Below are 57,671 nucleotides of genomic sequence, written 5' to 3' on the forward strand. Positions count from 1 at the left end.
TCTGGCTCGTACTAAATTAAAATATTCCTGTTGACCCAAAAAGATGATAACTGCAAAGATGATGGTAAAGTACCAACCCCCCAAAAGGGTTGCAGAAAGAGCAAGAGCGATCGCAATAATTCCACTAATAATCCGAGACCAAGGCATAGAAGTATTAAATATTGGGAATGGGGCATTGGGCACTTGTACTGAGCGACGCCGTAAAGCCTACGGCATAGCTACGCTTAGGACGAAGCCTCTCGTAGAGAAGTACTGGGCATTGGGCATGGGGCATTGGGCATGGGGCATTGGGTATGGGGCATTGGGCATGAGGAATTAATTAGTTACTCTTTTTTCCCTTGCTTTCTCTGCTCTCCCTACTTCCTCATCTCTGTTTTCTCCCTTCCCTTGCCGTCTCTTCCAATGCTCTATGCCCCATGCCCCATTCCCTAATCCAGTTTCTCACCACTGAGGATAAAAATAGGATCAACGGCGGTAAAGCTTTGAGAAAAGCCGCGCGTCTCTAAGCGGTTAACCGCAGACTGGACAACTTCGATATTTCTAGCCCTTAACAGAGAAAAGCTCTGGGAAATAGCATACAGACTTTCTAGATTAGCAGCTGTGGCTACAACCCGACCGGATGGGGGCAAATAATGCCATGCGGCTTGCAGAATATCTTGAATGGGGCGTCCTCCCTCGATACAAATCCGGTGAGGGGCAACCTTGAGGTCATGTAAACACTCTGGGGCGCTGCCTTCAACAACTTCAACATTTTTCACATCAAAGCGATCGCAGTTACGCTTGATCAAATTAGCTACTTCTTCATCTCTTTCTATGGCGATAATCTGTCCACCTGGACACAATAACCCCACCTCTACCGGAATTGTACCCGTCCCTGCGCCAATATCCCACAACACAGAATCTGATTTTAGCCGCAGTTGGGCAATCAATAGCAGTCGAACTTCTCGCTGACTCATGGGAATTCCTGGCAAATGTTCAAATAATTCATCAGGAATACCAGGGGTAATATAAGGCCAAAGTTGGGAGGGCATAGAACTACGCAATTATACTAAAGATATCGATTTGCCAAATTGAAAAGCTATAAGCTATAAAAACTTTTCAACCTTAGCATTATAAGAAAACATAATGATTGGCGAAATATTAGGCGAACGCTACGAAGTTCAGCAACTACTAGGAAAAAAAGCAGGGCGGCGGACGCTATTAGCTCGTGATTTGCAAACTCAGGAATTAGTCGTTATCAAATTACTTTCTTTTAGTAGTGACTTTGAGTGGGATTCACTCAAGTTGTTTGAGCGAGAAGCCGAAACTTTAAAAAACTTAGCACATCCCTCAATTCCTGGCTATTTAAACTACTTTGAAGTAAATTTACCAACCATCAAAGGATTTGCTTTAGTACAAACTTATATCCCTGCACAAACTTTAGAGCAATACTTACAAACTGGGCGAAGTTTCACAGAAATTGAAGTCAAACAGATAGCCAAAGCACTTTTAGAGATTCTCGTTTACCTACATGGGCTGTATCCGCCTGTAATTCACCGTGATATTAAGCCTAGCAATATTTTATTAGGGGAGCGTTCTGGCAATAGTATCGGTCAAGTTTATTTGGTAGATTTTGGCTCAGTGCAAACAGTCCTGGCTAGCGAAACTGGCACAAGAACTGTGGTAGGAACCTACGGCTATATGCCACCAGAGCAATTTGGCGGACGCACTGTTGCAGCATCAGACCTTTATAGTTTAGGCGCAACCTTAATTTATTTAGTGACGGGTACTCACCCAGCCGATTTACCCCAAAAGGATTTTCGGATTCAATTTGAACAAGTGGCTAATCTGAGCCCCAGCTTTAGCAATTGGTTAAAGTGGATGATTGAACCTAGTTTAGAACGGCGTTTGAGTTCTGCTGACCAAGCGATTGCAGCTTTAGATAAACCACAACCAACAAACTTACCTGCTTTAGTTGGCAGCAAACCAGACGGAAGTAAAATTCAACTAACGAAAAATTGGGATTCTCTAGAAATTATCATTCCACCAACTGGTTTCCATCCATCAGTAGTGTTCACAAGTTTATTTGCGATCGCCTGGAATTCATTTGTCCTTTTTTGGACAATTAGCGCACTCTCAACACCTTTTCCTGCCAACATCCCTTTTGCCTTGTTTTCACTTCCTTTTTGGGGTGCTGGCTTTATGATGGTGTATAAATTTCTCTTTCATTTATTTGGACGCATCTGCTTACGCGTGAATCCCAAAGAAATTGCCATAACCTGGGAGTTGTTTGCTTGGAAATTTTATCGCCCCCGTGCAGCACCAAGAAAAAGTATTACTAAGTTGGTTTACATTCCAAAACATTTTACAAAGGACTCTGAAGGCACTAGAATTGCCGTTCCAGCACAATTGGATATTTGGGTAGGAGTAAAAAAATATCAACTTGGTGATATTAGTGGTGCTATTAAATCTGAAGCAGAACTGGAATGGCTAGCTCATGAATTAAGCGATTGGTTAGGTTTACCAATTACTAATCCAATTAGAAGTTAGTTGCGCTGATTATCCCTTTGTTCAAGGTGTCCAGTTCTGTTTCGACCATACTTATATAAAACACCAATACTAGTATGAGTGTAGATATTTACACATTGCCCTATTCATCCAGCAAATTGATCAAGAAAAATAGCTAAGAGTTGGAAAAATTATGCTTTTATGAATAATACTGTATTCATAAGTCGTACAAATGTACTAACAAGGTTTAGATGAGACTTAATTGTAACCCTTACTACGAAACAAAATTTGGTGCTGCTTATTTGGGAAACAGCCTAGAATTAATGGCAGGTATTCTCGACGAAAGTATTGACCTAATTTGTACCTCTCCACCATTTGCATTAGTTCGTAAAAAAGAATACGGAAACGTTGATGCTGACGAATATGTTGAATGGTTTAAAGATTATGCAGCACACTTTTACCGTATTCTTAAACCAACAGGCTCACTGGTTATTGATATTGGTGGCAGTTGGATTAAGGGGATGCCAGTCCGTTCTCTTTATCATTTTGAACTGGTTGTTGCCTTGTGTAAACCAAAAGAAAAAGGTGGACTTGGATTTTATTTAGCACAAGAATTGTATTGGTATAATCCAGCAAAACTACCCACCCCTGCCGAATGGGTAACAATTCGCAGGGAAAGAGTTAAAGATTCGGTAAATACAATTTGGTGGTTATCAAAAGAACCGCATCCTAAAGCTAATAATCGAAGGGTTTTAAAGCCTTATAGTGATGCTATGAAAAACCTTTTGAAGAATGGGTATACACCCAACCTTAGACCATCAGGCCATGACATTTCCAATAAATTTGGGAAGGACAGGGGAGGAGCTATTCCACCGAATATTATTGATGGGCGTTGTAATACAAACAAAGAAGAAATAGGACAACAGACTTTTATACAAGAAACTCTATTTGAAGATTTAGTCCAGCCTGTAAATGTGATTTCTGCCTCGAATACCGCTTCCAACGATTATTACCAAAGGCGTTGCAAACAAGAAGGTTTTAAGCCACACCCAGCAAGATTTCCTCAAGCTTTACCAAAGTTTGTCATCAATCTTTGTACAGAACCAGGTGATATTGTTTTAGAACCTTTTGCTGGTTCTAATATGACAGGTCGAGTTGCAGAAACTTTACAAAGACGCTGGTTAGCTTTTGAGATTGATGAAAATTACATCAAAAGCTCAAAACTGAGATTTGAAGAAAATGCTCCTTTAGTTGTTGAACCTCCAGCAGATTTACCACCAATAAGAATAGAAAATGCTGATCATAACCAATTATTAGAGTTAGGACTGTTTTAGTGCATGGTTTAAGTTCCCACTGCTGTTCAGTGGCCCCCTTCAACCATCTACTTATTAGTGGCGGACTCATCTGCTTTGAGCCATTAATGTCTATATTTAATTACAGATGCCTTAGAGGATATTTATATGTTTGGACTAGGATGGCCAGAAATAGCTGTAATTAGCATAGTCGCTGTTCTCATTTTTGGGCCAAAAAAAATTCCCGAACTGGGAACTGCACTGGGCAAAACCTTACGAGGTTTTAAGGAGGAGATGAAAACTCCCAGCGAAGAAACCGATTCGGAACAAGAAAAACAATAAGAAAAAAAGTGAATACAGGAAGAGCCAGTGCGGTCTATGGTTCTCCCCAAATGGAATAACTGGCGTTTAGGAGAAATGCACTCACGAGAAAATGCATTTTCATGAGAAATTTCTGAATATAGTTTTTCTCATCAAGAGGGTTGGAGCAACGAGTCATAGTCCCGTTGCACAGAAATCCTTTTGATTCCTGATTCCTGATTACAGCAATGTATTAACAACAGAAGAAGATGTTATGCCATTTTGGGAATCTACAACAGTTGTGCCAGTATTTTGCTGGTGTGTCTCTTCCTTCGCTAAACCTCGCAGCTTAATCAACTTAATAGCCCGAGTAACGCTTTCTGGCAAAATTACCACCAGACTGTTATCAGGAGCCATATCTAAGCCTTTATTTATGGCTTGGGTTTCATCCAGAATTGATTCATAGCGGCTATCAGGCTTGACTTGGGTGATGCCTTGAATAATCAACTGGGCGGCTGAACCCCGTAGGCGTCCCCGTGTGTCATCGTCTTCTTTGACGATGATGTAATCAAAAATTTGTGCTGCTAGTTTGCCCAATGTAACAAAGTCTTCGTCGCGGCGATCGCCTGGCCCACCAATTACGCCAATCCGTTGCCCTGTAGTCCAATTGCGTACAAAGGAACCTACAGCTTCGTAACTGGCTGCGTTGTGGGCATAGTCTACCAAAGCGTGGTAGTTTCCTAAATTAAATAAATTCATCCGTCCTGGTGTTTGACTAACTGAAGCCCGGAAGGTCTTCAAACCAGCACGAATCTGTTCAATTGTGACGTTTTGCACGAATGCTGCCAAACTTGCAGCTAAAGCGTTGGCAATCATAAACGGCGCACGTCCGCCCATTGTTAAAGGTATATTTTCTGCTCTTTCTATCCGGTGTGTCCAATCACCTTTAACAATTGACAAATAGCCATTTTCATACACTGCCGCTACTCCGCTCTTTTGGATGTGCTTCCGCACCAATTCCGAGTTGGGGTTCATGGTGAAGTAAGCAATATTAGCCTTAGTTTTTTCTGACATGGCAGCGACGCGATGATCGTCGGCGTTAAGTACCGCATAGCCATCAGGGAATACGGCTTCGGCTACTACGCTCTTGAGGTTAGCTAACTGCTCAATGGTTTCTATATCGCCTATTCCTAAGTGGTCAGCGGCTACATTTAATACTACCCCTACATTTGCAGCTTCAAAGCCTAATCCAGAGCGGAGGATGCCACCGCGAGCCGTTTCTAGTACCGCTACTTCTACTGTGGGATCTTGGAGGATGACATGGGCGCTTTGAGGGCCTGTGTTATCGCCAGATTCAACTAAGTAATCACCGATATACGTTCCATCAGTAGTCGTATAACCTACTACTTTTCCAGTTTGCTTATAAATATGTGCTAATAGTCGAGTAGTGGTGGTTTTGCCATTAGTACCCGTGATGCTGAGAATGGGAATTTGGCTAGATTGCTCGTTAGGAAACAGCATATCCATCACTGCGCCGGCGACGTTACGGGGGATGCCCACGCTGGGGGCAACGTGCATTCGAAAGCCGGGAGCGGCGTTAACTTCGACAATCACGCCATCAACTTCCCGCAGCGGACGGCTAATATCCGTGGTGACGATATCGAGTCCAGCAATATCCAAACCGATAATCTTGACTACCCGTTGTGCCAACCACAGATTTTCTGGGTGAATTTCATCGGTACGGTCTACAGCACTACCACCTGTACTTAAGTTTGCCGTTGCTCTGAGATAACAAATAGTACCCTTGGGTGGCACGCTATTTAGGGTGTAGCCTTGCCTTTCTAGCAACTGGTAACTGGTGCGGTCTAGCTCAATCTTGGTTAGGACGTTATCATGCCCTTCACCGCGATTTGGGTCAAGGTTTGTTTCCTCAATTAGTTCGGCGATGGTGGATCTGCCGTTGCCAATGACATGAGCGGGGACGCGTTCGGCTACTGCTACTACTTTGCCATTTACCACTAGTACCCTGTGGTCACGCCCAACGTAATATCGTTCGACAATAATTGAGCGGGAAACCTGTCTGGCAGCTTCGTATCCGGCTTCAGCTTCTTCCCAAGTTCTAATATCAATGGTAATCCCCCGTCCGTGATTGCCATCCAGTGGCTTGATGACGATGGGATAGCCGCCAACGAATTCAATGGCTTGTTCCAAATCGTCTAAGAAGTTGATCACTGTACCTCTGGGCACTGGCGCACCAGCGGCAGCGAGGATGCGTTTAGTGGCTTCTTTATCGCAAGCTAGTTCTACACCCAGAATGCTGGTGTTGTCTGTCATTGTCGCCTGCATCCGCTTCTGGTTCACGCCGTAGCCTAGCTGAATCAAAAAGCGGGCTTCTAGCGACATCCAAGGAATACCTCTTTTTTCTGCTTCTTTGATAATCGCTTCTGTGGAAGGGCCTAAAGAAGCATCACGGGTGAAGTCTTTCAGGTCTTGGATATCTTGCTCTAGTTCTGCCTTGGGATAACGGCCTCGATCAACGATACTCTGGCACAGCCGTACTGCTGCCCGTCCAGCGTAGCGTCCCGCTTCCTCGTTCTGATACTCGATCACTACTTGGTAAATTCCGGGTGTGGCAGTTTCGCGGGTGCGACCAAAGCCAACATGCATACCAGCTAATTCCTGGAGTTCTAGGGCTACGTGTTCTACGATATGACCAATCATAGTGCCTTCTTTGACTCGCATCAGAAAACCACCACGACAGCCAGGAGAACAATAATGACCCTCCAGACTCGGCAGCGCCTCAACTAGTCCTTCATAAAAGCCAGGGATTTCATTCGAGGGCGTCTCGGCGAGGTTTTCTAAATCGAGGCGCATGACGATCAGCTTGTGGCGTCGAATGCTCCAATAGTTTGGGCCGCGTAAGGTCTGGATCTTGAGGATTCTCATGGGAATAGGTAGATGGAGATTCGGAACCAAAATTCTAGTTTCTTACTGGAATTGACCGCCAAACTGTTCGTTGCAAACAGTTTTTTCTTTTTACATACTATTCTCATCATTTTTCTACAACAAGAAATAAATGTGCGGTCAACCGATTTTGGATTTTAAATTTATGATTTTGGATTAAAAGAGACAATTAGGGTACTTAGCTCTTTTAATTTTAGATTTACGATCGCAAAGGCTTAACGAGTCCTTGAGGGTTTTTAGATTTTGTTTAGCCCACTTTCTGGCGGCATCTGCCAAAAAGCTCTTTTAATCTAGAATCCGTCTTGAAAAGATTTTTAGGTGGGGAAACCCTCCTTAAAACTTTTGTCTGTGACACGCTACGCGAACGCAAAATCCAAAATCTAAAATTTGTGGCCAACTCAGTGTAACCTCAGATACTCTATCCCGTCAGCTGGAGATACGGTGTACAGCAGGCAATACAGTGCGCTGGTACAAGTGGAAGCGATCGCCATAGCTGAGGATATGGAGACGTAAGTTATGCACGGTCAACGGTTCATTAGCACCGACATGGGGTTCGTTAGTGTGGGTCAGCTCAGTGGGATCAACAATGGTGACACTGCCTTTGCCCATAACTTGTAACCAACCATCACGTTCAAACACTGCACAAGTATCTTCGTCAATGCCAATACCTAAGCGATCGGGATGAGCTGAGATTGCACTAATCAGTCGCCCCATACGATTACGGTTGTGAAAGTGTTGGTCAACGATTACTTCAGGAATAAATCCTAAACCTGTTGCCATATCAACTAGGGAACGATTTGGCGACTCTCCACTACCGCCGCCAGCAATCATGTGATGCCCCATCACTGCCGCTCCTGCACTGGTGCCTGCTAAGGTAAGTTGCCCCGCCCTCACCCGCTGACGAATAATTTCCATTGCTGGCGTATCTGCCAATACACCACAAAGACGCAGCTGGTCGCCTCCTGTCAAAAATACTCCACTACAGGCTTCTAAGGATGCTTTGATCTGGGAGGCTTCACACTGTTCTCGTTCGCGGATATCTAAAATTTCTACCTTCTGAGCACCCATTTCTTCAAAAATGCGAATATACCGACCACCAATGATGGCAGGTTCGCGAGAGGCAGATGGAATAATTGTAATATAAGCCTTACTAGCACCGGCGCGTCCAAAAAAAGTTCGTAGGATTTCGCGCCCATGAACTTTATCTTCTGCACCTCCGATAACCAGAACGGCGGTTTTAGTTGCTTGGGGTGTCCTCATTTCTAGCGATTTAGCTTGTAATTGCGGCATTGTGTTTCTCCTGTCAACAACTTCAGGTGAATTTAACAAGGTTCATAAGCAGCCATGATTTTTGCGCTTTGCTTTTTTGAGAGGACACTTTTCGGAAGTTTGGAACTGGGTCAGCCACTCTCCAAATTTTCGCCTAACGCTCGCGTTGCCTCAGTTTAAACGTGTTCCTTCCCATTCCTCAAAGCCAGTGCCTTGTTTTTCACCTGTCCACTTGCAGCAGGGCAAAATAGTCTTGATAGGGCTAAACTCCCCCTTTGAGGTTGAGGACAAGCAGTTAAGACTACGCTTTTTTCTGAGGCTGGCTCGATGCATCCTGGAAGTTGTTAACTTGATAAGATTATTAATTTAAATGTAGTTGTGACAACATTTAAACATAAATTAAGTAATTAGAAAAACTTTTAATCCCATCTAAAATCCAAGAGGTCTGGTAGTTTTAGATACTATTGATAAAGTTTAACTGGAGTTTGACCCGACCTTGACTTGCTGATGTTTGCTAGACATTCAAATTTAAGATTAGTGTCCTCGAATACGAATAACTGTGCGCTTTGATATAGTTACGCTTTTTCCTGACTGTTTTAACTCTGTTCTCAATTCTGGTTTGCTGGGTAAAGCCTTAGCTAAACAGATTGCCGAAGTGCATCTGGTTAACCCACGAGACTTTGCCACTGACAAGCACCGAAAAGTAGATGATGAACCCTACGGCGGCGGTGTGGGGATGCTAATGAAGCCAGAACCTATTTTTACCGCCGTGGAGTCGCTGCCGATTCTACCCCGAAGAGAAGTAATTTTGATGAGTCCACAGGGTCAAACGATTAATCAACCTCTTTTGAAAGAATTGGTGACAAATTATGACCAGTTAGTAGTTATTTGCGGGCATTACGAAGGAGTGGATGAGAGGGTGTTACATTTGGTAACTCGTGAAGTATCTTTAGGCGATTTTATTCTCACTGGCGGCGAAATTCCAGCAATGGCTTTAATTAATGGCGTAGTGCGGTTAATACCAGGAACAGTGGCTAAAACTGAGTCGCTAACAGCAGAAAGTTTTGAGGAAGGGTTGTTGGACTATCCCCAATACACTCGTCCTGCCAATTTTCGCGGCTTGAAAGTGCCTGATGTCTTGCTCAGTGGGAATCATGCAGCGATCGCCCGGTGGCGTTATGAACAACAAATTCAAAAAACTCGCGATCGCCGCCCTGATCTCTTGGAGAAATGGAAGCAGGGGGCAGGGGGAGCAGGGGAAGCAGGGGGAGCGGGGAGAAAATAATAATTCCTGACCAATGACCAATGACCAATGACAAATGACAAATGACAAAAATTCGTATTGGTAACGGCTACGATATTCACCAATTAGTGAGCGATCGCGCTTTGATTTTAGGTGGAATTAAAATTCCCCATGAACTGGGTTTATTAGGACACAGTGACGCTGATGTGTTAACGCACGCAATTATGGATGCCATGCTTGGGGCATTATCCTTGGGTGATATTGGCCATTATTTTCCGCCTAGCGATCCCCAATGGGCAGGAGCAAATAGTTTAGTACTATTAAATCAAGTACATCAACTGATTCGGGATCGAGGCTGGCAGGTGGGAAATATCGACTCGGTGGTAGTAGCAGAACGCCCAAAATTAAAGCCGCATATTAACAATATGCGCGACAAAATAGCGGCGGTTTTAGAATTAGAACCAAATCAAATTGGCATCAAAGCTACCACCAACGAAAAATTAGGCCCCGTTGGACGCGAAGAAGGTATATGTGCTTATGCTGTCGTCTTACTAGTTGCTTCAGAGTAACTTTTCTTTTAGCCTTTGATAAAGATATTCAAGACTGATTAGGATGGAAATAAATTTGAGATTATGAAATTTTTTAGCAAAATATTTCTGGTAATTAAACGTTTTTGGTTGCCAATAATTTTGACTTCAGCAACAGCACTTACACTTTCCGCCTGCAACCCATCTAACTTCAAAAGTGCAGCTGCTCAAGTGCCGCAAATCGTCACCGCAGTTCTGGGCGAACCTTCAACTTTTAATTATGCTCTAAATGAGTCAGCATATAGTGTTTTTGGTTTTCTCTATGACTCATTGATTAATCAGAATCCCCTAACCACAAAACTAGAACCGGGTTTAGCAGAAGCCTGGGAAGTTTCTGAAGATGGTCAGCGGATTGTAATTACCCTAAGAGAAGGAATTAAGTGGTCAGATGGTCAAGCAATGACTGCTGATGATATTGTCTTTACTTATAACGAAATTTACCTTAATCCTAAAATACCGACCTCACTTAAAGATGCCTTAAAGGTTGGCGATAAAGGCACTTTGCCAAAGGTGAAAAAAATTGATGAGCGTCGGGTTGAATTTAGCATACAAGAACCGTTTGCTCCTTTTTTAAGATATATAGGCGGTATTCCAATTATGCCAGTTCATGCTTTACAAGAAGCAATCCGCACAACTGGAACTGATGGAAATCCTAAGTTTCTCTCAATGTGGGGAACAGGCACTGATCCGAAACAAATTGTTGGTAATGGCCCGTATGTCATGGAAAGTTACGTTTCCAGTCAGCGAGTTATATTTCGGCGTAATCCATACTACTGGCGCAAAGATGCTCAGGGTAATCCTCAGCCTTACATTGAGCGCATTGTTTGGCAAATTATTGAATCTACTGAAAACCAGTTGATTAGTTTTCGTTCTGGTCAGTTAGATGATTTAGAAGTTCCTCCTGAAGGTTTTAGTTTGCTGAAGCGAGAAGAAAAACGGGCAAATTTTGAAATTTATAACGGTGGCCCAGATACAAGTACGACTTTTATTGCTTTCAATCTGAGTAAAGCTAAGAATTCTCAGGGTAAACCTTTCGTAGACCCAATTAAATCTAAGTGGTTTAACAAAAAGGAATTCAGACAGGCTATAGCCTATGCACTCGACCGCGAAACCATGAAAATAAATGCTTTTCGGGGACTGGGTGAACTGCAAAATTCATTTGTTTATGTTAAAACTCCCTACTTTCTTCCTCCAGAAAAAGGATTAAAGGTATATAATTACGAGCCAGATAAATCTAAGAAATTACTGTTACAAGCTGGGTTTAAATATAATGCTCAAAATCAGCTTGTAGATGCTGATGGTAACAGAGTCAGATTTACACTTTTAACGAATTCGGAAAGAAAAGTTAGAGGAGATATGGCATCTCAAATCAGGCGCGATCTCGCTAATATTGGGATTCAAGTAGATTTGCAAATTCTCAGCTTCAATTCTTATCTAGAAAAACTCAAAGTGACGCAGAATTGGGATTGTTACCTGGGAGGATTTGCTGGAGGCGGTATTGAACCTCACAGCGCTAGCAATATCTGGAGAGTTGCCGGTGCATCCCACGCATTTAATTTAGGGCCACAACCGGGAGCTCCACCCATGATTGGCTGGGAAGTTTCCGACTGGGAAAAAGAAATTGACAGCCTTTACATTAAAGGCGCACAGGTATTGGATGAAAACAAACGCAAGGAAATTTATTATGAATATCAGCGCATAGCCTCAGAACAGTTGCCGTTTATTCATTTAGTAGAAAGGTTGAATCTGCAAGCAGTGCGCGATCGCTTCCAAGGAATTAAATATACTGCTCTTGGCGGCCCATTCTGGAATCTTTACGAATTAAAAGTAACCGATTAGTCATTGGGTATTGGGCATTGGTTATTCATAAAGGACAAATGACAAATGATAAAGGACAAAGGACAAAGGACAAATAACCCATGACCGATGAAAAAACCTTGCGATCGCTACTCGTTGCGGTTGCCAATGGTAAAGTTACGCCAGACACGGCATTAGACTCACTCAAAGACTTAACTTATGAATCTGTGGGTGAGTTTGCCAAAATCGACCATCATCGTCAGCTAAGAACAGGTTTCCCAGAGGTGATTTGGGGCCCTGGTAAAACTCCCGATCAAATTGCTCAAATTATCGAGGTGATGCGCCTCCGCAATCCGGTGGTGATGGCAACTCGCATTGAACCAGCAGTTTATGCCGCGCTGGAATCAAAAGTTAGCGGTTTACGATATTACCAATCGGCGCGAATTTGTGCGATCGCTCCCCCTAGTATCGAACCACAATTTGCGGGTGAAATTGGCATTCTTTCTGCTGGTACTGCCGATTTAGCCGTTGCTGAAGAAGCTGCTGTCACTGCGGAACTTTCTGGTTTTCGGGTACAGCGCCTTTGGGATGTTGGCGTTGCGGGAATTCACCGTTTATTAAGTAACCGCCACCTGATTGAGTCAGCATCGGTGTTGATTGTCGTGGCCGGGATGGAAGGCGCTTTACCTAGCGTTGTCGCTGGTTTAGCGAGTTGTCCTGTGATTGCCGTACCCACCAGCATCGGTTATGGTGCAAGTTTTGGCGGTTTAGCACCTTTATTGACAATGCTTAACTCTTGTGCTGCGGGAGTAGGCGTAGTAAATATCGATAATGGTTTTGGTGCAGCAGTGTTGGCGGGGCAAATTTTGCGGACTGCCGAGAAATTGCGGTTGGCATCGGCTGCATCTTGAGTTAAGACATTGAAGTTACACCCAAGATTTCAGTGCATTATCAGCAATTTATGTAGAAAAAACTGATACTGAAACTTGCCACCCCCAACCTCTTAATCACTCAGTATGAGCCATTACAGCGATTTGATATCTCAGTTATATTGGCATTTGCCTGCAAATTTTACAGATCTAGCCCAAACAATTACTGATCCAGACTTGATGGGTCAGGTTCAAAAGTCTTGGAGCCACTTTATACAAACAGGTCAAGTGTGGGCATTGTTGATTGGTTTAGTCATTGGCTATATGATTCGGAATCTAACTAGCTACGGTTAAAGCAATTTTAGATTTTAGATTTTAGATTTTGGATTTTAGATTGATGATTAATCTAAAATCCAAAATTGATGCCCAATCCCTCATATTTATGACCAAAAAAGAAACTTGGAGCCAGAGGTTTGAATCAGCGTTGCATCCAGCGATCGCTCGTTTTAATGCCAGTATAGGTTTCGATATTGAATTAATAGAATATGACCTAACTGGTTCTCAAGCCCATGCCAAAATGCTCGCTCATACGGGCATTATCTCCCCAGAAGAAGGAGAGCAACTGGTTGCAGGTTTAGAACAAATTCGCCAAGAGTATCGCCAGGGTGAATTTCAGCCTGGTGTCGATGCTGAAGATGTACATTTTGCAGTTGAACGCCGACTGACAGAAATTGTCGGTGATGTGGGTAAAAAGGTGCATACCGCGCGATCGCGTAATGACCAAGTTGGTACTGATACCAGACTTTACCTCCGCGACCAAATCCAACAAATCAGAAGCGAATTGCGGGAATTTCAACGTGTTTTACTAGATATAGCCGAACAGCACGTTGAAACCTTGATTCCTGGCTATACGCACCTACAACGCGCCCAACCCGTTAGTTTAGCTCACCACCTCTTGGCATACTTTCAAATGGCGCAGCGCGACTGGGAACGCTTAGGAGATGTTTATCGCCGCGTGAATATCTCACCTTTAGGGTGTGGTGCTTTAGCGGGGACTACTTTCCCTATTGATCGCCACTACACAGCTAAACTCTTGGATTTTGACGATATTTATGCTAACAGCCTTGATGGAGTGAGCGATCGCGATTTTGCGATCGAATTCCTGTGTGCTGCTAGCTTGATTATGGTTCACCTCAGCCGCCTTGCCGAAGAAGTCATTCTTTGGTCATCTGAAGAATTCCGTTTTGTCACCCTCAAAGATAGCTGTGCCACAGGTTCCAGCATCATGCCCCAAAAGAAAAACCCCGATGTACCAGAATTAGTGCGGGGGAAAACGGGGCGTGTATTCGGTCATCTGCAAGCGATGTTAGTCATTATGAAAGGGCTACCCCTGGCGTATAACAAAGACCTGCAAGAAGATAAAGAAGGTCTATTTGATAGCGTGAACACAATCAAAGCCTCTCTTGAAGCGATGACGATTTTACTCAGGGAAGGCTTACAATTTCGTACCCAGCGTTTAGCAGAAGCTGTGGCGGAAGATTTTTCTAACGCTACCGATGTAGCAGATTATCTGGCAGCACGGGGCGTTCCTTTCCGGGAAGCTTACAACCTTGTGGGTAAGGTGGTAAAAACTAGTATTGCCGCAGGTAAACTCCTAAAAGATTTGAAATTGGAAGAGTGGCAAGAACTACATCCGGCATTTGCAGCAGATATTTATGAGGCAATATCCCCCCGTCAAGTCGTAGCAGCCCGCAACAGTTACGGTGGTACTGGCTTTGTACAGGTAAGCAAAGCACTCATAGCCGCCCGCACTCAAATGGCTCAATAGAAGAAGTGGGGAGTGGGGAGCAAGGAAGAGGAATTTTCCCCTCTGCCCCCACACCCTGCCCCTCTGCCTCTTCTCCATGCCCAAAAATAAATAAGGGCGTACAAATAAATGTGCGCCCTACAAACTAAATAATCCAAATAACAAAGATTTAGGCAGACAGCTTATTCAGTGTCAGCTGCTGCTGCGCCTTCTTCTTCTTCACTCTTTGGTGGTCTTTGTTGGAACCTTCTCTGCATTCTTCCTGTCGTAGTTCGTTTACGAAACTTTCTGGCATACGCCTGGTTACGTAGCGCCTTTTCTTTTTTCGGGTTACGGCGCTTGGCCATGTTCACCTCATTAAATAAACAACAAAAAAAGTAGCAACTAGGCATCACGTAGGCAATATCAGGTACCAATGTTATTGATATACTTGTAGCCTAGTGCAGCAATAAATACGCTTTAAACAGTGTACTAGTCTATCGCATTATACCCTACTCTGTCAATAAAAATTCTAGATTATCCCCGTTAGCTAGACGAAAAATACTTTTTCTTAGACTCCAATCGATTTGACAGATTGTAAATTAGCGAATTAGTTGTTGTTTCTAAAACAAACTAATCTTTTCAAGAAATAATTCACTGGATTCTGACTTCTTATTATTAATATTTTTTTGAATATGGGCTGTAAAACCATCAGTTTATAGCTAGCATTAGACTTGTTAAAACTAGCTATAAACTGATATTTTTCCCAATTTTAAAAAATTTATGTATATCTAAATACAGTGCTTCTATTGAAACTTGATGTTAGTATTAATAATATTCTGCGTAAATCGTGAGAATAAAATCTCAAGCCACAAACATTTTTGTATAAAAAAACTCAACAAAATTTTTATTAGTTGAGCATACATGAGTGGCAAGAGGAGTATATAATAAAACACAAAATTTTTGAAGATTGAAAGTTATCGCTTTTTTTCCGGCAGCTGTGCAGTCCACACGTAGCTTATGGCGTATCGGACAAACAGTATTGGGTATAATATTTCGTCATCCCATTACTGGCACTAGTATCATCCCTATTTTACCTGATGGCCGGATAGTACTAATCCGGCGGCGTGATAATGGTCTTTGGGCATTGCCTGGAGGGATGGTGGACTGGGGGGAAGATATTCCCAATACAGTCCGCCGGGAATTGATGGAGGAAACCGGGCTAGAACTGGTAAAAATTAACCGTTTGGTAGGAGTTTACTCTGCACCAGACCGAGATCCCCGAATCCATTCAATTTGCGTTGTGGTTGAAGCCGATGTGCATGGGACAATGGAGATTAAAGATACCTTGGAAGTCATGGAAATCCAAGCTTTCTCTCCTAGTTTCCTACCTTCAGGACAGATGTCTCACGACCATACTCGGCAGTTGCAAGACTACTTTAATGGCTTGACAACACTGGCATAATAATATTTTTTCATTAGTCATTAGTTATTTCTCAGATTCTAATGACTAATGGCTAATGACTATTTATTATAGTGCTACAAGTTAACTACTAAATTAAAATGGATACACTATTCCGTAACTCCCGGAGAAAGCTCTCTCAAGGGCTACTATTCTGGCGTGAAGCCGGTGAAAAAACTCCTATAATTTTTTTACATGGTGCTTGGAATGAGAGCAGTCAATGGTTATCTGTGATGGAGTCCCTTGCACAAGATTTTCATTGTTTTGCACCTGATTTATTAGGGTTTGGTGAATCAGAAAATCCTAATATCCATCATTCGATAGATTTACAAGTTGAGTGTTTGGCTGAGTTTTTGCAAGCTGTCAAGCTAGAAAAAGTATATTTAGTGGGGCATTCTCTTGGGGGTTGGGTTGCTGCTAGCTATGCTTTAAAGTATCCAGAGAAAGTTGATGCTGTGGTATTGCTAGCACCAGAGGGTGTAGAGATAGCAGGACAAGAACAGCATTGCCGGAAGATGCGGCGATTATTGAATTATCCACCACTAATAGTTAAATTGTTGCGATCGCTAACTCCCTTGACTAAAATCTTGGGTTGGTATGAAAAAATTGCCCAGGATTTGCAATTACGTCAGGAATTGTTGCGTTACCCCATAGCTTGCCAGTTACTCTTCAAACGGCGACAAGCAGAAATTGAGGCGGAATTAGTGCAAAAGCGGCTTTACATGATAGATGTGCCGATTTTTATTTTACAAGGTGGCCAAGATACACCAGATGCTTTAGCTAAAAGTCGGGTTTATGCTCAACTGATGCCGAAAGCCGAGTTAAAAATGATTGCTCATGCCGGAAATGACTTACCAGAATCTTGTGCTGGTGTTGTGGCGATGGAGATTCGGGAGTTTATTCAAGGTATTTTAAAAAGCCATAATTTAAACGAATTAAACTAGCTAATTCAGGGTTTGTTGCCAATCCACTACACATATTCCTTCGTTCTCAAACCGTGATATATGTTTCAAGTTTGTTGGCATAACTTCACTATGGGTAAACTTCTTTCTTTATTTTATTTCATCTGTGCTATCACCCATTACTATTTCGCGCATTCCCAAAAAAATTAAATTTGGTTCTACAATTAAAGGTGCTGCAATTTTAGGATATAAAGTTCGCAGATAATTTAATAATAAAGTGCGATCGCCTCCTTTCATCGCAATTTTCCCATTAGGAAATAATTGCAACCACGCTTCAATAAAATCTTTAATTCCAGCTAATATTGTATAAACTACCCCGCTTTGAATAGCCCCCGTAGTATTGAGAGGAAAACGTGGTGGTAGAGACACAAAATCTTGCATTTCTACTAAGGGTAATTGTCCTGTTTGTTGACCGAGAGTTGCAAATTGCAAACCTAATCCCAGCAAAATTGCACCTCCAACTAAACACTCATTAGCATCCGCAGCAGTAAAAGTTAGCGCTGTCCCAGCATCAATTACCAACATTGGAAAACCCCACGTTTTCCCCGCACCCCACAAAGCTAAAGCACGGTCAATTCCTAATGTAGGATAAACACCTTTGAGGGATACTTGATCTAAGGTAATAACGCGAGTATTTGGGTAAGTTTGCCAAATAGCAGTTTGGCTGGGAACTACGGAGGCGACGAGGAGAGGGCACAGAGGTAGAATGTCTGTTAGAGATTCACCTTGTGGAAAAATTTTCTCTAGTAAATCATTCAGGGTTTGACATTCAGCCAGGTGTTGTATAACAGACTCAGGTAGATGACCGGTATCCCAAGCTGAGTAAAGCGTCTCACCAACAAACAACGCCCAATGTAGCCGAGAGTTCCCAATTTCCAAAGCTAGCCAAATATTATCTGTGTGTTCTGGGTGCTTATGCGGTTTCACACTTTTAATTTTTTTAAGTCAGTTATATGTTTTTTAATAAAAATTAACATTCATCCCGTGTCACAATAAACCTAGAGGAACAAATACTCATTGTGTTAAGGAGGGGAGTTATGGTAGCACTCACCGAAAAAACTGAAAAACGGCTCACCATACAGACTGTGGAAATCGCTCAAGAGACGACGGCTATTCGCTCTCTGGATTGGGATCGCGATCGCTTCGATATTGAGTTTGGTCTGCAAAATGGTACCACCTATAACTCGTTTCTCATCCGTGGGGAGCAGACTGCCTTAGTTGATACCTCCCACGAAAAGTTTCGTCAACTATACTTCGATACGCTCACCGGATTAATCAAGCCAACAGATATTGATTATTTGATTATCAGCCACACTGAGCCAGACCATAGCGGTTTAGTTAAAGATTTGCTGCTTATGGCTCCAGAAATAACCGTTGTCGGTTCTAAGGTGGCGATTCAGTTTCTCGAAGATTTCGTACATCAGCCATTTAAACGGCGGATTGTGAAAAATGGTGATCGCTTAGATTTGGGTAATGGTCATGAATTTGAATTCGTGATTGCTCCAAATTTACACTGGCCAGATACCATTTTTAGCTTCGATCATAAAACCAAAACTCTCTATACCTGCGATGCTTTTGGGTTGCACTATTGCTCAGATAGCACCTTTGATGAAGACTTGGCAGCGATCGAAGAAGACTTTCATTACTACTACGATTGCTTGATGGGGCCGAATGCTCGGTCAGTTTTATCTGCCCTGAAACGAATGGGTGAACTGAAAACCATCGATATGATTGCCACAGGACACGGGCCATTGTTATCTCACAATGTTGAGGAACTAGTTGGACGTTACCGTACTTGGAGCCAAAGCCAAAGCAAGCCAGAAACGGCAGTTGGAATATTTTACGTTTCCGAATACGGGTATAGCGATCGCCTCGTGCAAGCAATTGCCAACGGTATCGGTAAAACTGGTGTCGCCGTGGAAATTGTCGATTTGGGATCTGAAGTCGATTTACAAGAACTGCGGGAACTAGTTAGCCGTTGTGCTGGGCTAATCGTTGGTCTACCTCCGGCTTCTGGCGCTGCTAGCATCCAATCTGCACTCAGCACAGTTTTAGGATCTGCCAAAGAAAAGCAAGCTATCGGCGTATTTGAAACCGGCGGTGGTGATGATGAGCCGATAGATCCTTTGGTAAGTAAATTCCGCAATTTGGGTTTGGCAACAGTTTTTCCACCAATTCGGATTAAAGAAACACCCACAGAAAATACCTACAAGCTGTGTGAAGAAGCGGGTACTGACTTAGGGCAATGGGTAACACGCGATCGCAGCATCAAAGCCATGAAATCCCTTGGTGCTGACTTAGATAAAGCATTAGGTAGAATCAGCGGCGGACTGTATATTATTACTGCCAAAAAAGGCGATGTATCCAGTGCGATGTTAGCCTCCTGGGTTGCTCAAGCTAGCTTCAAACCCTTGGGATTTTCTATTGCAGTAGCCAAAGATCGGGCAATTGAATCACTCATGCAAGTAGGCGATCGCTTTGTTCTCAACGTCTTAGAAGAAGGCAATTTTCAACCACTCATGAAACACTTTTTAAAGCGGTTCGCCCCTGGTGCAGATCGCTTTGAAGGTGTGAGAACCCAGCCAGCCGAAAATGGTGCGCCTATCCTTAACGATGCCCTCGCTTACATGGAGTGCGAAGTCGTCAGTAGAATGGATTGTGGCGATCACTGGGCAGTATACAGCAATGTCTACGCCGGACGGGTTTCTAAGCCAGATGCTTTAACAGCTGTGCATCACCGCAAAGTTGGTAATCATTATTAAAGAAGGTACTAGGGGCTAGGGATTGGGGATTAGGTATCAGGAATTAGATATTGGAGATTGAATATTAAGTGTCGAGAATAACTTTCCCAGTCCCCAGCCTCCAGTCCCCAATCCTCTATTCTCCAATAAAGCCATGTCAACAAATAAACCCCGCGATGTTCAAGTTTATCCAATAGCTACAGATACAAGAATACTGCGATCGCGCAGTTGGTCAAGGCTGAGATTTGAAATTGAGTATGCTCTTGCTAAGGGTACAACTGCTAATTCTTATTTAATCGAAAGCGAGAAAACCGCTATTATCGATCCTCCAGGGGAAACGTTTACGCAAATTTATTTAGAAGCTTTACAGCAACGTTTCCATCTCGAAGATTTAGATTATGTAATTTTAGGACACGTAAATCCTAACCGCGCTGCAACTTTAAAAGCTTTGTTAGAAATTGCCCCGCAAATCACCTTTGTATGTTCTAATCCAGGGGCGATAAATTTACGCGGGGCGCTGGAAAATCGAGATTTACAAATTCTTGTGATGCGGGGCGAAGAAACCCTAGATTTAGGCAAAGGGCATAATTTACAATTTATTCCCACCCCCAACCCCCGCTACGCAGATCAACTTTGCACATACGATCCGCAAACAGAAGTTTTGTACTCAGATAAATTATTTGGGGCCCATGTCTGTGGAGATCAGGTATTTGATGAAGGTTGGGAAATATATAACGACGATCGGCGCTATTATTTTGATTGCCTCATGGCTCCCCACGCTCGTCAAGTTGAAACAGCACTGGAGAAACTAGCTGATTTCCCCGTGAGAATGTATGCCACTGGACACGGGCCTTTGGTACGCTATGGCTTAATTGACCTGACCAAAGCTTATCGAGAATGGAGTCAACAACAAACTTCTGCTGACTTGACAGTAGCCTTGATTTATGCGTCAGCTTATGGAAATACAGCCACATTAGCCCAAGCGATCGCTCGTGGCATCACCAAAGCTGGTGTTGCTGTAGAATCGATTAACTGTGAATTTACTGAACCAGAAGAAATCCGGGCGGCTGTAGAGAAAGCCGGTGGTTTCATCATCGGTTCTCCTACCCTCGGCGGTCATGCACCTACACCCGTGCAAACAGCTTTAGGAATTGTGTTATCTACGGCTACAAACAATAAACTCGCTGGTGTTTTTGGTTCCTTTGGCTGGAGTGGGGAAGCAGTTGATTTAATTGAGGGTAAATTAAAAGATGCTGGCTATCGGTTTGGTTTTGATACCATCCGCGTCAAATTCAAGCCCGACGATACCACCTTACAATTATGTGAAGAAGCTGGAACCGACTTTGCCCAAGCACTAAAGAAAGCTAGAAAAGTGCGATCGCCAAGTCAACCTGCTACTAATGTAGAACAAGCAGTTGGTCGGATTGTCGGTTCTCTTTGTGTTCTCACAGCTAAAGAAGGCGATCGCTCCAGTGCTATGTTAGCTTCTTGGGTATCTCAAGCTAGCTTTAGTCCACCTGGTTTAACCATCGCCGTTGCTAAAGAGCGTGCAGTAGAAACACTGATGCATACGGGAAACAAATTTGTCCTTAATATTCTTAAAGAAGGGAATCACTTGGGATTGATGAAGCACTTCCTCAAACCCTTTGGCCCAGGACAAGACCGATTTGCTGATGTCGCCGCCGAAGAAGCTGAAAACGGTTCTCCTATACTTACAAATGCTCTAGCATATCTTGAATGTTCCGTACAAAACCGGATGGAATCTGGCGACCACTGGCTAGTTTATGCCACTGTCGAGAATGGCAAATTGTTAGATACTGATGGCGTTACAGCCGTGCATCATCGTAAGTCGGCAACTCATTATTGATCTTATACAGAAAAATTCCGCGTAATCACCCATAAAGGGTAGTTACGCAGAAAAAATGTATAATTTGGAACCATGAGATTGATATGCTTTGAAAAGCAAATGGTGTATTTAAATTCCCAAATGATTTAGGTATGTCTACTGGGAATTTAACCATTAAATAGGAACCTTAGGTTCCGCCACAAAAGCTTCTAGAACTGATGATTCCTCTTCTAAAACCTCTTGACCAAATATCTCTATATGGTAGTTGATGGCAGATTTAATATCAGCTAGTGCTTCTTCATAGCTGTCACCTTCGCCAACTACAACCCCCTTGATACCCAAAGGGTAGGCTACGTAACCGTCATTATCTTTTTCAACAATAATTTTGATTGCTCTCGTTGGTTTTTGCTGTAGTCTGGTCACAAGCGGGGTATATTGCGATATAATTTCTTACGAAAAAAAATGACACGAACACCTAACGCTCCGCTACATATAGTGTGTGGCTATTTGCTAAAGCTGTAAATTTGCTGCGTTTCCAAGCGATCGCTAATCGATGAAGGCAGTGTACCATCCGCGAATGTCTGCCGATCTAGTTGGACTTGTAAATTACTCAAAGGATCGCAACCAGAAGAAATCAGAAATTCTAGTTTCTGGATGTATGGTAAAGTTGCCAGTTCATCCAGAATTTTGAAGATAGCCTGTATATAAGGATGACTACTTTGCTGATACCAATCACAGCTAGCAACTTTTGCTTGATCAAAACCCAAGTGTACTGTTAAAGATGGCTCGTCAAATATAGCGATCGCTAAGGGACGCGCTTCTTCTTGCAACAATAAATCATTACTTCTCCCTAAGTGCCGCAATTTTTCTAACCGTTCATAACGTTCCGTCACAACTTCCGGGTCATCTTGCCAGTGGATTGCTACTGTCACCAGATAAGTCTGTAACAGCATGTGACCCAGCTTTTTCGCCTTTGTTGCCAAATAATAAGAATTGTAGTCAGTTGCCTCAATTAACAATGGCAAGCGATCAACTACTTCCAACCCATAGCCCTTGACTCCAGCAATTTTGCGGGGATTATTGGTAATCAGGCGAATCTTTTTGATGCCCAAATCCATCAGCATTTGTGCTCCCATCCCGTAGTCTCGCAAGTCGGCGGGAAATCCTAAACGCTCATTAGCTTCTACTGTATCCAGTCCCATATCCTGTAACGAGTAGGCTTTCAACTTGTTAATCAAGCCGATTCCCCGTCCTTCTTGACGCAGGTATACAACTACACCTTGACCAGCAGACTCAATCATTTTCAGTGCTGCTTGTAACTGCATTCGACAGTCGCAGCGTAAAGAACCCAAAGCATCACCAGTTAAGCATTCTGAGTGCATCCGCACCATTACTGGCTCATCTTTGAAGTTTGCCGGATCGCCCTTGACAATTGCAACGTGTTCTGTATTATCCAGAGTATGGCGGTAGGCGTAAATTTCAAACTGACCGAATTCACTAGGCAGTTTGGTAACAACCTCTCGATACACTAGGCGATCGTGCTGTAAGCGATAGCTGATTAAATCCGCAATACTAATAATTTTTAAATTGTGACGTCTAGAATATTCAATTAACTGCTGCAACCGCGCCATTGAACCATCGGAGTTTTGAATTTCACAAATTACCCCTGCTGGATATAGCCCTGCGAGTCGAGCTAAATCCACAGCCGCTTCTGTATGTCCTGCGCGTTTGAGTACACCTCCAGCCTTAGCCCGAATGGGAAAAATATGACCAGGACGACGTAAATCGGTAGGTTTTGTGGCTGGGTTGAGAGTAACTTGAATAGTACGGGCGCGGTCTTCTGCTGAGATGCCTGTGGAGACACCCAATTCTGGCCCAGCATCAATACTGACAGTAAAGGCAGTTTGGTTAGTATCTGTAATGTTACTTACCATCAAGGGTAAGTCTAGTTCGTCTAGGCGATCGCCTGTCATTGCCAAACAAATCAGTCCTCTAGCTTCCACCGCCATGAAATTAATCGTGTCGGGCGTAGCAAATTGGGCAGCACAAATTAAGTCGCCTTCATTTTCTCTATTTTCATCATCTACCACTACAATGACGCGACCAGATTTTAGGTCTGCTAAAGCGGCATCAATCGAATCAAATTTAAAAGCTTGGGTAGTATTAGGCTGTGACACAGAAAGATTTCCAGCTACCAACGTAAATTTTTTTAACAATTTCTTCTTTTTGATTGTAGCTCCTTTATAAGGCAGAGAAGTAGACTAGCAATGATTTGATAAAGTGGCAAAAATTTTTGCCATCATAAAGTGCAGCGACAGTATAAAGATGAGGGGTATGAGGGAGATGAAAAAGAATTTACTTCCCCGACTCCCCCATCTCCCTGTTTGGGGCGTTTTGTACGCTGTGCGTCTAGTGGCTGATATTGTTGATAGCTGAGAACGAATTAACTATTCATGGGATAAGGATTTCAGATCATGGGCAAATTTAGACGCGTACCCGTTGGGATTGTTGGCGCGTCGGGCTATGGCGGAGTACAGTTAGTACGACTACTGATGGATCATCCAGAAGTTGAACTGGTTTATTTAGGAGATGAAAGCAGTATTGGGAAATCCTTCGGTGATCTTTACCCGCATCTGGCTCATGCAACTAACCTGTTAATAGAAGCGGTAGAACCAGAAATAATTGCTCACCGTTGTGAAGTAATTTTCCTGTCTTTACCAAATGGTCTGGCTTGCCAAATTGCGCCCAAACTATTAGAAAAAGGATGTAAAGTAATAGATTTGAGTGCAGACTATCGATTCAGTAATTTGACAACTTATACAAATTGGTATGGCACTGAGAGAAGCGATCGCGCCATTGCAGCTACAGCAGTTTATGGATTACCAGAACTTTATCGCGATCGCATTGCCGAAGCTCAACTCATTGGCTGTCCTGGTTCCTATCCCACTGCTAGTCTCCTTGCACTTTCGCCACTTTTAAAGCAAGGTTTAATCGTGCCAGAAACAGCTATTATCGATGCCAAGTCTGGTACATCTAGCAGTGGCCGGCAACCTCAAACCAACTTATTATTAGCTGAAGCAGACAACTCCATAGCAGCTTTCAATGTTGGTCGTCACCGTCATACCCCAGAAATTGAGCAGATTTGCAGTGACTTAGCTGGTCACGAACTCATGATCCAATTTACGCCACACCTGATCCCAATGGTACGCGGTATTTTGGCAACGGTATATGCCACAATGCGCGATCCTGGTTTAGTGCGAGATGATTTAATCACTATTTTCTCAGCCTTCTACCGCAATTCTCCTTGGGTTAAAGTCTGCGATAGCGGCATTTACCCCCAAACCAAATGGGCTAACGGCAGCAATCTTTGTTATATCGGTGTAGAAGTCGACCCGCGTACAGGTCGCGTGATTGTTATGTCAGCAATTGACAATCTCATTAAAGGACAGGCGGGGCAAGCAATTCAGTGTCTAAACCTGATGATGGGCTGGGATGAAACCTTGGGGTTGCCCAAATTGGGATTTTATCCTTAATTAGGGGAAAGGGGATAGGGTACAGGGGACAGAATATCTCTGTAACCTATCACCTGTAACCTATGTCCTATTTTCTACTTAGGCCCTAACGCCACAGCACCAGCATAAACGGCGCGATCGCCTAGTTCATCTTCAATTCGCAGCAAGCGATTATATTTTGCTACTCGTTCGCTGCGACACAGAGAACCTGTCTTGATTTGACCGGCACGGGTTGCTACGGCTAAATCAGCGATCGTTGTGTCTTCTGTTTCACCAGAACGATGGCTAATTACTGAACGGATACCGTTGCGAGTTGCCAAATCAATCGTTTCCAAGGTTTCGGTGAGAGAACCAATTTGATTGAGTTTTATCAAAATGGCATTAGCGGCTTTTTCCTGGATGCCTCTTTGCAAGCGAGTGGCGTTAGTTACAAATAAGTCATCCCCTACCAACTGCACCCGCGAACCTAACTTTTGGGTGAGTAATTGCCAACTTTGCCAATCTTCCTCGTGCAAGCCATCTTCAATTGACACAATTGGATATTGGTCAACTAGTTGCCCTAAATAATCAATAAACTCAGCCGGGGCGTGAGGTTTACCATCGTAAACATACTGACCATTCTTGTAAAATTCGCTAGCTGCCACATCCAAAGCCAAAGCTACTTCTTCCCCTGGCTTGTAACCAGCTTTTTTAATGGCAGCAACCAGCAATTCTAAAGCCACCTGATTAGATTCTAGGTTAGGGGCAAAACCGCCTTCATCGCCCACACCAGTCAGCAAACCCTTTTCATCTAACACCTGGCTGAGGGTAGCAAACACCTCTGCACCCCAGCGCAATGCTTCCCGGAAGGAAGTTGCCCCAATTGGGACAATCATAAACTCTTGAAAATCTACGTTATTTGAGGCGTGTGCGCCACCGTTAATCACGTTCATTAACGGCACTGGTAGTAAATTCGCTAAAGGGCCACCCAAATAGCGATATAGCGGAATATCTAGAGATTCAGCACCAGCTTTAGCTGCCGCTAGAGAAACACCCAAAATCGCATTCGCCCCCAAACTGGATTTGTTAGGAGAACCATCTATGGCGATCATTGTCCGGTCTAGGAGTTCTTGGTTGAGGGCATCCAAGCCTAACAATTTTGGCGCAAGCGCTTCTTTGACGTTTTTTACTGCCTTGAGTACACCTTTGCCCCCATAACGGCTTTTATCGCCATCACGCAGTTCATGAGCCTCAAAAGAGCCAGTAGATGCACCACTGGGAACCTGTGCCAATCCAACAACACCGTTGGCTAAATGCACTTCGGCTTCAATTGTCGGTCTACCGCGTGAATCAAGAATTTCACGGGCTGCGATCGCTTCAATTGCAGTATCTAGAAATTTACTCATCTGTACTTTATCCTTTGTTCGAGTGTGTTACGCATACAGTCCATCTGCCTAACCCAATCGCTAGCTTATGCTGTTAAGAGACTTTATTGGCTGAGGTTAAAGAAGATTTCCATTAGATGGATAGGGATCAACGCCAAAAATGGGTAAGAAAATGTTTATCTTGTCTTTTTCCTTGATCGCATTTCTACCTTCAGACTTTGGGCTAGGTAAAATATTGGCAGAGAATAACACTAAATCAATTACAAAGAAAAGGTCAATATGCGATTACTGCATACAATGCTACGGGTGGGCAACCTTGAAGAGTCCTTAAAGTTCTACTGTGAACTTTTAGGAATGAAATTACTACGCCGAAAAGATTATCCAGGAGGAGAATTTACCCTAGCTTTTGTTGGCTACGGCGACGAAAGCGACAACTCGGTGATCGAACTAACCTACAACTGGGGGGTAGAAAAGTACGAATTGGGTAATGCTTATGGTCACATTGCCCTTGGCGTTGATGATATTTACGCTACGTGTGAGGAAATCCGCAATCAGGGCGGTAAAGTTGTCCGTGAACCAGGGCCGATGAAACATGGTTCAACAGTAATTGCTTTTGTGGAAGATCCAGATGGATATAAAATTGAACTGATTCAACTAGGATCTCAAGGATCGGCAGCCAAACAGGAATCACAAGAGCAACTTGTGAGTCAGTAATTCTTATAAGTGAACTACCCTGCCGTAAGACGGACGGAGTTTCCCAATTCATCGGGAACAGCCTCCAGAACTTTGTAGTTCTATTGGTCTAACATTCCCTCCAAGGGCAGGAGTCCTGGTTCCCAAGACCCAAATCTTTCTCTTGCGACACATACCTATCCAGCTTGGTTTTTGCTCACGGCATTGGTGGTCAAGATAATCCAAAGCTTATCAGAAAATTTTGGTGCTTCGTCATACATCCGGTATTGTTTTTGTTGACGCAAAAAAACAATACCGGATGGCAATCCTTAGTCCCCGCTCACAATACCTACCATTAGAGTACATTGTTCGCGTTAGCGTCTGTCTACGACACGCTGCGCGAACGCAGAGAAGGTGGGGACTTCCGCGACACGTTAAATTAGAAAATAGGTAATGGATTAAACTATCGCCAATTACCAATCCAAAATTGCCACTGGAGATACACGCGGATATACGCTGAGAATGTTTGGATAATTAGGGACTGGGGACTAGGCACTAGGAATTAGTAACTAGGTAAAAGTTTTTCCAATCCCCAATATCCAGTCCCCAATGCCCAATCCCTAAACTAAAAATCAAAATTCTAAAATTCTAAAGATGCAACCTACAGATCCGAATAAATTTACTGATAAAGCCTGGGAAGCGATTGTTAAATCTCAGGATATAGTTCGTGCTTATCAACAACAGCAACTAGATGTTGAACATTTAATTATTGCCCTGTTAGAAGAACCCACTAGTCTAGCAATACGTATCCTCGCTAAATCTGAGGTTGATCCAATCCGATTCCAACAGCAGCTAGAAGCCTTTACCCAACGTCAGCCCAAAGTTGGTAAAAGCGATCAGCTTTACCTTAGCCGCAGTTTAGATGTTTTACTAGACCGAGCCGAGGAAGCTAGAGTCAGGATGAAAGACTCCTACATTTCTGTGGAACACATACTCTTAGCCTTTGCTGAAGACGATCGCGTTGGACGAAAGATCCTCAAAGGCTTTAGTGCGGATGCAGCTAAACTAGAAACTGCGATCAAAGCCATTCGCGGTAGCCAAAAGGTGACAGATCAAACGCCAGAATCTCGTTATGAAGCCTTACAAAAATTTGGTAGAGATTTGACAGAACAGGCAAAATCTGGAAAACTTGACCCGGTAATTGGACGAGATGAGGAAATTCGGCGGGTAATTCAAGTATTGTCTCGGCGTAGCAAAAATAACCCTGTATTGATTGGTGAACCTGGGGTAGGTAAAACTGCGATCGCAGAAGCTTTGGCACAGCGAATGGTAAATGGTGACGTTCCCGAATCTCTGAAAAATCGCAAACTCATTTCTTTAGATATCGGTAGTTTGATTGCTGGAGCAAAATTACGAGGAGAATTTGAAGAACGCCTGAAAGCAGTCCTCAAGGAAGTTACAGAATCTAACGGTGACATCGTACTGTTTATTGACGAATTGCATACCGTAGTTGGCGCAGGTTCCACCCAACAAGGGGCAATGGATGCCGGAAATTTACTCAAACCAATGCTGGCGCGGGGAGAACTGCGTTGTATTGGTGCGACTACCCTCGACGAATTCCGCAAACACATTGAGAAAGACGCTGCCCTAGAACGCCGCTTTCAGCAAGTATTTGTCGATCAGCCAACTGTAGAAAATACTATTTCCATTCTGCGGGGATTGAAAGAACGCTACGAAGTGCATCACAACGTCAAAATTTCTGATTCGGCGTTGGTAGCAGCAGCAACTCTGTCAGCACGTTATATTAGCGATCGCTTCTTACCAGATAAAGCCATCGATTTGGTGGATGAGGCAGCAGCACAGTTGAAAATGGAGATTACCTCCAAACCAGCCGAATTGGAAACCATTGATCGCCGCCTCATGCAGTTAGAAATGGAAAAGCTATCATTAGCTGGCGAAGAGAAAGGCATTCCCCAAACGAGAGAACGTTTAGAGCGAATTGAGCAAGAAATTGCCGATTTAACAGAAAAACAGCAAGTATTTAATGAGCAATGGCAAGGTGAAAAGCAGATATTGGAGGCTATAAGCGCCTTAAAGAAAGAAGAAGATGCCCTGCGAGTGCAAATTGAACAGGCGGAACGCGCTTATGACTTAAATAAAGCTGCCCAATTGAAGTATGGCAAATTGGAAGGAGTACAGCACGAGCGCGAAGCCAAAGAAGCGAGCCTTTTAGAAATTCAAAACCAAGGTTCTACGTTGTTGCGAGAACAAGTCACCGAAGCTGATATTGCCGAAATCGTCGCCAAATGGACAGGAATTCCCGTCAATCGCTTGTTGGAATCGGAACGGCAAAAGTTACTACAACTAGAAAGTCATTTGCATCAACGAGTCATTGGGCAAGAAGAAGCTGTAGAAGCCGTAGCAGCCGCAATACGTCGCGCCCGTGCGGGGATGAAAGATCCCTCGCGTCCCATTGGTTCATTTTTGTTCATGGGCCCCACAGGTGTGGGCAAAACCGAACTTGCGCGTGCTTTAGCTCAGTTTCTCTTTGATTCTGATGATGCCTTAGTGCGCTTGGATATGTCTGAGTATATGGAAAAACACTCAGTTTCTCGCCTTGTGGGAGCGCCTCCAGGATACGTAGGCTATGAAGAAGGCGGTCAGCTTTCCGAGACGGTTCGCCGTCGTCCTTACTCAGTGGTGCTGCTGGATGAAGTGGAAAAGGCGCACCCCGATGTGTTCAATATTTTATTGCAGGTGTTAGATGATGGGAGAATTACTGACTCTCAGGGGAGAACAGTAGATTTTCGTAACACTGTTATTGTGATGACCAGCAACATTGGTAGCGAACATATCTTGGATGTATCTGGTGATGATTCCAAGTATGAAACGATGCGGAAGCGGGTAATGGATGCTTTGCGATCGCATTTCCGCCCCGAATTCCTCAACCGCGTCGATGACATTATTCTCTTCCATACCCTAAATCGCACTGAAATGCGGCATATCATCCGTATTCAACTCAAGCGGGTAGAAAATCTCCTCCGCGAGCAAAAAATCTTCTTTGAGATATCCCAAGCAGCTTGCGATCACCTTGTCGAATCAGGCTATGACCCAGTTTACGGTGCGCGTCCACTCAAACGGGCAATTCAGCGAGAAGTAGAAAACCCCCTTGCCACCAAGTTATTGGAAAATACTTTTATCTCTGGAGACACGATTATCATTGACAAAAATGAGAACGGTCTGTCTTTTAGCAAAAAAGCGCTAGTGAAGGTGTCAGTACCACAGATTGCTACATAGCACCTGCTGAATTCCATGAGAGAAAACAGCATCTATAGACGCATTCGCGTAGTATGTCGTAGAGAAGGACACTAAGAAAGAAGTTAAAAGAGTTTAACGCCAATACAGTTCAGTTAAACATTTCTTCCTTCTTTTCCTTTGCGTCCTTTTCCCTTGGCGCTAGCCTCTCCCTTTGGGAGAAGGGGAGACGCTAACGCGAATGCGATTCGTTAAAAAATGAAATTTGATAACGAGTTAAGCCTTAGAGGTTGTTTGAAAAGTGTTTCGCTGTGACTTTAGGCACTTTTAGCTCCCCCCTAACCCCCCTTAAAAAAAGGGGAACCAGAGTCAAAGTCCCCCTTAAAAAGGGGGATTTAGGGGGATCTAAAAATTTTTCCTACCAACAACAGGATTTTTCAAACATCCTCTTAACTAAACCGTATTGGAGTATAAGGGAAGTAGCTAAGGGTTTAGGTTTCTAATTACTGAATCAATTCTCTACTGAATAATTAGTAATTAACAAAACCAATATGAACAACAAGATTCCCGGCTTCACTAAGAAGCCGGGAATTTTATCTGAGAATCTGATTATTTTACATCAAGATGATATCTTTCTTTAACAAATGGGTATCATAAGCTTACTCTCCTAACAACGTCTTCATATATTTCCCCCTCAACTAAAATACATTTACGCAATTCTACTGTTAACTTAGGCTTTGATTGTTTCTCAGACTTGAATTAAATAATTCTCAAAAAATCAGTATTTCCCGGATAAAATGAACGATTCATAAATGATATAACTTTAAAATAAATTGTATTTTGTTGCGGCTACTCTATTTGGAATTTATTAAAACCAAACGCAGTAGTTAGATAAATATAACCTTATATTTTGCCTGTTAAAACACTTAATAGGCATAGATTAAGATGTCAAAAAAATAAAAATTCGCTAAAAACCACTTGACAGGGAAGCTACCATGTCTCGAAAACGCCAGCTAATCAAAACATTTCAAAAAAACTTCAAACAAATTCGCAAGCAGTTTTTATCTGCAATTAACAAGCAACTCATTTGGCTATTGCGGACTATTTCTGGTACTCAAAGAAGACGCGGATCAGTTAATTCTGGATTTATTTTACCAACAGTGGCGATGGTGACTTTGGTCGTCGTGCTTCGCAAGCAGTTTTTATCTGCAATTAACAAGCAACTCATTTGGCTATTGCGGACTATTTCTGGTACTCAAAGAAGACGCGGATCAGTTAATTCTGGATTTATTTTACCAACAGTGGCGATGGTGACTTTGGTCGTCGTGCTGTTAACAACCGCACTTTTATTTCGGTCTTTTGAACGTTCTAAAAACGCTAGCAATGTCCGGGTGAATGAGGCTGTGCTTAACGCCGCTACCCCAGCAATTGATCGTGCTAGAGCAAAAATAGATGCACTACTAAAAGACCCAACACTACCACGAGGAACTCCCTCTGATACTGCCTTATATGATGCTATTAAAAAAGACAAATATAGGCTTGGTGATGAGACTCGCCTAAAGTTGGCTTTTGACATTAACGGTGACAACACCATTGACACTAGTAGCGCTTTAGAGAACGATGAAACATTAAAAGCAGCTTGGAAATATGCCGTTGACACAGACAATAACGGCAAAAAAGACACTTTTACTCTTTATGGAATCTACTTTCGTACACCACCTAGAAACAGCAATGGAACATTTAGTCGTGAAAGAAAAGCTCTAGAAGCTAGAACCCCACCGATGGATGGTAGCTCAAACCAGAATTGCGGTAGTGCAAGCGGTTCCTCTAGCTTAGTGGGCAACTCCAGTTGGTATAAGTTAAACAGTGGCAATCTGGGTAAAAGCTTCTTTGTTTATAGCGTTAACGTGCCAATTACTAACTTAGGCAGCCTAAGTGAAACAGAATACGAACCATACAAAGGTAACAAAAGCGTTGTCGCACTAGAATTTCAGCAAGACCGCACTCGCATTCCCCTTTCAAATAATGCTGTTTGGTTTGAAAACGATCTGGAAGTCATAGTAGGTAGTACAACGTTGTTGCTGAATGGAAGAATTCACACAAATGCCAACTTACTAGTAGGTGTCATTGACAGTGGTGGTAATATAACTTTCCGACAAGTTAGCAGCAAAACATCTTGTTTCTACAATCAAGAAAACGGGCTGATTGATGTTGGCGGAAATGTCGGAAATGGTAGTCTTGCTCAAAATAATACTGGTACAAGTGTAAACGTTGACCTTTATCAAGGTTTTGGCAACGGCATTACCACAGATTATATTAACGACACCAATAAATCTACAAACAGAACTGGTGGTGCGGAAATTGGATTCAACGATGCAGCATTCAATAAGCGTATTGCTGCAATGAAGACTACCGCGAGCGGTTTATGCACAACGTGTTATGCCGCAGCTACAACTACCGGTAGTGCCCTCAAAACTGCTGTTAATGCTAGTGGTTATCCAAGCGATGTGAAAACTAACGTCACAGCTAAAGTACTGGATACTGATGATGGAAACACAGCTAAAAATATCCTCTCAGATGAAATAGAAATTTATCTGCGAAATCGTACCCGTAGAGTACCCTTTACAGAAGTATCAGATGCCACAGGAGGAGATCAAACAGCTTCATATACCGCTATTACTGCCAGTTTAGAACCTCAACAAACCTGGAGAGAGCCAGTAAACGCTAGTAATCAGTTTACTGGTGCAACAGCTACTACTTTGACTACTTCTCAGCTAGAGGCGACATATCCAGATTTACAAAAGAAAGAAGGCGTTCAGACCAAATTAGGCGATCGCATTTTAGTAGGTAACAACTTACCTGCTTTATGGCTAAAAGGCACTGAATATGTTGGCTCAGAAGCTAACCAGTTAATTAGCAGTGGTGGTAGTGCTGTTAATTGGACTAGACCAACTGGTTCAGATGCTCAACAAAGATGGCGTAATACTCAAATACAAGCTGTTACAGACCTGGGTCTATCAGACCGAAATGGTTTTTGGGAAGAAAATGCCACAGTAAATCCTGTAAACGATTTAGATAGTGTAGGTGGTGTACGGATTGTTACTGGTGCAGGTATTTATGTAGATGGAGCTGGTAGTGTTCCAAACCTAATAACTGGCCCGTTTTACCCACGAGATAATATTACACTTGGTTCATTTTTAAAAGCTCCTTATCTAAGTAATACTCCTCCTACAGTTGATACTACAATTGTTTGGCCTGACACAATGCCAATGTCAACACCTGCAAATGGTCGCTCAGGTGATCTCAAAATGCGAGCCACGGCTGTTTATCACTACAAAGTAGACTATGGCGTTGACCAAGAACCAATCGCTTGCGTAAGCAGCTACTACGATCCCTCGACCGCAGATACAGCTAAAAACAAAGTTAATCAAAATGTTGGATATGGTGTAGATCCTCTCAACGGTCGTTCAAACAATGGCGTTGTTTACAATTACCCGGCAAATGGAAGAACCACATATTTCACAATTAACAAAACTCGTCTACAACGACAAGCCAACTTGAAATTCCCTAACGGGCGTTGGGTTAATAAACCTTTACAAGATGCTTTAACAAAAATTGGAACTGCTACTACAGTACCTAGTACTGGTTTGCAGCTAGCTGATTATTCAGCAATAGATACAGCACTTTGTGCTATTTCCATTTTCAGTAGTCCAACTAGTTTCGTTACTACTCCTACTAACCAGCCTCAACACGGTGCAATCAAAGAAGCATCTTTCTTGGATGCCAGGGAAGCAAAGCAGATTAGTGCCTCAAGCACATCAAGCACATACGACTTAGATTTAGAACAGCGCCAACCCCTAGAAGTTCGGGTAACTGACATTGATTTAGGTTCACTAGCTAGCACAGCAATAACGGCAAACGAGTATTTATTACCTTATAGCGGCATTATTTACGCCTCTAGAGATGATGCATTGCGCGATGCGAGTGAGTCATACATTGAAGGTAATGTAAGTAGCACATCTAACTCAGAGTTACTCAGCCCGACTGATTTTAAACTTGACCCTACTCGCCGGCCAAATGGCATCCGCCTGATTAATGGGGGAACTTTAGCGAGAACTAGTACCAATGCTTACAATGCCAAAGAAAAAGGTTTGATTTTGGTAACAAATTTACCCGTATATATCAAGGGTAACTTCAATTTGCATCGCACAAGTACAAGTAGCACCACCGAAATTGAGGAATTTACAGTTTTAGCAAGTACCGACTTCTATGGTCGCAGTACTCGCGAAGATAGGTTTGCGTGTCGTCCAGGAAGAACAGGTTGTCCTACTAATGGAGGTGACTTTTGGAGACCAGCAACAATTATTGCCGATTCCATGACCTTAGTATCTGGGTCATTTCAAGATGGTGTGCGTAGCCGAGGCGATTATGATCTGAACAATAATACTGGGATTAAAGTTGAGGATACCGCCGATACCCGAAGAATAAATCGCCTGAAAAATGGCTTTTGGGAAAATAACTTTCTTACCAGTACCTATTGGCAATCCACCGTCAGCGGTGAGATAAATTATCCCGACACGAGTTTAGGCTCTTACGCACTAAATGGGGTAACACCAATTCAAAGGAGGATTAATAACTCTACCCTTACAAGTAACCCTGGAGAGTACTTAATGGAAGTATGCACCAGGCTCCCGGTTTCTGATTGTGGCCCAGGTGACTGGTATGTTGATCCATTAACTAGCCTTAAAGCATCTGCGGTTATAGGTCAAGCCTTCAGTATCAGTACACATAAGGCTGGTACAACTGCTGTACCTGCTGCTTCAGAATATTCACGCTATGCTCGTCGGGTCGCCTTTAAACGTAATACTACTTCTAACGAATTGGAGGATCAAGGAAGTAATAAATATATACCTTTGGGTATAGATCCAGTTGGGGATATGATCAAAGAGTTTCCTTATACTTCAGGAAATTTACCAAGACCAAGGCGAAATGCTCTCTGGTTTAGAACATCAAATGACGCATCTGTAGCAAACTTAGGACAAGTAAGTTACGACTTTGACAAAAGACTGTACTATTACCTTCCTATTGATGGTGACGGCGATGGTAATCCCGATTTAACTGGTCAGCCGCTATTAGTCCCAGTTTTGCAGATTCATGACGCAAACAGTACCTCTGGCATCAGGGGTGATACAACAACCCAAACTGAGTTTAGAGGTAAATGGATACAACAACCCAGTGATAACACTACTATATATAATGCAACGTTTGTATTGGGTAATAGCCCCAGTAGATCAGCTGAAACCTCAGCAGGTTTCCAAAACTTTGTACGATTTTCAGAAAACTGGGATGGTAGAACAGCCAAAATTAGTGGCAGCTTTATTCAATTGAAGCGGAGTACTTTCGCTACAGGGCCAATTTCACCTATTTTCGCTGCAAGAGCAGCAAGCTCAGGAAACAATGCAACTCTTACCAATAATCTCAGCCTTTTTGACTATGCACTAGACACTTATCCAACCCCGAACGGCTCAGGTCTGTTACCTTTCTACAACGCACCAACAAATAGAAGTTGGGGGTTTGATGTTGGTCTGTTGTCAGAGCAACCAGACTTGTTTGCCCAAAGGTTTACCTTACCTCCAGCAGGTCGGCCGAATGAGTACTTTAGAGAAGTTGGTCAAGATGATACCTGGGTGAAAACATTGCTCTGTGCTGGTGAAGCTAGTAACCAGACAGGTATTGCTACAACAGGAGTGACAGTAACTTATGCAAATGCAGTTTCTAACGAATATCGCCAGGGCTGTCCATCTGCATCAATACCATCTGACTTGCCACCGTCATAAATGCTGTAAATATTGGTAAATTGCGATGTTGATAAGGAAACAAGTTAAGAAACAAACATTACAGACAGCAGAAGTGGGCAAGATACATCTGTCTTACCTACGAAACAGGCAAGGGGGTTTCACTATTATTGAATCTTTGGTAGCGATACTTGTAGTTAGCATTTTCCTGTTAGCGATCGCCCCAGTTCTTTCCCTGTCAGTAGCAACCCGTGTACAATCCAAACGAATAGAATTAGCTACTCAAGCTGCCAGATCATACATTGATGGGGTGAAGACTAAGAAAATTTTGGCCCCATCTGGGCCAACCACCGCTACCACCCTAACAGCAACTAGCGCCCCTACAGCGACGGGAACACTCACCTGTGCTACAACTTCAACCCCTACAACTACAACCCCTGTAGAGTCTAAATTCTGCTCAACTCCAACACCCCCAACAGGCACATCTTTATACTGCATAGATTTTGATGGCAGTGGTACCTGTGAAAAGACCAGTGTTACAGATATGGTTGTACAGGGTTTTCGTCCAAATAACAACCTTTCCACCGCAGGATACGCTTTAGGAGTGCGGGTTTACAGGGCTGATGCTTTTAACGACAGTATAGCTTTACTCACAAGTAATTCTTTACCCAATAATAAACAAGCTACTTTCACTGGAGGTGTCGGTCAGCGCAAAATACCTTTAGTAGAGATGACAACAGATATCAACGACACTGAGCCTAAATACAGCGACCTTTGTGCCCGCTACACAGGTGGTTGTAATTGAATTTTAATTAGACTTCTTGCAAAACTTCTAATTTTACACTCTTTCTCTGCACCTCTGTGTGAGGCAAACAACTATTTATGCAAGAAGTTTATTCTTAAATTTTTGTCAATAAAAGGGAAACGACAGCATGATAGGCTCACTGAAATTTATCCTAAATACTCAATTAAAACGCTCTGGAATAAATAAGACAATTAGCGGCTTTACCCTGATTGATCTGCTAGTAGCTATGGTAATGGCAGTATTAATCATAACGCCTTTAATGGCTTTTATGATTAATATTCTAGAAGGCGATCGCAAAGAACAAGCCAAGGCAACTTCTGAGCAAGAAATCCAAGCAGCATTAGATTATATCGCTCGTGACTTACAGCAAGCTGTTTACATCTATGATGCTGATGGTACTACTAGAAACACAAATACTACTACTATTACTAGTTCAGGCATTGCAAACCAAATACCACCACTCAAATCTGCACCTAACTGTAACCCTACTACTGGCAGTAGTCCGAGTGTTTGCACACCAATCCTTGTTTTTTGGAAACGTGAACTTATAGCTGATAGCGTTGGGATTAGTGGCACCAGTCAGACTGGTACAAATGCAGATGATGGCTTTGCTTATTCATTGGTAGCATACTACTTAATCACAAATCCAAATCAGACCACCAACTCTACCTGGTCTAAAGAAGCACGAATTGGCAGGTTTCAACTTCGAGGCGCGGTGAATGCAGCTAATGTTAATACAACAGTAAGTACAGATGATAGTGGATTTAGTACACTACCACTAAATAAGACTGGTGCTTCGCTCAAAGAAAAGATGAATCAATGGCAGGCTGCATCAGGCACTTATGCTCAACGTGTAGAAACTTTGATTGATTACGTTAGCACCACTGCACCACCTAGCGCTAGCGCTGCACCTTGCTCTAGTCCAAAACTTGTAGGCAGCCAAACAAGTGGATTTTTTGCTTGTGTCGATGCCACTGAAGTCTTAGCACAGGTGTACATCAGAGGCAATGCACTTGCTCGTCTGCAAAATAATAACTTAGCTTCCACTGATAACTTAAAAAGTTATTTTCCAAGTTCGAGCATTCGAGTGCAAGGACGCGGATTTTTATTTACTAAATAACCTCTTGCTAATAAATCAAAGGTATTGTATGCATGGCGCAGCTTTATTGAGTATAAATAAAATTCCTAAACAATTTTTAGTAGAAACACCGAAGCAAGCATCTTTGGCAAACAAACTTCGCAACACATCTGCATACTTCAATAAGGATGCTGGTTTTAGCCTGATAGAATTAATAGTAGTAATGCTCATGGTAGGAATTTTATCAGCGATCGCAGCTCCTAGTTGGGTTGCCTTTGTAAATCGACAGCAGATAAATAAGGCTAACGACGCTGTGTTAGGCGCACTGCAAGAAGCACAGCGCCAAGCTAAAAACAAAAAACTTAGCTACACTGCCAGTTTTCAGAAAAATACCACAACCCAAAATGTAGAGGTTGCTATTTATCGTACCGATGCTGGAACCCCTATATGGAAAACTTTAGGGGCGGATGTAGGGCTTAACTCTAATAAATTGCTGCTAGGTACAAATCTTAGTGGTGAAAACACTGCCAATTCTACAACTAATTCTCCTGTATCTTATCTTACCCCAAGTACACCAGTAAAAATTACCTTTGACTATATTGGGGCTTTACCAACTGCAAATTTTGGAACAGCTATACCCCCTTCGACAGAGACACCTGGATTAAAAATAGTGGTAGCATTACCTAGTTCGGCAAATTCAACATTGCCTAATAGCGTAAAACGATGTGTCATTGTAAAAACTCTCTTAGGCTCAATGCTCACAGCAAAAGATGATAAATGTAGTTAGATACTTTATGCAGCAATTTTCATTCAAAAATACGCAATAATACTGTACATAAAACTGCACGTTGATAGCAAAATTGAAATATCGGGTGCAGTTTTAATCTTTGATATATCTAAGAGCCAGTAATAAATTAGACCATTGGCTGAACATATAAATAAAAAACGTCGTAATCAAAATATCAAAATGCAGCTTTTGTTAAATGAATGAAAACCTTGATATTACTGTAGCTATCCCAACTTATAACGGTGAAAGTCGTTTACCTGAACTACTAGAACGACTGCAAAACCAACTTCACACGGAAAATTTATCTTGGGAAATTATAGTTATAGACAACAACAGCACTGATAATACAGCTAAAGTTGTTCAAAATTATCAAAATAATTGGCAGTGTCCTTATCCCTTAAAGTATTGCTTTGAAGCAGAACAAGGCGCAGCTTATGCCCGAAAAAAGGCAATTGCAGAAGCTAAAGGTAAATTCATAGGTTTTTTAGATGATGACAACTACCCAGCATCAAATTGGGTATCAGCAGCTTATGCTTTTGGTGAAAAATATCCTCAGGCGGGAGCTTATGGCAGCCAAATTCATCCTGACTGGGAAGTAGAACCACCAGAAAACTTTCAGCGAATTGCTCCATTCTTGGCAATTACAGAGCGGGGTAATTTGCCGTTATTATATGAAACAGCGAAAAAATTACTCCCTCCTTCTGCCGGACTTGTTGTCCGTAGGCAAGTCTGGTTAGAAAATGTACCAGATAATCCTATTTTAACTGGTAGAGCTAAAGGCAATATGCTTACTAGTGAAGACTTAGAAATGTTGTCTTATATTCAAAAATCAGGATGGGAAATTTGGTATAACCCAGAAATGGAAGTTTTTCACAAAATTCCAGAGTTCCGTTTACAAAAAGATTATTTGATTCCCTTTTTTAAAGGTATTGGACTTAGCCGCTATGTAACTAGAATGATTAATGTTAAACATATATATAGACCAATTGCTCTTTTAGTCTATATGGTAAATGACCTGCGTAAAATTATTTTGCACTTCTTCAAATATGGAACTAGATTGAAAACTGATTTAGTAGCTGCTTGCGAAATGCAACTGTTTTTAAGCAGTTTAATTAGTCCTTTTTATCTTTGGAATAATGGGTATTTAACTAAAAAACACAATTAAAAAATAATATATATGGAAAAATATGGACTTGAAAAAATAGATTTTACTATAGCTATTCCTACATATAATGGAGCAAAACGTTTGCCCAAAGTTTTAGATTTGCTCCTGAATCAGGCAAAGGTAGAAAATCTAAATTGGGAAATTATTATTATTGACAATAATAGTAAAGATGAGACGAAGAAAGTAACTGATGATTACCAAAGAAACTGGAATCAAAACTTCTCATTGAGGTACTTTCAGGAAAAACGACAGGGAATAGCTTTTGCCAGAATACGAGCTATCAATGAAGCTAGAGGTGAGTTTATTGCATTCATAGATGATGATAATCTAGCATCATCTGATTGGGTTTTCCAAGCTTATACTTTTGGCAAAGAACATCCTCAAGCTGGTGCCTGGAGTGGTCAAATCCACGGTGATTTTGAAGTAAAACCCCCAGAAGAGTTTACAAAAATTCAAGCCTTTTTAGCCATTAGGGAACACGGACTACAACCATATTTATTTGATGCAGATAATTTAAGACTTCCTCCAGGTGCTGCATTGGTAGTTCGTAAGCAAGCTTGGTGTGAAAGTGTTCCTGAAGAATTAGTTTTTAAGGGTAGACTGAGTAAATTGATGGTTGGTGGCGATGATACAGAAGCTCTCTTATATTTGCACAAAGCAGGTTGGGAAATCTGGTATAATCCTGCGATGCATATCAATCATCAAATTCCATATTGGCGGTTAGAAAAAGATTATTTACTAGTGCTAGCGCGTGGATGTGGTCTGTGTATTTTCCAATTACGTTTGATTAATGCTAAAAACTGGCAAAAACCAATAGTTTTAGTCAAAACTATCTTGGGAAATTTACACCGAGTATTACAACATCTTATTAAGTATAGAGGTCAATTAAATACTAATTTAATTGTACTTTTTGAAATTAATTTTTATTTGGCTAGTATGATAAGTCCTTTTTATTCTCTTAAATGGAAGTTAAACAGAATTTTAGGAAATACAACAAGGGAGCATCCACTTTTGGAAGAAACACCGGGCGATTGGAAATCACGGCTACACAGACTAAGCCTGCCTGCGCGGGTTTTATAGAGTCTACGCAGGTGGACTTCGTATAGCCCCAGACTTTTAGTCTGAGGGCGATCTACTAAAAGTGGATGCTCCCTACAACAAGATGATTAAATCAATTTTGGATGTAACAATGATTTCTGTAATTATCCCAGCTTACAATAGCGAAAAAACCATTAAAGAAACAATCCAATCTGTTTTGAATCAAACTTTTGCTAACTTTGAATTAATTATAATAAATGATGGTTCGCAAGATTCAACGTTAGATATTATCACACAAATTGAAGACCCTCGAATAAAAGTATTCTCTTATGGTAACGCTGGCGGCAATGTTAGTCGTAACCGAGGGCTAAACCATGCAGTCGGAGAATTTGTTAGTTTCTTAGATGCAGATGATGTTTGGACACCGAATAAACTTGAATTTCAATTAAAAGCTCTGCAAGAAAATCCGACTGCAAAAGTTGCTTACAGTTGGACTGATTATATTGATGTGAATGGTAAATTTGTATTTTCAGGTAAGCGCATTAATCTAAATGCAAATATTTATGAAACTTTATTGCTAAGTAACTTTCTAGAGAATGGCTCTAATCCCTTAATTTGTAGAGAAGCTTTAATTACATTAGGTGGGTTTGATGAATCTCTAACTGCTGCTCAGGATTGGGATATGTGGCTACGATTAGCTTCTAAGTTTGATTTTATATGTGTACCATCTGTACAAATCTTATATCGCATAAGTGCTAATTCACTTTCTTGCAATCTTGTCAGACAAGAAAAAGCCTGCTTGCGTGTGCTTGAGACAGCTTACAAGGAAAGACCTTCAACAGTTAAGGATAGTTGGAATATAAGCCTAGCAAATTTATACAAATACTTGACCTGTAAAGCTCTACAAACGCCGTTTAATCGACCAAAAGGTTTGGCATCGGCTAGATTTCTGTGGAAGTATTTTCTTAACGACCCTTCAAGACTTGAGAACATAAATTTCACTTTAAAATTGTTATTGAAAAGTGTCATAATTTTTACCTTGCCCACCTTACTCTACAGTATTATTAATCGTCGCGAAGTAATAAGCCAAGAAACGGAAGGATTGCTCAATATCTGGGGAACTGAAAATAGCACAGAAAGCAAAAATGGGTATCCAGGTGCATTTACGATCTCTAATTAATGCAAACAATCTCTGCAATAAGCACTCTAACAGTGGTTTTACTTTACCAGAGATGTTAGTAATTGTTGTATTAGTTGGTATATTAGCTACATTGGCAATACCCAATTGGGTGGCTTTTGTGGACACTCGTCGTCTAAACACTGCCCAAAACGAGATTTATTATGCGATACGCCAAGCCCAAAGGCAAGCTACCAAAGAAAAATTGACTTGGCAAGCCAGCTTTCGTGAACAAAACGGTATTCTTCAATGGGCAGTTCATCCTGTTACAGTAAACCCATCTAGCGCTAACTGGAATAACTTAGATGCCAATGTACGCTTAGATTCAGAAACGACCTTACAAATTTCCAATGGTGTTAGGCAAATTAAATTTAATTACAAAGGTAATATTGTTTCGTTACCACGAAGCATAACTATTTCTAGTAAGTATGGTGGTAAAGTTAAGCGTTGTGTCTACATCTCTACAATTTTAGGAGCAATGCGAACGGCAAAAGAGCGACCTAGAACTAATAATGAGGGTGATTATTGCTATTAAGATATTATTAGTTTATTCAAACAAGGTATTGCGTGCTGAACTTACCAGCAAACTCAAAACTACACCTGATTATTTTTACTCGCTATCCAGAACCAGGTAAGACAAAAACCCGATTGATACCTGCTTTAGGAACTGTTGGTGCTGCCAATCTTCAACGGGAAATGACTGAATATACAATATTTCAGGTTCAAGAATTGCAAAAAGCAGCAGCTATATCTGTAGAAGTGCGGTTTGCAGGTGGCAATTCGCAACTCATGAAAGACTGGCTGGGGTTAGATTTGGTTTACCAATCTCAAGGTGAAGGGGATCTGGGTTCGCGGATGGCGCGATCGCTTTTTGAGGCTTTTCAATCTGGTGCAGAACAAGTTATTATCATCGGCACAGATTGTCCTAGAGTGAATGCCCAAATTTTAGCAACAGCCTTTGAGAATTTATACACTTTTGACCTTGTACTTGGCCCTGCGATCGATGGTGGATATTACTTAATTGGTTTGCGCCAACCCATCCCGGAGTTATTCGTTAACGTCGAGTGGGGAACTGCTCAAGTATTCCAGAAAACCTTGGACATTGCCCAAAAACTTAATTTATCATACGTGAGCTTGTCGCCTTTAGCTGATGTTGACCGACCGGAGGATCTACCGATTTGGGAACAAGCCCTCGCAGGGAAGATGGAAAAATAAGGGAGATGAGAAAGGTATAGCAATTTTTGTATTTATGCAAGACGCATTAGGGGCGCACAGATATGCGCCCCTACAAAATACCTATATTACAACCGATTGAGAACTGTAATAAGGAAAATCGAGTAACTAATGTAATGAGTCTTTTCCTCCAGCCCCGCATCATGTTCGTATATTAAACCACTACGAATTTCCTGAAGACACTGGGCATAACAAATGTTACTGTGGTCTAGTTGAAAACCAAGAGGCAGATAGCCTTTACCAGTAATGAATCTGCTTTGTGTTTCTACACAATAGTCACGGTCATAGGCACAATATTTAAGTACCTTGAAATATGAAAATCACTCGTATTCACCGCCAGTTTGAAAAACTATGGTTAACCGTTTTACTTCCGTGACTACTGCTCTCACACTGAAGGTAGTTGGAATCATCTGCATTTTGTCCTTTTTCGTTGACTTTTTGATTCTATTGTTACCCTTTCAACCTACTGATCGGGTATGGCAAATCAACTTAGCAACGGCGCTAGTTGATCGGGGAATTGTTCCTTTAGTAGGTTTAGGGCTTCTATTTGCTGCCTATTGGATCGAGAATGCTGATGCAGAAAGCGATCGCCCCCAAGGTATAAATTTAAGATTTCCCGCCTTGATCATCTCAAGTATTTTAGGGTTGATGTTTTTGCTGATTTTTCCCTTGCACCTAAATAACGTCAATCAAGCTAAGACTCAAACACTCAACCGAATCACCCAAGAAGCAGATCAGGCAGAAAATCAACTGAACACTCGATTATCGCAATTGCAAGCACAACTGAACACCGAGCAAGGAAAAGCGCAGCTAGAGCAGCTGCGAAACCAAACCAAAACTCAGTTTAGTGAAATCCTCAAAGATGATCAAAGATATAAGCAAGCACTTGAAAGCGCTCAAATTCCCGCAAACATTAAAGAGTTGCTGAAGAAGGCGAAAACAAATCCTCAAGTACTTGACAAAGCTATTGAACAACAAACAGATATTCAGACGCTGCAAACTCAACAACTGAGCCAAGTTCGTCAGCGCAGAGACGAGGCGCTGCAACAAGCTAAAGATACTGCTTGGAAGTCTGGACTGCGAATTGGAATTAGCAGTTTGCTGTTGTCTATTGGTTACATTATCATCGGCTGGACAGGCTTAAGAGGTAGGGGTGCTGTACAAGGTGGTAAACCTAGAGCCGCTGCCCGCTAATCCACTATTGGCATGGCAGTAGGACGTATCCTGTACTGCCATGTACGCAACAGCTAATAACAATAAAAAGGCAATTATCACTCAGTAAAATCTCTATAAAACTTGGGTAATGTTCTCAATTTACATACTGACATATAACGAAGAGCTAGATATTGCTGCTTGTATAGAATCGGCGATGCTATCAGATGACATCATTGTTGTAGATTCATGCAGTAGCGATCGCACTGTGGAAATCGCTAATCGCTATCCCATCCGCGTCGTCCAGCACGCTTTTGAAAGCCACGGTCGTCAACGCACCTGGATGTTAGAGTCTATTCCTCCGAAGCACGAATGGGTTTACATTCTCGAAGCTGACGAGCGCATGACTCCAGAACTATTCGCAGAATGCCAAAAGGCAAGTCAGAATTCAGACTACATTGGTTACTACGTAGCGGAACGTGTCATGTTCATGAATCGTTGGATTCGCTACAGCACACAGTATCCTCGTTACCAAATGCGCCTCTTTTGCCACGGTAAAGTCTGGTTTACAGACTATGGTCATACTGAGCGGGAAGTTTGTGACGGTGCAACTAGCTTTTTAAAAGAAACATACCCCCACTACACTTGTAGCAAGGGTTTGAGCCGCTGGATTGAAAAGCATAACCGTTATTCCACGGATGAAGCCCAAGAAACTTTGCATCAGTTAGAACAAGGAAAGGTGAACTGGCGAGATTTATTCTTTGGCAAATCGGAAGTCGAAAGACGGCGTGCCTTAAAAGATTTGTCCTTGCGTTTACCCGGCAGACCGTTGCTACGATTTGTATATATGTATTTTATCTTAGGCGGGTGTTTAGATGGACGCGCCGGAGTTGCTTGGTGTACATTGCAGGCATTCTACGAATACCTGATTTTGCTCAAAGTCTGGGAAATGAAGTATCAACCAAAACCTAATTTGGAAGCAACGGCAATTTTGGCACAAGAGAGTACACAACAGTTGCAGTGCGCCAATTCTGAAACTACACAGGTTGATGTGGCATAAAGGGGAGTGGGGATTTCTGCGATCGCCGAATCATTAAAGTAGCACCCCTGTGCTACTTCACCGTGTTTTACATCTAAACAAAAACCACTATGATAAATTAATATTTTTAACAGAACATTTTCATAAAAGCCGCTTCTGCTCAAATGGGAGTGACTGACCAGATAAAATAATTTCTTAGTTTACCTGGTGGTACTTTCACAATTATGAGCAGCTTTTGATTGAGCGCGGTAGATTAGTAATACTTAAAGACTTGCAATAATCATTTACAAGTCTTACGAAGAAAAGTAACATCCTCTAAGAATAACCAGCCGCTAGCGGATTGGTTAATGTCTATGTGTATGCTTGTAGGAAAATAGCTGATTTCCAGCAACAAGTACGTCTTTTTGCGGCAGCAGCCAAGCTGCTAGCGTTTTGGACAGTTACTTGCTGGCAGAAAATGCCTAAAGTTAAAGTCTTCGGAATTTGACGAATCTGCTGGTATGGATACCAATAACAAAAGTTCCTCTAGCTTAAAACAGGAGAATCGGGGCTTGGTAATCGATCGCCTAAAACAGGACTTAAAAAACGACCTGATTGCTGGTTTGTTGGTAATAATTCCCTTAGCAACCACTATCTGGCTGACAATTACCATTGCTACTTGGGTAATCAACTTCCTCACCCAAATTCCTAAACAACTAAATCCCTTTGATGGGTTAAACCCAATTTTAGTAAATTTGCTGAATTTATTAGTGGGACTGGCTGTACCACTATTAAGTATTTTACTAATGGGCTTGATGGCTCGAAATATTGCCGGACGTTGGTTGTTAGATTTTGGTGAGCGCCTATTACAGGCAATTCCTTTAGCGGGGCAGGTATACAAAACTCTTAAACAGCTTTTAGAAACAATATTAAAAGATTCTAATGGCAAGTTTCGCCGTGTAATTTTGGTAGAGTATCCTCGCCGAGGAATTTGGGCGATCGCCTTTGTCACTGGTGTAATCAGCAGTGATATCCAAGCTCAGATGTCTCGCCCTGTGCTAAGTGTTTTTATCCCTACCACCCCGAATCCAACTACAGGATGGTACGCAGTCGTTCCTGAAGACGAGGTAGTAAACCTCTCTATATCCATTGAAGACGCTTTTAAAATAGTTGTATCAGGTGGCATTGTCGCCCCTAATACGCCCTTGGTTTTCCCCGAATCCACACTGGAAGTGAAACACGACGAAATCAAGCAGCAGGTTATTCCTGTTGAAGAAACGTGAAGAAACCAGGAGGCAGAAGGCATCTGGAATCAATCTGGCAAAGTCACAAGCCTATACGTAATAATATTGTTTTACTTTGCCAAAATTGATATAATTATAGGTTTGTCATGCCAAATTAATCAGTTCTCCCCCAATCACCCCCCATTTTTATGCAACCCCGTAAACCCCAGCAAATTGCTCGTGAATTGGCGCTTTTAAGCCTGAGCCAATTGCCAGTCAACCCAAAAAAATTAGATAAATTGGAAGACGATCAACTAGTATCCAAGTTGGTGCTAGGAGCTGTACGCACTCTGACCTCAGAAGTGCAAGATACCCTCGATAATGCCGCAGGTGAACTGCAACGCAGTAACGATCGCCTCTTAAGTAGCCAAACTCGTGCTTCTGATATCAATACTGCCAGAACAATGCTTCAAGAAGCGATCGCCTGCACGCAGACAGCAATCAATCAGTTGGGTACGGCAGTTGATTTCCCTGTATTAATCCAGTTAGCTAACCAGGACAAGGGAGTTCGGAATTACGCTAAAGAGCTTGTGATTACCGTCAACGAAAATCGACACATTATAGATGAACTCATTTCTACTGCTTTAGTACATTGGCAAGTAACTCGCCTCGCCCAAATTGACCGCGATATCCTGCAAATCGCTGTGGCAGAAATGAAGTTCTTAGGAGTTCCAGACAGTATCGCCATCAACGAAGCTGTGGAACTAGCTAAACGCTACAGTGGAGACGATGGTCATAGATTTATTAACGGTGTTTTACGCCGAGTGACTGAGCAGAAAAAAACTGCATAGTACTGCTGTGTAATTTGTAATTACTATACTGCTGTGGAGACAAGTCTGTAGCCGCTTCTGGGGTTTCCTCTGAGGGCAGAATTTTCGGAGGGAAGCCTCTGTTTTACAGATTCTACTCAAACTGGCGTTAAAAGGTGAGGATAACCCGGAAGTTTTCACCCCAAGAAAAAGTGCAAAGTTAAATTAAACTCATAACTTATAACTAATAACTCATATAAACAATACTGCTGCAATGGTTTTTAATTGGTTCCGTCGTCAATATAACGATTCCTCTGACACCCCCCCCGCTCAGAAACAGGAAGAAACTCTTCCTGTACAAGAACCCCAACCAGAGCCAGCCGAAACGTCAACACCAACTGCTGAAACTGCGCCAGACACAACGGCAGACTTGTTGGCATTTGCTAAAGCTGCCTACAAAAATATTCAGCAAAAACAACAAGTCGAGGTAGTAGAAACCCCACCTGATTCAGCAGATAACTCAGCACAACTTGAAACCGTAGAAACACCAATTGCGGAAATTACTGAACCAGAAACAACTGAAGAACCTGTTACTACGACCCTAGAAACAGCACTGCCAGACGTTATCCAAGCTGCTACCGAGGAAGAAATTACAGAAGATTCCTCAGTGGCAGCAATTGCTGAAGAGCCAGATGTTTCCAGCCCAGAACTCACAGCAAATGAAGCTGAACCAACTCCCACCGAACTAATAACGCCAGAGGCAGCACAACCAACAGCACTATCTTTCTTAGAACGAGCGGCGGCAGAACGGCAAGCCAAGCTAGAACAACTAGTAGCCACCGCCATTGAAGTTCCAGAACCGGAGGTAGTACAGCCAGTAGCTACAACCTCAGATACAGAAGAGGGAATTCCCGGATTGGTATTTGATGATGGGTTTGTCTGGTCGGCGAAGGTTTTGGCAGCTCAAGGTAGAAATCCAGAAGACGTTTCTATTGAAGAAATTACCTGGCTGAAAAAGCTCCGGCAAGGGTTAGATAAAACTCGTCGTAGTATTCTCAACCAACTAAAGGCGATCGTTGGTCAAGGGCCGCTAAACCAAGCTGCTGTGACGGAAATTGAGGCATTGCTTTTGCAAGCTGATGTGGGTGTAGAGGCGACAGACTTTATTATCAATGCCTTACAGACAAAACTTCGAGAAGAAGTTACCGCACCTGAAGAAGCGATTGCTTACCTGAAAAAAATCCTCCGGGATATCTTGGATGCGCCAAGCAAAGCATCCCACAAAACTAGCTTTACTCCAGAAAAAGAAACCTTAAATATTTGGTTAATCACCGGGGTGAATGGTGCCGGTAAAACCACCACCATCGGCAAAATTGCGCACTTGGGACAAAAATCTGGCTATAAATGCTTGATTGGGGCAGCAGATACCTTCCGCGCCGCTGCTGTGGAACAGGTAAAGGTTTGGGGTAGTAGAAGTGGTGTGGAAGTAATTGCCAATCCGGGAAAGAATACAGATCCGGCAGCAGTTGTATTTGATGCGATCGCCGCCGCCCAAGCACGTCAAACCGAATTACTTCTTGTAGATACAGCTGGACGACTGCAAAACAAGAAAAATTTAATGGACGAACTCGGTAAAATACGGCGAATTATCGACAAAAAAGCCCCAAATGCCAAAGTAGAATCTCTTTTGGTTCTAGATGCCACTTTAGGACAAAATGGACTGCGGCAAGCTGAAGTCTTCTCTCAAGCTGCCCAACTGAGTGGCGTTGTCTTAACCAAGCTAGATGGTACCGCCAAAGGCGGTGTTGCCCTTGCCGTTGTGCAGCAGCTAGGTTTACCCATTCGCTTTATTGGTGCTGGTGAAGGAATTGAAGACCTACGCCCCTTTTCTAGCTATGAGTTTGTCGAAGCTCTCTTGAGTGGCTAATTGAAAAACTTGGAGTTAAAAATTTTTCTTGACAAACTCATAAATTTAGGGATAACTGATCTGGTATTATCACTTGAACTAGCTAGAAACGACATGCTGGAAACAGATCAAGTTCTAAAATTATTGAGTTTGTCACCATAAATGTGTGACTTTTGCTCAATTTTCAAGCTTGTCAAGTTTAAATTGACGGGTAAGCAAGTTCATAGTAAGTCTTTTGTCGCTGACTCAAAAGATTAAATTATCTCATTTTTATCCCGTTTCAATGGGTTAAATTTTTGCATCTTTAGCAACTCAAAATTTGCAAAATGAGAAATTTAAAATGGAATAATTCAATCTTGGCGATTATTCTAGCAATTATGGTGTATAAATTAAGTATTTGAAAACTTATTTACATATTCTCTGATTAGGGAATGAATGTAAGTCTGTTTTTTAGCAAACAAAGCTAGATTTGACAGCTTCTAGAGGTTTTAACTCAAAATATTTCTAGCCTCCTAATTGCCTCTAACCAAACAGTGAATCGAAAGCACCATAAATTATTCTTTGAATAAAGTATTTTTATGACTTTAGAGATATGCTTTGGGAATAAAGTTATGAAAAAATGAAGAGCTTTCTGAACTATCAGCAAAACTAGTAATTTTTACGGTATAGGCTGGGACTAAAAATACATGATTTGAAATCACTAAAATTCCATCAAAAATATAAGAAGCAAATAAAATACTGCTAAAATTTGCGCGTTACGTCTTTATACTCTTGCTAAAATGACAAGTCTTGCCTAAATATGGTTTAGCAATGCCATAGGCAAAAGATTTATAAGTAATCTAAAATCTGCCAATATAAAGTGCAATAGTACCTGTGCCTGTGTCTCAACTGCCCTCTCAACCCACTGACAGCAATAGTAGTGCCGCGACAGATGTCACACCAGTCGTGGCACTTAAAGAACTCGTGGCAAGGTTGCACCGGGAACAGAATAAAATTCAAGATTTGCTAAGTTCTTTAGGATTTGCCCTGAGAAGTTTCAATAATTTGAATCAGTTCTTAGAACTTATCCCGCTGATGGCAACAAGAGTAACAGATGCAGACGGTAGCGCCTTGTTTCTCTACAAACCTAATGGTCAAGTCAGGTTAGAACAGTTACATTGGCAAGATAGTCGTCAGCGAAAGGATATCCGCAAAGCGCTAGAAATAGCCAGCAGTCAAATTACCCTAATGCCCAATAGTGCCCCCCTAGCCAATGCCACGGGGATTTTGGATGACCAGATGCATCGCTATTTGGGGCCAGATGTGCAAATCTTTGGCACGGCGATTCTAGTAAAGCATACAGAACGAGGATGGCTCTATGTTTTAAGCCGCGATCCAGAATATAGTTGGACAGAAACTAGACAAAAATTAGTTAGGTTAGTGGCAGACCAAACAGCAGTAGCGATCGAAAACGATGAACTAGCTGTAGAACTAAGAAAAAAAGAACGTCTAGATCAAGAACTAGAAATTGGTGCAGAAATTCAACGACGACTTTTGCCACGTCAATGCCCCATAATTCCTGGTGCAGTCCTGGCGGCACGCTGTAAACCTGCCAATCGCGTCGGCGGAGACTACTACGACTTTATTGCTACCAATCACAATAAGATTCAACCCAAGATTAAAAGCGGCACGGAAACTAGTTGCTGGGGTTTGGTTATTGGAGATGTCATGGGCAAAGGTGTCCCAGCAGGGCTGATTATGACGATGATGCGGGGAATGTTACGGGGAGAAGTGCTACATGGCAATTCCCCAGCCCGAATTCTGCAAAACTTAAATAGAGTTATGTATGCGGATTTAGAAAATTCCCACCGTTTTATAACGCTATTTTACTCAGAATATAATCCCCATAACCGAATTTTGTCTTATAGCAATGCGGCACATAATCCTCCCTTGTGGTGGCACGCGGCGACAAAAACTGTTAGCCGTTTAGATACTCTAGGAATGCTAATCGGTTTGGACGCTAACAGCCAATATGAAGATGCCCAGGTACAGTTAGAGCCTGGGGATACAATTATTTACTATACAGATGGCTTGACTGATGCTGCTGCCGCTGGTGGCGATCGCTTCGATGAAGATAACTTTGTCGCTGGCTTCAATACAGCTTGCAAATACTGCGATGGCCCAGAGGAGATTGTAGATTACCTTTTTGACCAAGTTCAGCAATTCATTGGTGATGATAAGCAAAACACTGATGATATGACACTAGTGGTTATGCAAATTTTATAGTAATTAGCCATTTTTCCTTGGTCAAGTCATCAGTGAATGGTTAAAGCTGATGGTGACTGGGGATTCACGACAGTAATTCTACTAAATTTAATTTTTTATTTTTTCTTTAAATTTCCGTAGCGATCGCCTAAATAGTCGCATATTAAGCTTTTTTAGCGAGTTGTCTATATTCAGCCTTTAGGGGGATACATAAAAAATGATCCTTACAATACTTTTTCGTTAAAGTAAAAACTATATATTTTGCACATCTAGCACAGTAGGAAACGTCAAGGGGGAAAGCAGGTAAAAGGTAAAAGGCACAAGGTAAAAAGTAAAAGGTAAATTTACTTCTTCATTTTTGCTTTCTTTCTATTCTTGTGACACAAGCATTTAGCCTGCTCCCTCTTGGCGTTTTAATTTTTCCTTTCTCCGCCGTAACAAGTTCACAACAGTTACGACGGAGTTTTGCTTTCTTTGTTTCTTCGGTCTAGACTTAGCTGTTTTAAACTTTCTCGTTATTTAAGTTATTAACCTTCATTTAATGATTTGTCAAGATATTTCTGAAAATATTTTAGATGAAGAATTCAGATGGCTATTCTTGCGCCCCAGCTTTTTGTAGACTCCGCACCACATTTTTGTAACCATTAAATTCTGCAATCATCAAAGCAGTATAACCGCCGCGGTTTTTCAAATTTATATCTGCCCCAGCTTGCACTAATAACTGCACAATTTCGCTATAACCTGCTGAGGCAGCCCACATTAATGATGTTGCCTTCGCTGAGTCTTGAAAATTCACATCTGCTCCTTTTGCCAGTAGCAAATGTATAATCTCTGTGTGCTTGCGTTCGGTTGCCTTGATCAAAGCAGTTTTGCCATCATCCCCCGGAGTGTTGATATCAGCACCATAGTCTAGCAACACTTGCACCGTTTGGGTGTGTCCTTGTGATGCCGCCAACGTCAAAGGTACTTCACCAAGATTTTTCCCATTAATATCTCCTCCAGAACGCAGCAGTGCCTCAACGATATGGCTGTGTCCTTGCAACGCTGCTACAAGCAGTGGCGTATCACCCAGATGGTTCTTAATTTGGACATCTGCACCCTTATTAAGTAACACTTGCACAACATCAATGTAGCCTTCTACAACAGCAAGATGTAAGGCAGTTTCACCATCTTGATCTTGGGAATTAATTTCAGCACCTCGATCTAGTAAAGCTGCTACGATCACACTATGTCCACCTGCTGCTGCTGCCGATAATGCAGTTCCACCATCGGCATTTTTCAGATTCACATCAGCCCCCGCCGCCAGCAGTGCTTCCACAGCCTCCAGATATCCCAAATCTGCCGCTAATGTTAAGAGTGTTTCACCCTCCTCATCTGGAATATTGACATCGACACCAGTTTGAAGAATTGTTTGTAAAACTTCTATTTTTCCCTGTTTAACGGCAAGTTTCAAGGCAGTATCATCATCTTTATCTGCGATATTAACTTGGGCACCAGCAGCCAATAAAACTCGCACTACATCGATATAACCTTTGAGTACTGCTGCCATTAAAGCTGTGCTGCCATCTTCATTAGTGGCATTAACATCAGCACCTTTGGATAGTAAAAGCTGCACAATGTCAAGCTGTTTGGCACTAGCAGCCAACATCAATGCCGTCAAACCATATAGTTTTCTGGGCAAGTTAATATTTGCCCCAGCATCCAGCAGCGATCGCACAATTTCGGTATAGCCTAAATTAGCAGCAAACATTAATGCCGTAGTGCCTTGGCGATCGCACGCGTCCACCTTCGCACCAGCAGCCAGTCGCGCACACAGCCCCTTGATATCGCCACTTTTAGCGGCTTTTAGCAGCAAAGTATCGTTGTTTTCAGTCATGAATGAGATCCCACACAGGGGTTTTGTTCGTCTACCCTCAAAATTTAGTCTGAGATTGTTTATCCACTTTGGCAAGAGGGTTATGCAATTAAAAATTGAAAATTAAAATTAAAAATTAAGAAACGCAGTCTTGGCAAGCATTCTATCTATTGATTGGATGCAAATTAAAGGTAAGGGAGGCTTAACTCTTGTCTTCTCTCCTCATCCCTTAGACTCTTTTAATTTGTGCAACATTAAGCACACAAAATAGAGTTATGCTAATTTTTATGAAGATTTAATAATTAGGCGAGAACACGATGAGTCTGGAACTTTCTACGTCGGTAAAATATTGGCTGAACTTTTTTCACCCGGTGCTCATGTGGGCGCTATTAGTATTTTCAATTTATGCTGCCTACTTGGGGCTGCAAGTACAGCGTACCAGAAATGCTCAGGGAGAAGAAAAGAAAGAATTGATTAAAGGTAAGTATAACGTCAGACACTACCAAATCGGGTCTATACTCCTAGCTTTGATGGTGACAGGTGCGATCGGCGGGATGGCCGTTACTTACATCAATAATGGTAAGTTGTTCGTCGGGCCTCACCTACTAGCAGGATTGGGTATGACGGGTTTGATAGCATTTTCTGCTGCCTTGTCCCCTTATATGCAGAAAGGGGCAAATTGGGCGCGTGCAACTCATATTTTGATAAATTTCACGCTTTTGGGACTTTTTGCTTGGCAGGCTGTTACTGGGGTGCAAATTGTCCAAAGAATTCTCACTCAAGCATAGTAAGTAGTCCTTTGTCATTTGTTTATGACAAATGACAAAGGGCTATTGATTCAGTGCTTTTGCTTAAAATTAGCAGCAAACGGTATTTCTAAAGATTTATGAAAATCTTCCTGGACTTTGCGAGTTAAGCGACGGGAGACTTGGCGGACGATTTGGTTAAGTAAGCGATCGCCTGTAGATTGAATTATAGACTTGGGTAATCGCTGAATAAATCGGGGAAAGTGAAGATAAACTATCAAATCCAATTCCCATTCAACTCTTGTAACCTCGGCAATATTACTGCAAGCATCGTTTCCGATTAACTGTAGAGATGCCCGATAGTCTACGTCATAACCAGGCGGCTGGTAGTCAGGAATGGGGATTGTACGGATGCGGTAAATACCCTCATCTGGGGGCAACAGTTCCAAACCAATTTTCGGTTCTACTTCATAACCAAAAGAACCAAAACGACCAATTGTTAAAGCATAGCCATTTTCCCCAAGTGATTGTACCTTCATAGGTTCAGCGCAGCGCGAAAACCATGAGGCATGAGCATTAAGATACTCAGCAACCTTCTCTACTGGGGCAGCCATTTCCATAAAATCTTGATAACGACCGTAAAATTTTGTGAGCGTCGCTACATTTGTTTGTGTTAATGTGTCCTCGCCTTCTTCTTGGCTGGACGCTACAGGTAAAACTGCTTCTGTTATTTCCCAGGATTTATATTCGCCTTTTCTTGAAAGCATAAAAGCATTAATGTATACATTGGCGTTCGTCTATATTAATGATTCCCCACACACCTGGGTCATTTCGCATTCAGATTCTATTTTGACCGAAACCTCATGAATCTGCCATCACCTCCATAGAATTACTAAAATAAAGAACTGAACAAGCACACAATAGTTTCCCAGGATAGCATTTCTCATGAAAGCATTTGTAGCAGGGGCAACCGGTGAAACAGGTCGTCGGATTGTGCAAGAATTGATAGCGCGGAATATTCCTGTCATAGCCCTGGTGCGGGATATAGACAAAGCTAGGGGTATTCTGTCTCCTGAAGCCGAATTAGTGATAGGCGACGTATTACAACCAGAAAGTTTAACTGCGGCATTGGGAGATAGCACAGTTTTGTTGGTTGCGACTGGGGCAAAACCTAGCTTTGACCCCACTGGCCCCTATAAAGTGGATTTTGAAGGGACTAAAAATTTAGTAGATGCCGCTAAAGCAAAGGGAATTGAGCATTTTGTCTTAGTTTCGTCTTTGTGTACTTCAAAGCTTTTTCATCCGCTGAACTTGTTTTGGCTAATTTTGTTGTGGAAAAAACAAGCTGAAGAGTATATCCAGAAAAGTGGTCTTACTTATACGATTGTGCGGCCTGGTGGGTTGAAAAATGAAGATAACTCTGACCACATTGTGATGCAGAGTGCAGATACACTGTTTGACGGTAGCATCCCCAGGCAGAAAGTGGCCCAAGTTGCTGTTGAGGCTCTGGTTGAAGCAGATGCATGCAATAAAATTGTTGAGATTATTGCCAAACCGGAAGCAGCCTCGAAAACCTTTGGGGAATTATTTGCTAACGTTGTTTGATGAAAAAGTTAGGAGACGCGATTAATCGCGTCTGTACAAATTCCTTACTTCTAAATTGAGTGAAGCGAGTGATGAACTTTGTCAGAATGAGTTCGTCAATCATTGTTGCTAGCAAAGAGAGCGAATTTGAAGGAGTCGGACTCTGAAAGGCTTTGAATTCAAAGGTGTTGAAAAACTTATTGGCCCAATAGCCGCCCTTCTCGGCTTTGTGTATTTATTGCAATGGTACATTGGAGACTTGCGATCGCCTTCTGATCCCATCTTTGAAAATAAACAGCCGCCTTTGGTGATGAAACAGGGCGACCCTTATATCCGTGCTTTGATGCGAACCATCTCAGCGAGTGAAGCAAGTGGGAACCGTCCTTATTCGCTGTTATATGGTGGACAGCAAGTCAATGACCTCAGCCGACATCCTGAGATATGCGTCACAATTGTTACAGGTCCAAATACAGGTAATTGTTCTACGGCTGCTGGCAGATATCAAATTATCAATATCACTTGGTATCGTTTAGCCCCTCTTTATCACCCAAATCCAATGCAAATGATGTTTTGGACTGCTTATAGTTTTGAAGCAGAATATCAAGATGTAGTAGTTTACCGTTGGTTGAATGATTCTAAAGTTTGGGGAACTGATATTTCTAAACTGTTGCGTCAGGGAAAGTTAAATGATGTTTTGCGGCGACTCTCTCCCACTTGGACAAGTCTAGGATATGGTATAGAAACTAATTCTGTTAGTAGCTCTTTGCCTAAAATTTATCAAAAAATGTTGCAAGAGGAATTAACCGCAGCTAAACAACCAACAGCCCCGAATTTGACACCATCTCCAACTCCTTCTAGGAAGGCAGTAAAGAAGCAGTGAAATTATCCCAATTTTTAACTTGCTGTGGATAAAAAATCTTTGACATTTTCCACAAATGCCAAGGTATTTTCAAAGTGGATATTATGTCCAGCATTACTAATTATTTTTAGCTGGGCAAATTTACATAGTTTAGCCATTTCTGTATTAATAGATATAAATTTTTCATCATATTCACCAGCTAGTAAGAGCAGAGGAATTTTATTGTCTGGTAGCTCTTCCCACAAAGAAGGTTGGCATCCAGTACCCATAAAGCGCAGTGATTTATCTAATTCCTCTGGATTGTTCTGCAACCGACTTTCTACCATGCGATCGTATTCTGGATAATTTTTTATATAACCAAAAATCGGCTGATTGTACCAATTTGATAAAAAAGTTGCGAAATCACTTTTTTTAATACTTCTTGTTAATTTTCTACCTATTTGCGTATCAATTTTGATGCGTTCTAATCGTTCTACTTCTGTTGGCAAGCCTGGAGAAGCTGACTCTAGCACAACTTTTAAGAAACGTTCGGGAAAATGCAGGGTGAGGTATAGAGCCAATCTCCCACCCATTGAATAACCAACTAAGAAGCATTCGGCAATTTTTAACTCATCTAACAAGTTGATTAAGGCATGAGCAGTGTTTACCATTGTATAACAGTCATTTCCACCCAAAACTTGAGTTTTGCCATGTCCGGGAAGGTCAATTGTTAAATATGAAAATTTGTCAAATAGTAATTTTATGGCTTCATCAAATTCATCAATGTTACCCATGAAGCCATGCAAAAAA

Annotated in this window: 47 protein-coding genes (2 of these 47 cut by a window edge); 34 read left to right on the forward strand and 13 right to left on the reverse strand. The window is 42.1% G+C overall.

Features of this window, described 5'->3' with window-relative positions:
- Together H6G97_RS00280 and cbiT are read right to left on the reverse strand one after the other, a co-directional pair.
- A protein-coding gene (locus tag H6G97_RS00280) for a phosphatidate cytidylyltransferase (RefSeq protein ID WP_190938762.1) crosses the window boundary here: on the reverse strand, positions 1-147 show its start. It extends 741 nt beyond the left edge of the window; 147 of the gene's 888 nt are visible here — the first part of the coding sequence; the start codon lies at positions 145-147; the stop codon falls past the left edge of the window.
- Between the two features lie 281 nt (positions 148-428).
- The gene (gene cbiT, locus H6G97_RS00285; protein ID WP_190938763.1) at positions 429-1,031 is read right to left on the reverse strand and encodes a precorrin-6Y C5,15-methyltransferase subunit CbiT; all 603 of its coding nucleotides are present in this window, start codon (positions 1,029-1,031) and stop codon (positions 429-431) included.
- A gap of 94 nt (positions 1,032-1,125) precedes the next feature.
- Here cbiT and H6G97_RS00290 point away from each other — a divergent pair, with 94 nt between their 5' ends.
- The 3 genes from H6G97_RS00290 (at position 1,126) to tatA (ending at position 4,121) form a co-directional block, all read left to right on the forward strand.
- Positions 1,126-2,529 carry a serine/threonine protein kinase gene (locus H6G97_RS00290; RefSeq protein WP_190938764.1) on the forward strand — a complete coding sequence of 468 codons (1,404 nt, stop codon included), beginning with the start codon at positions 1,126-1,128 and terminating at the stop codon, positions 2,527-2,529.
- A 209-nt stretch (positions 2,530-2,738) separates the two neighbouring features.
- Positions 2,739-3,821, forward strand: a complete 1,083-nt coding sequence (locus H6G97_RS00295) for a DNA-methyltransferase (protein WP_190938765.1) — start codon at positions 2,739-2,741, stop codon at positions 3,819-3,821.
- 126 nt (positions 3,822-3,947) lie between these two features.
- Entirely contained in the window at positions 3,948-4,121 is a 174-nt protein-coding gene (tatA, locus tag H6G97_RS00300) for a twin-arginine translocase TatA/TatE family subunit (RefSeq protein ID WP_190938766.1), read from the forward strand.
- A gap of 198 nt (positions 4,122-4,319) precedes the next feature.
- On the opposite strand, the gene cphA is transcribed toward tatA, so the two are convergent.
- Complete coding sequence (gene cphA, locus H6G97_RS00305) at positions 4,320-7,025, reverse strand: cyanophycin synthetase (RefSeq protein ID WP_190938900.1); 2,706 nt, start codon at positions 7,023-7,025, stop codon at positions 4,320-4,322.
- A gap of 444 nt (positions 7,026-7,469) precedes the next feature.
- Positions 7,470-8,333, reverse strand: a complete 864-nt coding sequence (locus tag H6G97_RS00310) for a cyanophycinase (RefSeq protein WP_069072616.1) — start codon at positions 8,331-8,333, stop codon at positions 7,470-7,472.
- A 538-nt stretch (positions 8,334-8,871) separates the two neighbouring features.
- On the opposite strand from H6G97_RS00310, the gene trmD reads away from it, so the two are divergent.
- From trmD to argH, 6 genes are all read left to right on the forward strand, one after another.
- Entirely contained in the window at positions 8,872-9,597 is a 726-nt protein-coding gene (gene trmD / locus H6G97_RS00315) for a tRNA (guanosine(37)-N1)-methyltransferase TrmD (protein WP_190938767.1), read from the forward strand.
- 41 nt (positions 9,598-9,638) lie between these two features.
- Complete coding sequence (gene ispF / locus H6G97_RS00320) at positions 9,639-10,124, forward strand: 2-C-methyl-D-erythritol 2,4-cyclodiphosphate synthase (RefSeq protein ID WP_190938768.1); 486 nt, start codon at positions 9,639-9,641, stop codon at positions 10,122-10,124.
- A 63-nt stretch (positions 10,125-10,187) separates the two neighbouring features.
- Positions 10,188-11,981 (forward strand): ABC transporter substrate-binding protein, encoded by a 1,794-nt coding sequence (locus H6G97_RS00325; protein WP_190938769.1) that lies wholly within the window; start codon positions 10,188-10,190, stop codon positions 11,979-11,981.
- Positions 11,982-12,061: 80 nt separating this feature from the next.
- Positions 12,062-12,850 carry a nickel pincer cofactor biosynthesis protein LarB gene (gene larB, locus H6G97_RS00330; RefSeq protein ID WP_190938770.1) on the forward strand — a complete coding sequence of 263 codons (789 nt, stop codon included), beginning with the start codon at positions 12,062-12,064 and terminating at the stop codon, positions 12,848-12,850.
- Between the two features lie 105 nt (positions 12,851-12,955).
- Positions 12,956-13,162, forward strand: a complete 207-nt coding sequence (locus H6G97_RS00335) for a hypothetical protein (RefSeq protein ID WP_190938771.1) — start codon at positions 12,956-12,958, stop codon at positions 13,160-13,162.
- An 88-nt stretch (positions 13,163-13,250) separates the two neighbouring features.
- Positions 13,251-14,636, forward strand: a complete 1,386-nt coding sequence (gene argH / locus H6G97_RS00340) for an argininosuccinate lyase (protein ID WP_190938901.1) — start codon at positions 13,251-13,253, stop codon at positions 14,634-14,636.
- Between the two features lie 161 nt (positions 14,637-14,797).
- On the opposite strand, the gene H6G97_RS00345 is transcribed toward argH, so the two are convergent.
- Positions 14,798-14,962: a hypothetical protein gene (locus tag H6G97_RS00345; RefSeq protein WP_167407613.1), complete on the reverse strand. Its 165-nt coding sequence runs from the start codon at positions 14,960-14,962 to the stop codon at positions 14,798-14,800.
- Between the two features lie 602 nt (positions 14,963-15,564).
- On the opposite strand from H6G97_RS00345, the gene H6G97_RS00350 reads away from it, so the two are divergent.
- Entirely contained in the window at positions 15,565-16,059 is a 495-nt protein-coding gene (locus H6G97_RS00350; RefSeq protein ID WP_190938772.1) for an NUDIX hydrolase, read from the forward strand.
- Between the two features lie 98 nt (positions 16,060-16,157).
- On the forward strand, positions 16,158-17,000 hold the full coding sequence (locus tag H6G97_RS00355) for an alpha/beta fold hydrolase (RefSeq protein WP_190938773.1): 843 nt from the start codon (positions 16,158-16,160) through the stop codon (positions 16,998-17,000).
- Positions 17,001-17,108: 108 nt separating this feature from the next.
- Here the strand turns inward: H6G97_RS00355 and H6G97_RS00360 are convergent, their stop codons facing one another.
- Complete coding sequence (locus H6G97_RS00360; RefSeq protein ID WP_190938774.1) at positions 17,109-17,945, reverse strand: pantothenate kinase; 837 nt, start codon at positions 17,943-17,945, stop codon at positions 17,109-17,111.
- A 110-nt stretch (positions 17,946-18,055) separates the two neighbouring features.
- Here H6G97_RS00360 and H6G97_RS00365 point away from each other — a divergent pair, with 110 nt between their 5' ends.
- Together H6G97_RS00365 and H6G97_RS00370 are read left to right on the forward strand one after the other, a co-directional pair.
- The gene (locus H6G97_RS00365; RefSeq protein ID WP_190938775.1) at positions 18,056-19,780 is read left to right on the forward strand and encodes a diflavin flavoprotein; all 1,725 of its coding nucleotides are present in this window, start codon (positions 18,056-18,058) and stop codon (positions 19,778-19,780) included.
- A gap of 133 nt (positions 19,781-19,913) precedes the next feature.
- Complete coding sequence (locus H6G97_RS00370) at positions 19,914-21,626, forward strand: diflavin flavoprotein (RefSeq protein ID WP_190938776.1); 1,713 nt, start codon at positions 19,914-19,916, stop codon at positions 21,624-21,626.
- Between the two features lie 153 nt (positions 21,627-21,779).
- Here the strand turns inward: H6G97_RS00370 and H6G97_RS00375 are convergent, their stop codons facing one another.
- Both H6G97_RS00375 and ribBA read right to left on the reverse strand, forming a co-directional pair.
- Positions 21,780-22,028 carry a type II toxin-antitoxin system HicB family antitoxin gene (locus H6G97_RS00375; protein WP_199349207.1) on the reverse strand — a complete coding sequence of 83 codons (249 nt, stop codon included), beginning with the start codon at positions 22,026-22,028 and terminating at the stop codon, positions 21,780-21,782.
- A gap of 80 nt (positions 22,029-22,108) precedes the next feature.
- The gene (gene ribBA, locus H6G97_RS00380) at positions 22,109-23,782 is read right to left on the reverse strand and encodes a bifunctional 3,4-dihydroxy-2-butanone-4-phosphate synthase/GTP cyclohydrolase II (RefSeq protein ID WP_190938777.1); all 1,674 of its coding nucleotides are present in this window, start codon (positions 23,780-23,782) and stop codon (positions 22,109-22,111) included.
- 297 nt (positions 23,783-24,079) lie between these two features.
- Between ribBA and argC the strand changes: the two genes are divergently transcribed.
- Complete coding sequence (gene argC / locus H6G97_RS00385) at positions 24,080-25,138, forward strand: N-acetyl-gamma-glutamyl-phosphate reductase (protein WP_190938778.1); 1,059 nt, start codon at positions 24,080-24,082, stop codon at positions 25,136-25,138.
- A 74-nt stretch (positions 25,139-25,212) separates the two neighbouring features.
- Here the strand turns inward: argC and eno are convergent, their stop codons facing one another.
- Positions 25,213-26,502, reverse strand: a complete 1,290-nt coding sequence (eno, locus tag H6G97_RS00390) for a phosphopyruvate hydratase (RefSeq protein ID WP_190938779.1) — start codon at positions 26,500-26,502, stop codon at positions 25,213-25,215.
- A 258-nt stretch (positions 26,503-26,760) separates the two neighbouring features.
- Here eno and gloA point away from each other — a divergent pair, with 258 nt between their 5' ends.
- Positions 26,761-27,195 carry a lactoylglutathione lyase gene (gene gloA / locus H6G97_RS00395; protein ID WP_190910078.1) on the forward strand — a complete coding sequence of 145 codons (435 nt, stop codon included), beginning with the start codon at positions 26,761-26,763 and terminating at the stop codon, positions 27,193-27,195.
- A gap of 155 nt (positions 27,196-27,350) precedes the next feature.
- Here gloA and H6G97_RS54635 read toward each other — a convergent pair whose 3' ends face one another.
- A complete protein-coding gene (locus H6G97_RS54635; protein WP_277883234.1) occupies positions 27,351-27,479 on the reverse strand; it encodes a hypothetical protein in 129 nt (42 codons plus the stop codon).
- 328 nt (positions 27,480-27,807) lie between these two features.
- On the opposite strand from H6G97_RS54635, the gene clpB reads away from it, so the two are divergent.
- The 16 genes from clpB (at position 27,808) to H6G97_RS00475 (ending at position 51,859) form a co-directional block, all read left to right on the forward strand.
- Positions 27,808-30,450 carry an ATP-dependent chaperone ClpB gene (gene clpB, locus H6G97_RS00400; RefSeq protein ID WP_190938780.1) on the forward strand — a complete coding sequence of 881 codons (2,643 nt, stop codon included), beginning with the start codon at positions 27,808-27,810 and terminating at the stop codon, positions 30,448-30,450.
- A 953-nt stretch (positions 30,451-31,403) separates the two neighbouring features.
- Positions 31,404-36,245 carry a hormogonium polysaccharide biosynthesis protein HpsA gene (hpsA, locus tag H6G97_RS00405; protein WP_338421540.1) on the forward strand — a complete coding sequence of 1,614 codons (4,842 nt, stop codon included), beginning with the start codon at positions 31,404-31,406 and terminating at the stop codon, positions 36,243-36,245.
- 25 nt (positions 36,246-36,270) lie between these two features.
- Positions 36,271-37,008, forward strand: coding sequence for a hormogonium polysaccharide secretion pseudopilin HpsB (hpsB, locus tag H6G97_RS00410; RefSeq protein ID WP_190938781.1), 738 nt, complete (start codon positions 36,271-36,273; stop codon positions 37,006-37,008).
- 127 nt (positions 37,009-37,135) lie between these two features.
- On the forward strand, positions 37,136-38,128 hold the full coding sequence (gene hpsC, locus H6G97_RS00415) for a hormogonium polysaccharide secretion pseudopilin HpsC (protein ID WP_190938782.1): 993 nt from the start codon (positions 37,136-37,138) through the stop codon (positions 38,126-38,128).
- Positions 38,129-38,174: 46 nt separating this feature from the next.
- The gene (locus H6G97_RS00420; RefSeq protein ID WP_242054757.1) at positions 38,175-38,873 is read left to right on the forward strand and encodes a pilus assembly FimT family protein; all 699 of its coding nucleotides are present in this window, start codon (positions 38,175-38,177) and stop codon (positions 38,871-38,873) included.
- A 196-nt stretch (positions 38,874-39,069) separates the two neighbouring features.
- Positions 39,070-40,038, forward strand: coding sequence for a hormogonium polysaccharide biosynthesis glycosyltransferase HpsE (gene hpsE, locus H6G97_RS00425; protein ID WP_190938784.1), 969 nt, complete (start codon positions 39,070-39,072; stop codon positions 40,036-40,038).
- A gap of 12 nt (positions 40,039-40,050) precedes the next feature.
- On the forward strand, positions 40,051-41,118 hold the full coding sequence (gene hpsE / locus H6G97_RS00430; protein WP_190938785.1) for a hormogonium polysaccharide biosynthesis glycosyltransferase HpsE: 1,068 nt from the start codon (positions 40,051-40,053) through the stop codon (positions 41,116-41,118).
- A gap of 82 nt (positions 41,119-41,200) precedes the next feature.
- Positions 41,201-42,256, forward strand: coding sequence for a glycosyltransferase (locus H6G97_RS00435; RefSeq protein WP_190938904.1), 1,056 nt, complete (start codon positions 41,201-41,203; stop codon positions 42,254-42,256).
- Positions 42,222-42,788 carry a type II secretion system protein gene (locus H6G97_RS00440; RefSeq protein ID WP_190938786.1) on the forward strand — a complete coding sequence of 189 codons (567 nt, stop codon included), beginning with the start codon at positions 42,222-42,224 and terminating at the stop codon, positions 42,786-42,788. The genes H6G97_RS00435 and H6G97_RS00440 overlap by 35 nt, the downstream gene beginning before the upstream one ends.
- 32 nt (positions 42,789-42,820) lie before the next feature.
- The gene (locus H6G97_RS00445) at positions 42,821-43,468 is read left to right on the forward strand and encodes a TIGR04282 family arsenosugar biosynthesis glycosyltransferase (protein WP_190938787.1); all 648 of its coding nucleotides are present in this window, start codon (positions 42,821-42,823) and stop codon (positions 43,466-43,468) included.
- A 369-nt stretch (positions 43,469-43,837) separates the two neighbouring features.
- Complete coding sequence (hpsJ-B, locus tag H6G97_RS00450) at positions 43,838-44,680, forward strand: hormogonium polysaccharide biosynthesis protein HpsJ (protein ID WP_190938788.1); 843 nt, start codon at positions 43,838-43,840, stop codon at positions 44,678-44,680.
- 109 nt (positions 44,681-44,789) lie between these two features.
- The gene (locus tag H6G97_RS00455; protein ID WP_190938789.1) at positions 44,790-45,698 is read left to right on the forward strand and encodes a glycosyltransferase family 2 protein; all 909 of its coding nucleotides are present in this window, start codon (positions 44,790-44,792) and stop codon (positions 45,696-45,698) included.
- Between the two features lie 479 nt (positions 45,699-46,177).
- Complete coding sequence (locus tag H6G97_RS00460) at positions 46,178-46,939, forward strand: DUF502 domain-containing protein (protein ID WP_190938790.1); 762 nt, start codon at positions 46,178-46,180, stop codon at positions 46,937-46,939.
- 149 nt (positions 46,940-47,088) lie between these two features.
- A complete protein-coding gene (nusB, locus tag H6G97_RS00465; RefSeq protein WP_190938791.1) occupies positions 47,089-47,730 on the forward strand; it encodes a transcription antitermination factor NusB in 642 nt (213 codons plus the stop codon).
- A gap of 232 nt (positions 47,731-47,962) precedes the next feature.
- A complete protein-coding gene (gene ftsY / locus H6G97_RS00470) occupies positions 47,963-49,615 on the forward strand; it encodes a signal recognition particle-docking protein FtsY (RefSeq protein WP_190938792.1) in 1,653 nt (550 codons plus the stop codon).
- An 852-nt stretch (positions 49,616-50,467) separates the two neighbouring features.
- A complete protein-coding gene (locus H6G97_RS00475; protein ID WP_190938793.1) occupies positions 50,468-51,859 on the forward strand; it encodes a SpoIIE family protein phosphatase in 1,392 nt (463 codons plus the stop codon).
- Between the two features lie 571 nt (positions 51,860-52,430).
- Here the strand turns inward: H6G97_RS00475 and H6G97_RS00480 are convergent.
- A complete protein-coding gene (locus tag H6G97_RS00480; protein ID WP_190938794.1) occupies positions 52,431-53,714 on the reverse strand; it encodes an ankyrin repeat domain-containing protein in 1,284 nt (427 codons plus the stop codon).
- 296 nt (positions 53,715-54,010) lie between these two features.
- Here H6G97_RS00480 and H6G97_RS00485 point away from each other — a divergent pair, with 296 nt between their 5' ends.
- Positions 54,011-54,481: a DUF4079 domain-containing protein gene (locus H6G97_RS00485; RefSeq protein ID WP_190938795.1), complete on the forward strand. Its 471-nt coding sequence runs from the start codon at positions 54,011-54,013 to the stop codon at positions 54,479-54,481.
- 50 nt (positions 54,482-54,531) lie between these two features.
- Here H6G97_RS00485 and H6G97_RS00490 read toward each other — a convergent pair whose 3' ends face one another.
- Positions 54,532-55,206, reverse strand: coding sequence for a DUF1997 domain-containing protein (locus H6G97_RS00490; RefSeq protein ID WP_190938796.1), 675 nt, complete (start codon positions 55,204-55,206; stop codon positions 54,532-54,534).
- Positions 55,207-55,384: 178 nt separating this feature from the next.
- Here H6G97_RS00490 and H6G97_RS00495 point away from each other — a divergent pair, with 178 nt between their 5' ends.
- Positions 55,385-56,044, forward strand: a complete 660-nt coding sequence (locus H6G97_RS00495; protein ID WP_190938797.1) for an NAD(P)H-binding protein — start codon at positions 55,385-55,387, stop codon at positions 56,042-56,044.
- Positions 56,045-56,252: 208 nt separating this feature from the next.
- Positions 56,253-56,903 (forward strand): glycoside hydrolase family 24 protein, encoded by a 651-nt coding sequence (locus H6G97_RS00500; RefSeq protein WP_338421543.1) that lies wholly within the window; start codon positions 56,253-56,255, stop codon positions 56,901-56,903.
- 14 nt (positions 56,904-56,917) lie between these two features.
- Here the strand turns inward: H6G97_RS00500 and menH are convergent, their stop codons facing one another.
- Positions 56,918-57,671 carry the 3' portion of a 2-succinyl-6-hydroxy-2,4-cyclohexadiene-1-carboxylate synthase gene (gene menH, locus H6G97_RS00505; protein WP_190938798.1) on the reverse strand. 65 nt of this gene lie beyond the right edge of the window, so the window shows 754 of its 819 coding nt (coding positions 66-819); its start codon lies beyond the right edge, outside the window; its stop codon occupies positions 56,918-56,920.

Origin of the sequence: Nostoc flagelliforme FACHB-838, from assembly GCF_014698065.1 — a bacterium.
GTDB classification, from domain to species: domain Bacteria; phylum Cyanobacteriota; class Cyanobacteriia; order Cyanobacteriales; family Nostocaceae; genus Nostoc; species Nostoc flagelliforme_B.

What these genes read in the sequence shown, in the direction of transcription:
- H6G97_RS00355 (WP_190938773.1), top strand. Translation starts at nt 16,158, where the DNA reads ATGGATACACTATTCCGTAACTCCCGGAGAAAGCTCTCTCAAGGGCTA.
- cbiT (WP_190938763.1), bottom strand. Translation starts at nt 1,031, where the DNA reads ATGCCCTCCCAACTTTGGCCTTATATTACCCCTGGTATTCCTGATGAA.
- H6G97_RS00460 (WP_190938790.1), top strand. Translation starts at nt 46,178, where the DNA reads ATGGATACCAATAACAAAAGTTCCTCTAGCTTAAAACAGGAGAATCGG.
- hpsE (WP_190938785.1), top strand. Translation starts at nt 40,051, where the DNA reads ATGGAAAAATATGGACTTGAAAAAATAGATTTTACTATAGCTATTCCT.
- cphA (WP_190938900.1), bottom strand. Translation starts at nt 7,025, where the DNA reads ATGAGAATCCTCAAGATCCAGACCTTACGCGGCCCAAACTATTGGAGC.
- H6G97_RS00310 (WP_069072616.1), bottom strand. Translation starts at nt 8,333, where the DNA reads ATGCCGCAATTACAAGCTAAATCGCTAGAAATGAGGACACCCCAAGCA.
- H6G97_RS00295 (WP_190938765.1), top strand. Translation starts at nt 2,739, where the DNA reads ATGAGACTTAATTGTAACCCTTACTACGAAACAAAATTTGGTGCTGCT.
- ispF (WP_190938768.1), top strand. Translation starts at nt 9,639, where the DNA reads ATGACAAAAATTCGTATTGGTAACGGCTACGATATTCACCAATTAGTG.
- hpsE (WP_190938784.1), top strand. Translation starts at nt 39,070, where the DNA reads ATGAATGAAAACCTTGATATTACTGTAGCTATCCCAACTTATAACGGT.
- tatA (WP_190938766.1), top strand. Translation starts at nt 3,948, where the DNA reads ATGTTTGGACTAGGATGGCCAGAAATAGCTGTAATTAGCATAGTCGCT.
- H6G97_RS00365 (WP_190938775.1), top strand. Translation starts at nt 18,056, where the DNA reads ATGGTAGCACTCACCGAAAAAACTGAAAAACGGCTCACCATACAGACT.
- H6G97_RS00440 (WP_190938786.1), top strand. Translation starts at nt 42,222, where the DNA reads ATGGGTATCCAGGTGCATTTACGATCTCTAATTAATGCAAACAATCTC.
- H6G97_RS00370 (WP_190938776.1), top strand. Translation starts at nt 19,914, where the DNA reads ATGTCAACAAATAAACCCCGCGATGTTCAAGTTTATCCAATAGCTACA.
- argH (WP_190938901.1), top strand. Translation starts at nt 13,251, where the DNA reads ATGACCAAAAAAGAAACTTGGAGCCAGAGGTTTGAATCAGCGTTGCAT.
- hpsB (WP_190938781.1), top strand. Translation starts at nt 36,271, where the DNA reads ATGTTGATAAGGAAACAAGTTAAGAAACAAACATTACAGACAGCAGAA.
- H6G97_RS00435 (WP_190938904.1), top strand. Translation starts at nt 41,201, where the DNA reads ATGATTAAATCAATTTTGGATGTAACAATGATTTCTGTAATTATCCCA.
- H6G97_RS00290 (WP_190938764.1), top strand. Translation starts at nt 1,126, where the DNA reads ATGATTGGCGAAATATTAGGCGAACGCTACGAAGTTCAGCAACTACTA.
- H6G97_RS00325 (WP_190938769.1), top strand. Translation starts at nt 10,188, where the DNA reads ATGAAATTTTTTAGCAAAATATTTCTGGTAATTAAACGTTTTTGGTTG.
- ftsY (WP_190938792.1), top strand. Translation starts at nt 47,963, where the DNA reads ATGGTTTTTAATTGGTTCCGTCGTCAATATAACGATTCCTCTGACACC.
- hpsC (WP_190938782.1), top strand. Translation starts at nt 37,136, where the DNA reads ATGATAGGCTCACTGAAATTTATCCTAAATACTCAATTAAAACGCTCT.
- argC (WP_190938778.1), top strand. Translation starts at nt 24,080, where the DNA reads ATGGGCAAATTTAGACGCGTACCCGTTGGGATTGTTGGCGCGTCGGGC.
- eno (WP_190938779.1), bottom strand. Translation starts at nt 26,502, where the DNA reads ATGAGTAAATTTCTAGATACTGCAATTGAAGCGATCGCAGCCCGTGAA.
- H6G97_RS00345 (WP_167407613.1), bottom strand. Translation starts at nt 14,962, where the DNA reads ATGGCCAAGCGCCGTAACCCGAAAAAAGAAAAGGCGCTACGTAACCAG.
- H6G97_RS00455 (WP_190938789.1), top strand. Translation starts at nt 44,790, where the DNA reads ATGTTCTCAATTTACATACTGACATATAACGAAGAGCTAGATATTGCT.
- H6G97_RS00480 (WP_190938794.1), bottom strand. Translation starts at nt 53,714, where the DNA reads ATGACTGAAAACAACGATACTTTGCTGCTAAAAGCCGCTAAAAGTGGC.
- hpsA (WP_338421540.1), top strand. Translation starts at nt 31,404, where the DNA reads ATGTCTCGAAAACGCCAGCTAATCAAAACATTTCAAAAAAACTTCAAA.
- H6G97_RS00485 (WP_190938795.1), top strand. Translation starts at nt 54,011, where the DNA reads ATGAGTCTGGAACTTTCTACGTCGGTAAAATATTGGCTGAACTTTTTT.
- clpB (WP_190938780.1), top strand. Translation starts at nt 27,808, where the DNA reads ATGCAACCTACAGATCCGAATAAATTTACTGATAAAGCCTGGGAAGCG.
- H6G97_RS00495 (WP_190938797.1), top strand. Translation starts at nt 55,385, where the DNA reads ATGAAAGCATTTGTAGCAGGGGCAACCGGTGAAACAGGTCGTCGGATT.
- larB (WP_190938770.1), top strand. Translation starts at nt 12,062, where the DNA reads ATGACCGATGAAAAAACCTTGCGATCGCTACTCGTTGCGGTTGCCAAT.
- nusB (WP_190938791.1), top strand. Translation starts at nt 47,089, where the DNA reads ATGCAACCCCGTAAACCCCAGCAAATTGCTCGTGAATTGGCGCTTTTA.
- gloA (WP_190910078.1), top strand. Translation starts at nt 26,761, where the DNA reads ATGCGATTACTGCATACAATGCTACGGGTGGGCAACCTTGAAGAGTCC.
- H6G97_RS00490 (WP_190938796.1), bottom strand. Translation starts at nt 55,206, where the DNA reads ATGCTTTCAAGAAAAGGCGAATATAAATCCTGGGAAATAACAGAAGCA.
- hpsJ-B (WP_190938788.1), top strand. Translation starts at nt 43,838, where the DNA reads ATGGTTAACCGTTTTACTTCCGTGACTACTGCTCTCACACTGAAGGTA.
- H6G97_RS00335 (WP_190938771.1), top strand. Translation starts at nt 12,956, where the DNA reads ATGAGCCATTACAGCGATTTGATATCTCAGTTATATTGGCATTTGCCT.